General features: G+C 52.8%; 43 protein-coding genes, 3 tRNA genes, 3 rRNA genes, 1 pseudogene and 1 riboswitch (1 of these 51 only partly in view). Of the genes and pseudogenes, 31 read left to right on the top strand and 19 right to left on the bottom strand.

Annotated features, from left to right (window positions below; all coding sequences use genetic code 11):
• The first annotated feature begins 108 nt into the window (after window positions 1-108).
• Window positions 109-348, top strand: coding sequence for a septal ring assembly protein ZapB (gene zapB / locus KKH3_RS19080; protein ID WP_010281529.1), 240 nt, complete (start codon window positions 109-111; stop codon window positions 346-348).
• A 118-nt stretch (window positions 349-466) separates the two neighbouring features.
• Here zapB and rraA read toward each other — a convergent pair whose 3' ends face one another.
• The 7 genes and pseudogenes from rraA to priA all read right to left on the bottom strand — a co-directional run bounded on the left by rraA (window position 467) and on the right by priA (window position 8,588).
• On the bottom strand, window positions 467-952 hold the full coding sequence (gene rraA / locus KKH3_RS19075) for a ribonuclease E activity regulator RraA (RefSeq protein ID WP_039350159.1): 486 nt from the start codon (window positions 950-952) through the stop codon (window positions 467-469).
• Window positions 953-1,086: 134 nt separating this feature from the next.
• Complete coding sequence (locus KKH3_RS19070; protein ID WP_039363349.1) at window positions 1,087-2,004, bottom strand: 1,4-dihydroxy-2-naphthoate polyprenyltransferase; 918 nt, start codon at window positions 2,002-2,004, stop codon at window positions 1,087-1,089.
• A gap of 145 nt (window positions 2,005-2,149) precedes the next feature.
• Window positions 2,150-3,481, bottom strand: coding sequence for an ATP-dependent protease ATPase subunit HslU (hslU, locus tag KKH3_RS19065; RefSeq protein WP_039363346.1), 1,332 nt, complete (start codon window positions 3,479-3,481; stop codon window positions 2,150-2,152).
• Window positions 3,482-3,490: 9 nt separating this feature from the next.
• Window positions 3,491-4,022, bottom strand: a pseudogene (gene hslV, locus KKH3_RS19060) (ATP-dependent protease subunit HslV).
• Between the two features lie 83 nt (window positions 4,023-4,105).
• A complete protein-coding gene (gene ftsN, locus KKH3_RS19055) occupies window positions 4,106-4,966 on the bottom strand; it encodes a cell division protein FtsN (protein ID WP_072034572.1) in 861 nt (286 codons plus the stop codon).
• Window positions 4,967-5,054: 88 nt separating this feature from the next.
• The gene (cytR, locus tag KKH3_RS19050; RefSeq protein ID WP_039363341.1) at window positions 5,055-6,098 is read right to left on the bottom strand and encodes a DNA-binding transcriptional regulator CytR; all 1,044 of its coding nucleotides are present in this window, start codon (window positions 6,096-6,098) and stop codon (window positions 5,055-5,057) included.
• A gap of 291 nt (window positions 6,099-6,389) precedes the next feature.
• Window positions 6,390-8,588, bottom strand: coding sequence for a primosomal protein N' (gene priA / locus KKH3_RS19045; protein WP_039363333.1), 2,199 nt, complete (start codon window positions 8,586-8,588; stop codon window positions 6,390-6,392).
• A gap of 292 nt (window positions 8,589-8,880) precedes the next feature.
• Between priA and rpmE the strand changes: the two genes are divergently transcribed.
• Window positions 8,881-9,096 (top strand): 50S ribosomal protein L31, encoded by a 216-nt coding sequence (gene rpmE, locus KKH3_RS19040; RefSeq protein ID WP_010281510.1) that lies wholly within the window; start codon window positions 8,881-8,883, stop codon window positions 9,094-9,096.
• A 72-nt stretch (window positions 9,097-9,168) separates the two neighbouring features.
• On the opposite strand, the gene KKH3_RS19035 is transcribed toward rpmE, so the two are convergent.
• The 4 genes from KKH3_RS19035 to metJ form a co-directional block, all read right to left on the bottom strand.
• A complete protein-coding gene (locus tag KKH3_RS19035) occupies window positions 9,169-10,182 on the bottom strand; it encodes a FecCD family ABC transporter permease (RefSeq protein ID WP_039363331.1) in 1,014 nt (337 codons plus the stop codon).
• Entirely contained in the window at window positions 10,179-11,141 is a 963-nt protein-coding gene (locus KKH3_RS19030) for an ABC transporter substrate-binding protein (protein WP_039363327.1), read from the bottom strand. Before KKH3_RS19030 ends, KKH3_RS19035 begins: the two co-directional genes overlap by 4 nt.
• A gap of 9 nt (window positions 11,142-11,150) precedes the next feature.
• Window positions 11,151-11,948, bottom strand: coding sequence for an ABC transporter ATP-binding protein (locus KKH3_RS19025; protein ID WP_039363325.1), 798 nt, complete (start codon window positions 11,946-11,948; stop codon window positions 11,151-11,153).
• Window positions 11,949-12,171: 223 nt separating this feature from the next.
• Window positions 12,172-12,489 carry a met regulon transcriptional regulator MetJ gene (metJ, locus tag KKH3_RS19020; RefSeq protein WP_005973355.1) on the bottom strand — a complete coding sequence of 106 codons (318 nt, stop codon included), beginning with the start codon at window positions 12,487-12,489 and terminating at the stop codon, window positions 12,172-12,174.
• 187 nt (window positions 12,490-12,676) lie between these two features.
• Here metJ and metB point away from each other — a divergent pair, with 187 nt between their 5' ends.
• From metB to oxyR, 4 genes are all read left to right on the top strand, one after another.
• On the top strand, window positions 12,677-13,837 hold the full coding sequence (metB, locus tag KKH3_RS19015) for a cystathionine gamma-synthase (protein ID WP_039363322.1): 1,161 nt from the start codon (window positions 12,677-12,679) through the stop codon (window positions 13,835-13,837).
• Window positions 13,838-13,839: 2 nt separating this feature from the next.
• Window positions 13,840-16,275 (top strand): bifunctional aspartate kinase/homoserine dehydrogenase II, encoded by a 2,436-nt coding sequence (locus tag KKH3_RS19010; protein ID WP_039363319.1) that lies wholly within the window; start codon window positions 13,840-13,842, stop codon window positions 16,273-16,275.
• 260 nt (window positions 16,276-16,535) lie between these two features.
• Window positions 16,536-17,432 carry a methylenetetrahydrofolate reductase gene (metF, locus tag KKH3_RS19005; RefSeq protein WP_039363315.1) on the top strand — a complete coding sequence of 299 codons (897 nt, stop codon included), beginning with the start codon at window positions 16,536-16,538 and terminating at the stop codon, window positions 17,430-17,432.
• A gap of 493 nt (window positions 17,433-17,925) precedes the next feature.
• Entirely contained in the window at window positions 17,926-18,834 is a 909-nt protein-coding gene (gene oxyR / locus KKH3_RS19000) for a DNA-binding transcriptional regulator OxyR (protein ID WP_010281486.1), read from the top strand.
• Here the strand turns inward: oxyR and sthA are convergent.
• Window positions 18,826-20,232 carry a Si-specific NAD(P)(+) transhydrogenase gene (gene sthA / locus KKH3_RS18995; RefSeq protein ID WP_039363312.1) on the bottom strand — a complete coding sequence of 469 codons (1,407 nt, stop codon included), beginning with the start codon at window positions 20,230-20,232 and terminating at the stop codon, window positions 18,826-18,828. The genes oxyR and sthA overlap by 9 nt on opposite strands.
• A gap of 211 nt (window positions 20,233-20,443) precedes the next feature.
• Between sthA and fabR the strand changes: the two genes are divergently transcribed.
• Together fabR and KKH3_RS18985 are read left to right on the top strand one after the other, a co-directional pair.
• Entirely contained in the window at window positions 20,444-21,073 is a 630-nt protein-coding gene (fabR, locus tag KKH3_RS18990; RefSeq protein ID WP_010308157.1) for an HTH-type transcriptional repressor FabR, read from the top strand.
• A gap of 36 nt (window positions 21,074-21,109) precedes the next feature.
• Complete coding sequence (locus tag KKH3_RS18985) at window positions 21,110-21,496, top strand: YijD family membrane protein (protein WP_039363309.1); 387 nt, start codon at window positions 21,110-21,112, stop codon at window positions 21,494-21,496.
• Between the two features lie 39 nt (window positions 21,497-21,535).
• On the opposite strand, the gene trmA is transcribed toward KKH3_RS18985, so the two are convergent.
• On the bottom strand, window positions 21,536-22,639 hold the full coding sequence (gene trmA / locus KKH3_RS18980; RefSeq protein ID WP_039363306.1) for a tRNA (uridine(54)-C5)-methyltransferase TrmA: 1,104 nt from the start codon (window positions 22,637-22,639) through the stop codon (window positions 21,536-21,538).
• Window positions 22,640-22,772: 133 nt separating this feature from the next.
• Window positions 22,773-22,996, top strand: a riboswitch (cobalamin riboswitch).
• Window positions 22,997-23,063: 67 nt separating this feature from the next.
• Here trmA and btuB point away from each other — a divergent pair.
• The 12 genes from btuB (at window position 23,064) to yjfF (ending at window position 36,573) form a co-directional block, all read left to right on the top strand.
• Window positions 23,064-24,941 carry a TonB-dependent vitamin B12 receptor BtuB gene (btuB, locus tag KKH3_RS18975; protein WP_039363303.1) on the top strand — a complete coding sequence of 626 codons (1,878 nt, stop codon included), beginning with the start codon at window positions 23,064-23,066 and terminating at the stop codon, window positions 24,939-24,941.
• Window positions 24,886-25,743 carry a glutamate racemase gene (gene murI / locus KKH3_RS18970; RefSeq protein ID WP_039363301.1) on the top strand — a complete coding sequence of 286 codons (858 nt, stop codon included), beginning with the start codon at window positions 24,886-24,888 and terminating at the stop codon, window positions 25,741-25,743. The genes btuB and murI overlap by 56 nt, the downstream gene beginning before the upstream one ends.
• A gap of 371 nt (window positions 25,744-26,114) precedes the next feature.
• Window positions 26,115-27,652: ribosomal RNA gene (locus KKH3_RS18965) — 16S ribosomal RNA — on the top strand.
• Between the two features lie 139 nt (window positions 27,653-27,791).
• Window positions 27,792-27,870: transfer RNA gene (locus tag KKH3_RS18960), tRNA-Glu, on the top strand.
• Window positions 27,871-28,097: 227 nt separating this feature from the next.
• Window positions 28,098-31,008: ribosomal RNA gene (locus KKH3_RS18955) — 23S ribosomal RNA — on the top strand.
• A 124-nt stretch (window positions 31,009-31,132) separates the two neighbouring features.
• Window positions 31,133-31,248: ribosomal RNA gene (gene rrf, locus KKH3_RS18950) — 5S ribosomal RNA — on the top strand.
• Together the 16S, 23S and 5S rRNA genes with 3 tRNA genes alongside form the textbook arrangement of a ribosomal RNA operon.
• A gap of 52 nt (window positions 31,249-31,300) precedes the next feature.
• Window positions 31,301-31,377: transfer RNA gene (locus KKH3_RS18945), tRNA-Asp, on the top strand.
• Between the two features lie 54 nt (window positions 31,378-31,431).
• Window positions 31,432-31,507 (top strand) — tRNA-Trp (locus KKH3_RS18940).
• A 439-nt stretch (window positions 31,508-31,946) separates the two neighbouring features.
• Window positions 31,947-32,903 carry a galactofuranose ABC transporter, galactofuranose-binding protein YtfQ gene (ytfQ, locus tag KKH3_RS18935; RefSeq protein WP_039363298.1) on the top strand — a complete coding sequence of 319 codons (957 nt, stop codon included), beginning with the start codon at window positions 31,947-31,949 and terminating at the stop codon, window positions 32,901-32,903.
• Between the two features lie 190 nt (window positions 32,904-33,093).
• The gene (gene ytfR / locus KKH3_RS18930) at window positions 33,094-34,614 is read left to right on the top strand and encodes a galactofuranose ABC transporter, ATP-binding protein YtfR (RefSeq protein ID WP_039364354.1); all 1,521 of its coding nucleotides are present in this window, start codon (window positions 33,094-33,096) and stop codon (window positions 34,612-34,614) included.
• A complete protein-coding gene (ytfT, locus tag KKH3_RS18925; RefSeq protein ID WP_039363295.1) occupies window positions 34,601-35,611 on the top strand; it encodes a galactofuranose ABC transporter, ATP-binding protein YtfT in 1,011 nt (336 codons plus the stop codon). The genes ytfR and ytfT overlap by 14 nt, the downstream gene beginning before the upstream one ends.
• On the top strand, window positions 35,611-36,573 hold the full coding sequence (gene yjfF / locus KKH3_RS18920; protein WP_039363292.1) for a galactofuranose ABC transporter, permease protein YjfF: 963 nt from the start codon (window positions 35,611-35,613) through the stop codon (window positions 36,571-36,573). Before ytfT ends, yjfF begins: the two co-directional genes overlap by 1 nt.
• 22 nt (window positions 36,574-36,595) lie before the next feature.
• Here the strand turns inward: yjfF and hdfR are convergent, their stop codons facing one another.
• Window positions 36,596-37,423: an HTH-type transcriptional regulator HdfR gene (hdfR, locus tag KKH3_RS18915; protein ID WP_039364351.1), complete on the bottom strand. Its 828-nt coding sequence runs from the start codon at window positions 37,421-37,423 to the stop codon at window positions 36,596-36,598.
• A gap of 120 nt (window positions 37,424-37,543) precedes the next feature.
• On the opposite strand from hdfR, the gene KKH3_RS18910 reads away from it, so the two are divergent.
• Complete coding sequence (locus tag KKH3_RS18910; protein ID WP_010283921.1) at window positions 37,544-37,882, top strand: MaoP family protein; 339 nt, start codon at window positions 37,544-37,546, stop codon at window positions 37,880-37,882.
• A 63-nt stretch (window positions 37,883-37,945) separates the two neighbouring features.
• Here KKH3_RS18910 and KKH3_RS18905 read toward each other — a convergent pair whose 3' ends face one another.
• A complete protein-coding gene (locus tag KKH3_RS18905; protein ID WP_039363289.1) occupies window positions 37,946-39,472 on the bottom strand; it encodes a YifB family Mg chelatase-like AAA ATPase in 1,527 nt (508 codons plus the stop codon).
• A 407-nt stretch (window positions 39,473-39,879) separates the two neighbouring features.
• Between KKH3_RS18905 and ilvL the strand changes: the two genes are divergently transcribed.
• From ilvL to KKH3_RS18875, 7 genes are all read left to right on the top strand, one after another.
• Window positions 39,880-39,978 carry an ilv operon leader peptide gene (ilvL, locus tag KKH3_RS21985; protein ID WP_071531109.1) on the top strand — a complete coding sequence of 33 codons (99 nt, stop codon included), beginning with the start codon at window positions 39,880-39,882 and terminating at the stop codon, window positions 39,976-39,978.
• 140 nt (window positions 39,979-40,118) lie between these two features.
• Window positions 40,119-41,765 (top strand): acetolactate synthase 2 catalytic subunit, encoded by a 1,647-nt coding sequence (gene ilvG, locus KKH3_RS18900; RefSeq protein ID WP_039363286.1) that lies wholly within the window; start codon window positions 40,119-40,121, stop codon window positions 41,763-41,765.
• Window positions 41,766-41,822: 57 nt separating this feature from the next.
• Window positions 41,823-42,083, top strand: coding sequence for an acetolactate synthase 2 small subunit (gene ilvM / locus KKH3_RS18895; RefSeq protein ID WP_005969103.1), 261 nt, complete (start codon window positions 41,823-41,825; stop codon window positions 42,081-42,083).
• A 25-nt stretch (window positions 42,084-42,108) separates the two neighbouring features.
• Window positions 42,109-43,035 (top strand): branched-chain amino acid transaminase, encoded by a 927-nt coding sequence (locus tag KKH3_RS18890; protein WP_039363283.1) that lies wholly within the window; start codon window positions 42,109-42,111, stop codon window positions 43,033-43,035.
• A 69-nt stretch (window positions 43,036-43,104) separates the two neighbouring features.
• Complete coding sequence (gene ilvD / locus KKH3_RS18885) at window positions 43,105-44,955, top strand: dihydroxy-acid dehydratase (protein ID WP_039363280.1); 1,851 nt, start codon at window positions 43,105-43,107, stop codon at window positions 44,953-44,955.
• Between the two features lie 5 nt (window positions 44,956-44,960).
• Entirely contained in the window at window positions 44,961-46,505 is a 1,545-nt protein-coding gene (ilvA, locus tag KKH3_RS18880) for a threonine ammonia-lyase, biosynthetic (protein ID WP_039364348.1), read from the top strand.
• Between the two features lie 93 nt (window positions 46,506-46,598).
• Window positions 46,599-47,342: a DUF2461 domain-containing protein gene (locus KKH3_RS18875; protein WP_039363277.1), complete on the top strand. Its 744-nt coding sequence runs from the start codon at window positions 46,599-46,601 to the stop codon at window positions 47,340-47,342.
• An 18-nt stretch (window positions 47,343-47,360) separates the two neighbouring features.
• Here the strand turns inward: KKH3_RS18875 and KKH3_RS18870 are convergent, their stop codons facing one another.
• Together KKH3_RS18870 and ilvY are read right to left on the bottom strand one after the other, a co-directional pair.
• Window positions 47,361-48,161, bottom strand: coding sequence for a lysozyme inhibitor LprI family protein (locus KKH3_RS18870; RefSeq protein ID WP_039363274.1), 801 nt, complete (start codon window positions 48,159-48,161; stop codon window positions 47,361-47,363).
• Complete coding sequence (gene ilvY, locus KKH3_RS18865; protein ID WP_039363271.1) at window positions 48,158-49,048, bottom strand: HTH-type transcriptional activator IlvY; 891 nt, start codon at window positions 49,046-49,048, stop codon at window positions 48,158-48,160. Before ilvY ends, KKH3_RS18870 begins: the two co-directional genes overlap by 4 nt.
• Before the next feature lie 167 nt (window positions 49,049-49,215).
• On the opposite strand from ilvY, the gene ilvC reads away from it, so the two are divergent.
• A complete protein-coding gene (gene ilvC, locus KKH3_RS18860; protein ID WP_010283900.1) occupies window positions 49,216-50,694 on the top strand; it encodes a ketol-acid reductoisomerase in 1,479 nt (492 codons plus the stop codon).
• Between the two features lie 102 nt (window positions 50,695-50,796).
• On the opposite strand, the gene putP is transcribed toward ilvC, so the two are convergent.
• Window positions 50,797-52,281: a sodium/proline symporter PutP gene (putP, locus tag KKH3_RS18855; RefSeq protein WP_039363267.1), complete on the bottom strand. Its 1,485-nt coding sequence runs from the start codon at window positions 52,279-52,281 to the stop codon at window positions 50,797-50,799.
• Between the two features lie 196 nt (window positions 52,282-52,477).
• Here putP and putA point away from each other — a divergent pair, with 196 nt between their 5' ends.
• Complete coding sequence (gene putA, locus KKH3_RS18850; protein WP_039363264.1) at window positions 52,478-56,446, top strand: trifunctional transcriptional regulator/proline dehydrogenase/L-glutamate gamma-semialdehyde dehydrogenase; 3,969 nt, start codon at window positions 52,478-52,480, stop codon at window positions 56,444-56,446.
• A 63-nt stretch (window positions 56,447-56,509) separates the two neighbouring features.
• On the opposite strand, the gene ppiC is transcribed toward putA, so the two are convergent.
• A complete protein-coding gene (ppiC, locus tag KKH3_RS18845) occupies window positions 56,510-56,791 on the bottom strand; it encodes a peptidylprolyl isomerase PpiC (RefSeq protein WP_015842110.1) in 282 nt (93 codons plus the stop codon).
• A gap of 160 nt (window positions 56,792-56,951) precedes the next feature.
• Between ppiC and rep the strand changes: the two genes are divergently transcribed.
• Window positions 56,952-57,671: the 5' portion of a DNA helicase Rep gene (rep, locus tag KKH3_RS18840; RefSeq protein WP_039363261.1), read on the top strand. It continues 1,302 nt past the right edge of the window; the window shows 720 of its 2,022 coding nt (coding positions 1-720); the start codon lies at window positions 56,952-56,954; its stop codon lies beyond the right edge, outside the window.

Raw genomic sequence — 57,671 nt, 5'->3', positions numbered from 1 at the left:
AGGATTATGTTTACGGGCGGATGGCGACACCGTTGGGTGTTGGTTACAGAGTCCGAAAGCCAGCGTTAACCGATCTTTGCCTTGTTGCGATTAAAAGGGGTTTGAAGAATGTCATTTGAAGTGTTTGAAAAGCTGGAAGCGAAAGTTCAGCAGGCGATTGATACCATCACGCTGTTGCAAATGGAAATTGAAGAGCTGAAAGAGCAGAACAACGCACTGTCGCAGGATGTTCAGGCGGCAGCGGGTTCACGTGAAGCGCTGGTGCGCGAGAACGAGCAATTGAAAGAAGAGCAAGTCGTGTGGCAAGAACGCCTGCGCGCGCTGTTAGGCAAAATGGAAGAAGTCTAATCGGACTTGCTGGCTCAGACGAAGGAACGGCTTATCGATTGAGCCAAATAAAAAAGGGCGTCTATCGCCCTTTTTTGTGCTGATGTCACCGCAATAAAAACGCGGGAATTCAACGATACTATTCAATATCCAGCGGGTCTTCCGCCAAAATAATACCGGTATTATCGGCATACAGATGGTCACCGGAGAAGAAGGTGACGCCACCGAAGTTGACGCGAATATCGCTCTCGCCGATGCCTTCGCTACTCGCGCCGACCGGAATGGCCGCCATCGCCTGAATACCGATATCCAGCTCAGCCAAATCATCAACCTGACGCACTGCGCCATAAACGACAATGCCTTCCCACTCGTTTTGCGTCGCCAACCGGGCGATTTCCGCGTTGATCAATGCGCGGCGCACTGAGCCCCCGCCATCGATCAGAAGCACGCGCCCGAGGCCGTTCTCTTCAAGGAGATCGAACAGCAGGCCGTTATCTTCAAAACATTTCACCGTGGTGATTTTGCCACCAAATGAAGTACGCCCGCCAAAATTAGAGAACAGAGGCTCAACAACATTCACCTCTTCGTGGTAGATATCGCACAGTTCGGAAGTATCGTATTTCATAGGATTAACGTCTGTTTGCCGCCGGAATCATGAGTATATCCCTTTCTGGCGGCTGTTGGCAAAATCATCAAATGTTAACTTGATGCGTATCAGTAAATACGCACTGCTTTTTGCCTGCGATAACTCTACCCGCACTAACTCAATATCACGCCAACGGCGAACAGAATGTTGGTCAGCAGTGCGCCTTTTACTGTTTTTTCCAGCATCGGACGCATACTGAATGCGCTGCTTTCACGCAACACATACCGTGCCTGCTTAATCAGCAACGGGAGCGCGAGGATAAAGAGCCAGCCTGCCAGGCTGTGCAAATAAAACGTCGCAAACAGACCGAGACAAACGGGTGCCAGTAACAGCAGCATCGTGTGGTAGAAACGCGCTTTTTCTGCCCCCAGACGCACCGCCAGCGTGTTTTTACCGCTGATACGATCGTTGTCGATATCGCGCAGATTGTTGATGTTCAATACCGCCGTTGCCAGCAGGCCACAGGCCGTTGCAGGTAACATGACGATGCTGTCGAAGTGGCCGGTTTGCAGGTAATACGACCCTGCGACGCTGAGCCAGCCGAAAAAGATGAGTACCGAGATATCGCCGAGCCCGATATAGCCATAGGGTTTGTTGCCGACGGTGTAGGTGATGGCGGCAAAAATCGCCAGTAGCCCCAGAATCAGGAAACCAAAGATATCCGCGGGCTTTTCACACGCCAGAATTACCAGACTCACACCGGAAATGATAGTGAGCGCCACGGTCACAATTAGCGCATTGCGCAGTTGCGCCAGCGTAATCACCCCGGTCTGAATGCCGCGCAACGGCCCGATACGTTCCTCGGTGTCGCTGCCTTTTATCGCATCCCCATAGTCGTTCGCCAGATTGGAAAGGATTTGCAGCAGTCCGGCGGTCAACAACGCCAGTAATGCTACGCCCGGTTTAAAGCTGCTATGCCAGCTCGCAATCGCCGAGCCAGTGACGATGGACGCAAAAGCTAATGGCAACGTCTTTGGACGAAGGCTATCCAGCCAGGCTTTGGTTTTGCTGCTATGGGTCGATAAAGTCATGGTGTGCTTCAATTTTTATTGATGATTCAATTGCGTGAATCATCCGTTTATAAACAAGAAAAGTCAGTGATGGCGGCGTCAGAAACAAAAGTGGGAGGCCAACGCCTCCCACTTTATCCTTAATCGTGCGATCCGCGAAAACGGATTATAAGATAAATCGACTCAGATCTTCATCTGCTACTAATTCATCCAGATGATTACGTACGTAATCTGCGTCAATGGTAACACTTTGACCGTTCATTTCGCTGGCGTCGTAAGAAACGTCTTCGATCAGACGCTCCATCACGGTATGCAAACGGCGCGCGCCGATATTTTCGGTGCTTTCGTTGACCTGCCAGGCCGCTTCGGCAATACGGCGGATACCATCGGCGGTGAACGAAATGTCCACGCCTTCCGTCGCCATCAGCGCTTTGTACTGCTCGGTCAGCGAGGCGCTCGGTTCCGTCAGGATACGCTCGAAATCTTCCGTCGTCAGCGCCTGCAACTCTACGCGAATCGGAAGACGTCCCTGCAATTCAGGAATCAGATCGGACGGGCTGGCTACCTGGAACGCACCGGACGCGATAAACAAGATGTGGTCAGTTTTGACCATGCCATGCTTGGTGGACACGGTGCAGCCTTCGACCAGCGGCAGCAGGTCGCGCTGAACGCCTTCACGGGAAACATCCGGGCCGGAGCTTTCGCCACGCTTACAGATTTTGTCGATCTCATCGATGAACACGATACCGTGCTGCTCAACGGCTTCAATCGCCTGCTGTTTCAGCTCTTCCGGGTTCACCAGCTTGGCGGCTTCTTCTTCTATCAGCAGCTTGAAGGCGTCTTTGATTTTGACCTTACGGGCTTTCTGCTTTTGTCCTGCCAGATTCTGGAACATGGACTGGAGCTGGTTGGTCATTTCTTCCATGCCTGGTGGTGCCATGATCTCTACGCCAACAGGGGCGGCAGCCAGATCGATCTCGATCTCTTTGTCATCCAACTGGCCTTCACGCAGTTTCTTGCGGAATGCCTGACGTGCGGCGGAAGGCTCCTGCGTGCTTTCTGACTGCCCCCAGTTGTTCTTCGCGGGGGGAATCAGCACGTCCAGAATACGGTCTTCCGCCATCTCTTCCGCACGAAAACGGTTTTTTTCGATGGACTGGAGACGCACCATTTTGATCGCGGAATCCGTCAGATCGCGGATGATGGAGTCAACTTCTTTACCGACATAGCCCACTTCGGTGAATTTGGTTGCTTCCACTTTGATGAATGGCGCATTGGCAAGCTTCGCCAGACGACGGGCGATTTCGGTTTTACCTACGCCAGTCGGGCCGATCATGAGAATGTTTTTAGGCGTCACTTCATGACGAAGTGCTTCGTCCAACTGCATACGGCGCCAGCGGTTACGCAGCGCGATGGAAACGGCACGTTTCGCTTTATGCTGGCCGATGATATAGCTGTCGAGTTCGCTGACTATCTCGCGCGGGGTCATTTCAGACATAGTTGATCCTTACGCCTTGGAGGCTAATTCTTCTATCGTGTGGAACTGGTTGGTATAGATACAGATGTCGCCAGCAATCCCCAAAGATTTTTCGACGATATCACGCGCACCCCAGCTCGGTGTTTTCCAGCAAAGCACGCGCGGCAGCCTGTGCATAAGGACCACCGGAACCAATCGCGATCAGATCGTTTTCAGGCTGTACGACATCGCCATTACCGGTAATGATCAGCGAGGCATTTTCGTCCGCGACGGCTAGCAAGGCTTCCAGTTTGCGTAGCATACGGTCGGTACGCCAGTCTTTCGCCAGTTCGACGGCAGCTTTCACCAGATGACCCTGGTGCAATTCCAGCTTGCGCTCAAAAAGCTCAAAAAGGGTAAAGGCATCCGCCGTGCCGCCTGCGAAACCGGCGATGACGCGGTCATGGTAGAGACGACGTACTTTACGTACGTTGCCTTTCATCACGGTGTTGCCCAGAGTGGCTTGTCCATCACCGCCAATGACCACCTGGCCGTTGCGGCGTACGCTTACAATTGTTGTCACGAGTCAGTCCCCGTTTGAAGGAAAAGATCCCCGCATGATTCGGGGCACATTGCTGTTATAGATGGGGGAAGGCGTGGGGTTTTTCAACCCCCGCTAGCAAGAGGAATACAGTTTGATGCACCCGCGCCCTTAAGACGTTGGATCATGCTATCTGCGGCAGCACGGTTGTTATAAGGCCCAAGCATAATACGGTTCCAGCCGCCGTTAGAGGTGATGCGGCTTTCGATACCGGCAAACGCCAACTGTGCTCTTACCGATTCGGCAGGATCCATGGTTTTGAAGGAGCCGCACTGAATCGCCCAACGCTGGGTTTTCTCGGCTTTTGGCGCTTCAGGCTGTTTGACTGGCTGTTGCTTCGGCGCTTCCTGTTTTGGTGCTTCTTGTCTCGGTACAACCGGCGTCGTTTGCGCGATCGCGGGGGTACGCGTGGTCGGCTGCGTCGTCACGACAGGCGGCGGCTGCATCGATTGGGTCGGCGGCTTAATTGCCACCTGAGAGCGCGGAACCTGCGTCTGGTCGTTATACGGCACTTCGGAAAGCTGTGTTGGCTGACGACGCATATCAGACTGCATCTGTTCGAGCAGTTGGCGCTGTTCATCCGTCAACTGCACTGGCGACTGAATCTCACCACCTGCGGAAGGTTCCGTTGGCGTCGTGACACCCAACTGGCGGTTTTCCAGCTCTTTGATGTAGCGCCAGCGTTCTTCCGGCTTGGGTGGCAGCCCGTTACCTTTGCCCGCATTCTGATGCGGGAGGACGGGGGAATCGTCGGGTTTATTATGGGCGATAAAGTACAGACCGCCCGCGAAGGTGACCAAAACGGCAACAGCGAGTGCGATCATCGTTTTGGATGCACCTGAAGCCTTGCCTTTTTTTCGGCTATTTGTCGTTTTCCGGCGCGTTCCTGATGAACGTCCCCGGCTCACGTAGTCTCTTTGTGCCACTGTCGTTTCGCTGTGAATTGATAGATAAATAATATAATTAGGGGGTCATGTTACTGAACCCTCAAATATTTGACCAGCACCTGAAGTCTTAAAGCCTGTTACGGGCGTAATTCGGTGCGGCGACGCTGTCGCGTATGACCAGCTCACTGGACAATAGACGGGAACCGCTTTGTACCGTGTTACCTTGCAACTGCTCTAAGAGTAGCAGCATTGCCTCACGTCCGATCTGATAACGTGGCTGAGCGACAGACGTCAGCGGAGGCCAACTGTATTGCGCCTGTTCGATATCATCGAAACCAATAATGGAGAGATCGCGTGGGATGTCCAGCCCCATCTTTCTGGCCTGCGCCAGCACGCCCAGTGCCATGAGGTCGCTGTGACAGAAGATCGCGCTGGGCGGCTGCGGATGTTGCATTAGCGCAATCAGGCCGTTAATCCCGGTTTCATAGGTGAAATCACCCCGAAAGATGTACTGGTTATCGATCAGAATCCCGTTGCGGCGCAAAGCCTGAATGTACCCCTGCAAACGATATTGGCTCAGATGCATGTGCTCCGGGCCGGCAATGCAGGCAATACGCTGATGACCCGCCTGATAAAGATAATGTACGGCTTCAAAGGCGGCGGTCAGGTTATCGATATGCACGGTTGGCAGCGCCAGATCCGGTGAGAACTCATTGGCCATCACCATCGGCGGCAGATTACGCTGCTCTTCCTGGCCTGCGTCAAACGGTAGGTTGGAACCGAGTAACAGCATTCCATCGATCTGCTTGGTAATAATCAGGTCGACGAAGGTTTTTTCTTTTTGATGTTGGTGAGCGCAATCGCCAATCAACACCAGATAGCCGTGTTCAGCTGCCGTTTCCTCGATCCCGCGAAATATTTCGGAAAAATAGGGATCGCAGATATCTGGGACGATCGTCAGGATCGTACGCGATTCGTTACGCTTGAGATTCCTGTTGAGCGCGTGGGGCGAATAGCCAACGGCGATGACAGCCTGCTCGACCTTCCTGCGGGTGGTCGCAGAGACTTTCTCTGGGTTCATTAACGTTCGGGATACGGTGGCGGTGGAAACACCCGCCTCATCCGCCACGTCTTTCATCGTCGCCGTGGTGACGCCTTTCTTCTGCTTCAACGCTTTTCTCCTTACGTCAGCGTTAACTGGCGCTGACTGTCAGCAGAACGCTCCTGTCTGCTGACGCTTCTATGATGACGGATAACGCTTTTCGGCGCGGTATGCCGACTGAGTGGCACGGTTCATCACTACACGACCAGGCCTCAGCATACTGCCTGGGCAAACAGTGATAACAGATTGCACGCAGGTTTTGTTGCTTAATTTGCACAGGAAGTGTGATGAATGTCGTGTTCTCGACGGCGCTCGCAAAAAATGCATGGCAAGAAACTCAAACTTAGCTAACAGGAAACGCTAACCGTCCGTGGGGTCGACATCCAGTATCCATTTCACTTTACGCGCCTGCGGCAGCGTGCCGATCAGCGTGAGCGACGTTCTGACCAGTTTCTGCAATAGTGCTCTGGAAGGGTGCTGTAGCAAAAGCTGCCAGCGGAAGCGCCCCGCACGTTTTGGCTGTAAAGCGGGGACCGGGCCCAGCAGCCAGAGTGATTCATCTCTCAATGGGCTCGCCTCCAGCAAATTACGCAATTGCTGGAGGAATAATGCGGCCTGCTGATTATCGTGATCGTCAGCGCGGAAGAGGATATGGCTGGTAAACGGCGGCAGAAAAACGCTTTTTCGTTCGGTCAGTGCCTGACTGGCAAAGGCATCGTAGCCCTGTTGCAGCAGCGTTTGTAATAGCGGATGTTCCGGGTGATGCGTTTGCAGCGCGACTTCGCCTGCTTTGCCTGCACGTCCTGCGCGACCTGCCACCTGAGTATAGAGCTGGGCAAAACGTTCGGCTGCGCGGAAGTCGGCAGAGAACAGCGAACCATCTACGTCCAGTAAGGCGACCAGCGTTACGTCGGGGAAATGATGCCCTTTCGCCAACATCTGTGTGCCGATGAGAAGACGAGCACCTCCCTGCCTGACCTGCGAGAGCTGTTGTTCAAGCGCGCCTTTACGGCTGGTGGTATCACGGTCGATGCGGGTGATCGGGACATCTGGAAAGATTGGCGCAAGGCTTTGTTCCAACTGCTCGGTTCCCAGACCGACGGGCACCATATGGGTCGAGCCGCAACCGGGGCACTGTTGTGGAACCGGACGCTGGCTGTCGCAGTGGTGGCAGCGCAACATCTTCTGATGCTGGTGGTAGGTATAGTAGTGATCGCAGCGCTGACACTCAGCAATCCAGCCGCACTCGTGGCACATCACCACGGGGGCGAATCCGCGCCGATTGAGGAACAAAATAACCTGATTATCGTTCGTCAGATGATGGCGGATGCGGGTAATCAACGGCTGGGATAACCCGGCAGTCAGCGGCAGTCCTTTCAGATCGATGACGTGCTGTTTGGCTAGCGCGGCATTGCCCGCTCTTTTAGTGAGATTCAAGCGCCGATATTTGCCAATCTGGACGTTATACAGCGTTTCCAGCGCGGGCGTTGCCGTCCCCATGACGATGGGAATGTCTTCTTCTCTGGCGCGAAAGACCGCCAAATCACGGGCGTGGTAGCGCCAGCCTTCCTGCTGTTTGTAGGAACTATCGTGCTCTTCATCGATCACGATCAGCCCCAAGCGGGCAAACGGGGTAAATAACGCTGACCGCGTTCCGATGATGATGGCGGCTTCACCACTGCGAGCGCGTAGCCAGACGGCGAGGCGCTCGCTGTCGTTGAGTGCCGAGTGCAACACATCCACCGGAGCGTTAAACCGTTCGCGAAAGCGGGCGATCGTTTGCGGCGTCAGGCCAATTTCCGGCACTAATACCAGCGCCTGTTTGCCCTGTGACAGTACGTTTTCCAGCACGCTGAGATAGACTTCGGTTTTGCCCGAACCGGTGATGCCTGCGAGTAACCAGGCGGCAAAGTGGTTATCTTCGCTGCGAATTGCACCGACGGCGGTGGCCTGTTCGGTATTCAGGCGCAGGCGGTCGGTTGCCAGACTAAAACTCTGACGCCAGTCGTGAGGCATTTGCTCTGCGGCCTGTAATTCGCACAGCCCTTTGCTACGTAGCGCCTGCAACGCTGTCTCTGTTAGCCCGATTTCGCTGACCTGATGGCGATAAAGCGGCGACTGAAGTAAGGCCGCCAGCGCCTGCTGCTGTTTCGCGGCGCGCTTGAGCGTGCTGAGCGGCGTCGCCCGGCCCTGTTCGGTGGCAAACCACTGCCAGAGCGGCGCGCGGTGTGCGGGTTTTCCCTGACGCAGTAGGATCGGCAGCGCGTGGAACAGCACTTCGCCAATCGGGTAGTGATAGTACTCGACTGCCCACAGCAGAATGCGCCACAGGCTGGGCGGGAACAGCGGCTGTTCGTCCAGCACGTCATGCACGGGTTTTAATTGCTCAAGCGGAAGTTCGCTGGTGTCGCTCAGCGCGGTAATAATGCCGATCGCTTTACGGTGACCAAAGGAAACGCTGACGCGTGCGCCGACCTGCGGAGTCATTCCTCCTGCGGGTAGCAAATAATCGAATGTACGTGCCAGTGGCACGGGCAAAGCGACCTGAGCGACAGACATAACCTCTCCGTGATAGTCGACGTGGATTGGCGCGGCGCCCCACGACATAACCGGCTGGTTTGTATCGTGCGCGACGCAGGCAGAAAATAAGGCAAGGCGCTAGTGTACATGCTGCGAGGGATAATGTGTGGATGCGATTGCATCGGGGTATCAGATTCTGTATGATCCGCCGCCACTATGCTGTTCGCGCAAACGCTTGTGCCGTTCGCATAATGAACTCACTTACTCAACTTTCGTGTGGTGTCTGGCGGAACAAGGCTGGATAGCGACACGGCCTTAACAGAGGTTTCCCATGAAAAAAGGTATTCACCCGAATTATTCTGCAGTTACTGTAACGTGCTCTTGCGGTAACGTGATCAAAACCCATTCTACTGTGGGTCGTGACCTGAACCTGGACGTTTGTGGCGAATGCCACCCGTTCTACACTGGCAAACAACGTGATGTTGCAACCGGTGGTCGCGTTGACCGCTTCAACAAGCGTTTCTCCGTACCAGGCGCTAAAAAATAAGTTTTACTGGCCTCATTGGCACAGTAACCTTCGACAAAGGCACCGACAGGTGCCTTTGTCGTTTTTGGTGGGTTAGTGTCCCTGCTGACGTTTTACCAGCATCCCCAGAACGAAGACGCCGCCTAATCCCGCGGTAATAATCCCAATGGGCAATTCCTGAGGAGCCAGTAGCTGCCGGCTAAGCCAATCGCCGCCGCACAGCAGCATCGCACCCAGCACGGCCGTCAGTGGCAGGAGCCTCTTGTGCAGTACGCCGCTCAGCGGCCGAGCCAGATGGGGAATCATCAGGCCGATAAAACCGATCACGCCAGTCAATGCGACTAACAGCGACGTGGCGAACGCGCAGCAGATAAAAATTTCCACCCGTACGCGGGACAGATTAACGCCCATTGAGGCTGCGGTTTGTCCGCCAGCCAGCAGAGCGTCGAGCGCACGCCAGCGCAGGGCAGTGAGGCCGAATAGTAGCAGAACGCTGAACACTGCAAACGGTAGCGTGTCCCAACGGGCAAGGCCCAGCCCGCCCAGCGACCAGAAAAGAATCGAGCTGGCGGCTCGCTGATCGCCGGAAAACACCAAATAGTTCGTCAGGGCGCCAAACAGAAACGAGATCGCCAATCCGCAGATGATCAATCGCTCTGCGCCCCGCGCCTGTTGTAGCAGGAACAACACCGTTACGGCGACGGCCGATAAAATGCCGCCACAGAAGGCTGCCATCGGCAGTGCCCAGTCACCGAGTTGCTCGCCAAAGCGGGTGATCACGGCGACGGCACCCGCTGATGCACCAGCAGACAGGCCGAACAGAAAAGGGTCGGCCAGATCGTTGCGGGTTGCCGTTTGCAAAAAGGCACCGACCATCGCTAGCCCCGCGCCGCATAATGCTGCGAGAAGGCTGCGGGGAATACGCAGCTCCAGAATGATACGTGACGTCATCGGCGAGGCCTCCGCCGACGATAGCCCGAATACGCTGGCGACCTGTTTAAGGGGAATCGTTGTGCTGCCTGCCGCAATATTTAACAGCATCAGCCCAGCCAGTATCAGCAGCGCGATAATGAGGGTTGCGGCATAACGTGAAGACGTTGGGCTCACTTAAAGGCATCCGGGTAGAGTGCGTGTGCCAGTTTATCGACGGCGGTTATATTGGCTGGTCCCGGCGTGAGCTCCGCATATTGCAGCTTTAGATAGCGATGCTGTTGTACGGCTGGGGTAAATTTCATTAGCGGATGTGATTCCAGAAAACGCCTTAATGCATCCGCACCGTTGCCCGTCTGGTAATCCAGCAAAATGATAAAGTCGGGTTCGCGTGCCGCTACGCTTTCCCACGAGGTGGAAGCCCAGCTCGTTGCCATATCGTCCATTACGTTCTTTCCGCCTGCCGCTTCAATGATGGCGGTTGGCATAGCGAATTTCCCGCTGGTAAACGGTTTATCGTCGGCGGAGTCATACAGAAAAACCGTCTGCTTTGGCTGATTGCCAATGCGGGTTTGCAGTTCGGCAATCTGTTGTTTCCAGCCGTCAATCTGTTCCTGGGCCTGTTCCTGCTTACCGAAAATTTTCCCCAGTTTCAGCATGTCGCCGTAGAGCAAATCCATGCTGGCACGTGGACGCTGTTGCTGTTGGTCGGTGAACACGCAGCTCTCGCTGAGTACCAGCGTCTGAATGCCGTATTTTTTCAGCGATTGCGGGGTGACTTCGCCGCCCACTTTCATGCCGTAGTTCCACCCAGCAAAGAAGAAATCCGGGTGTACAGCCAGCAGGTTTTCTAACGTCGGGTATTTTGCTGCCAGTTCAGGGATTGTGCCCTGCTGCTTGATAAAGTCGGGGGGCGCCTTATACCAACCGGTGATCCCCGTTAGCCCGACGATATTTTTTTGCAGCCCAAGCGCAAACGCCATTTCCGTCATGTTCAGGTCATGGATAACGGCTCGCTGCGGCGGCTGGGTGAAGGTGAGCGGTTGTCCACAGCTGTCGACCGTGACCGGAAAACCAGACGCGTGCGCCCAGCATGACGTCAATGCCAGCAGTCCAGACAGAAGCGTTATTTTCATCATGATTCCTTAGTGCAGTTCAGGGGCTTCAAAGATGCGAATGGGCGAGCCATTTAGCGGATGTGGCACCGTAAAGCTTTCCATCCCAAATACTGATTTCACACAGTCGGCGCTCAGCGCGTGTGCGGGCGTTCCCCAGCGGAGTAGCGTTCCCTGCTGCAAAACGGCGACGCGGTCGGCAAAGGGGGTGATCAGTGGCAGATCGTGCAGCACCGCCAGCGTTGAAATACCGCGTTTCCGCACAAGAGACAGCAACTGCGCACGCGCTAACGGATCGAGATGGTTAGTCGGTTCATCCAGCAGCAGGAGCTGTGGCGTCTGTGCAAAAGCACGCGCCAGCGCGGCGCGTTGACGTTCTCCACCGGAGAGCGTGCCCAGCAGGCGGTGGCGCAGCGGTAATAAGCCGGTATCGTCCAGCGCTTCTTCGATGAGCTGACGATCGTGCGTAGGCGTACTGAATCCGTGGTGTGGAATTCGTCCTAAGGCGACGTATTCCGCGACCCGTAAACGCAGATCCGGTGCATCGTTCTGCGCCAGAATCGCGATGCGCTTTGCTCGCTCATGGCGGCTGAGTGTGTTCAACGGCTGGCCGTTCAACTGGATGTACCCCGTTGTCGCGCCGAGTTCGCTGGTTAACACGCGTAGCAGTGTGGACTTGCCGCTGCCGTTGGGCCCAACCAGCGCCAAACGTTCTCCAGCCTGCATGGACAGCGAAATATCGCGGAGCCTCGGCGTGCGATTGGCGTCGGCAACGGAAACATGGTGAAGCTGTAGCAGCACGGGGTTAGTGGAGAGAGGCTCTGTCATGATGCGGGCATATCACCGTTATACGTCAAAAATGATATGTTATAACATAACAAATTAAATGCAATCCTGATTCGTAACGTGAGCGGAAAAGAGACGCAGGGAAGAGGCGAGAGCGGCAGAGGTTGAAGTTAATCAGGCGTGATGTATTGAGCGGGATTCTCTGCATAGCAAAACCCCGCCAGAGTATGCGGGGTTAGCAAGAAAATCGATAGTGCAAACGCGATCAGTATTCCCACGTATCCGGGTCGATGCCCATTTCACGCATGATGATTTTCGCGGCTTCAGGAATTTCATCGCTGCGTTCTTTACGCAGGTCTTCGTCATTCGGTAACGGTTGTCCCGTGAACGCGTGCAGAAACGCCTCGCACAGCAGCTCGCTGTTAGTGGCATGGCGCAGGTTGTTCACCTGACGACGCGTGCGCTCGTCAGTCAGTATCTTCAATACTTTCAGTGGGATAGATACTGTTATCTTCTTGACTTGCTCGCTTTTTTTACCGTGTTCAGCGTAAGGGCTGACATACTCGCCGTTCCACTCAGCCATGGGATACCTTAAAAATTAATCTAATGAAGACAGCATCTGTCATGAAATGCCACAATTCTAGCGGTTATTATGCTTATGCTCAATCTATACGCAAAGAAGTTTAGATGTCTAGATGTGTTGACGTCTATTAAAACTGCGTTTACTCTTAAGTTCCTATCTTTTCAGCCTCCAGCCAGGAAATGAGCCGATGACGCGTAAACAGGCAACGATCGCAGTCCGCAGTGGGTTAAATGATGATGAGCAGTATGGCTGCGTCGTCCCTCCCATTCACCTTTCCAGCACGTATAACTTTACCGGATTCAACCAGCCACGCGTACACGACTATTCGCGTCGCGGTAACCCCACGCGTGATGTCGTGCAGCGTGCGCTTGCCGAACTGGAAGGTGGCGCAGGTGCGGTAATGACGAGCAGCGGAATGTCGGCGATTATGCTGGTTTGCACGGTGTTCCTGCGTCCCGGCGATCTGCTGGTGGCGCCGCATGATTGCTACGGCGGCAGCTATCGTCTGTTTGACAGTCTGAGCAAGCGCGGTGCGTTTCGCGTCAAATTTGTCGATCAAAGTGATACCGATGCGCTCAACGCGGCGCTGGCAGAAAAGCCTAAGCTGGTGCTGGTGGAAAGCCCGAGCAATCCGCTGCTGCGCGTTGTGGATATTGCCGCGATTTGTCAGGCGGCGAGGGACGCTGGCGCGGTCAGTGTGGTGGATAACACCTTCCTGAGCCCGGCGTTGCAGAAGCCGCTGGAACTGGGTGCCGATCTGGTGGTGCATTCATGCACCAAGTACCTGAATGGTCACTCTGATGTGGTGGCGGGGGCAGTGATCGCCAAAGATGCTGATACCGTTACTGAACTGGCCTGGTGGGCGAACAATATCGGTGTGACGGGGGCGGCGTTTGACAGCTATCTGTTGCTACGTGGTCTGCGTACCTTATCGCCACGTATGGCCGCCGCGCAGCGTAATGCGCAACAAGTGGTTGAGTTCTTACAGACGCAGCCGTTGGTGAAGGCGCTGTACCATCCTTCACTGCCGAACAATCCCGGCCATGATATTGCCCGCCGTCAACAATCCGGTTTTGGCGCTATGCTAAGTTTTGAGCTGGATGGAGATGAAGACACCCTGCGGCGTTTTCTGGCGTCGCTGGAGCTGTTCACGCTAGCAGAATCGCTAGGTGGGGTTGAAAGCCTCATCTCTCATGCGGCAACGATGACGCATGCCGGTATGGCGCCAGAAGCGCGTGCCGCAGCGGGTATATCTGAAACATTACTGCGTATTTCCACCGGCATTGAAGACGGCGATGATCTGGTTGCCGATCTGGATCGTGCGTTTCAAGCCGCTGCCAAGAGGTAAGAATGAGTGCATTAGGAGTAGCGCCATCGGTAACAGGCCGACAGCTGCATAAGTTTGGCGGTAGCAGTCTGGCCGATGTGAAGTGTTACCTGCGCGTAGCCGGTATTATGGCGGAGTATAGCCACCCCGGTGATTTGATGGTGGTGTCTGCCGCAGGCAGTACCACAAACCAGCTGATTAGCTGGTTGAAACTGAGCCAGAGCGATCGTCTGTCGGCGCATCAGGTTCAGCAGGCATTACGCCGCTACCACAGTGAACTGATTGCCGGGCTTCTGCCTGCGCAAGAGGCAGAAGCGCTGACAACCCAGTTTATTCGCGATCTGGAGCGTTTGGCTGCGCTGCTGGATAGCAAGATTACGGATGCTGTTTACGCCGAAGTTGTCGGGCACGGTGAAATCTGGTCGGCGCGTCTGATGTCCGCCGTGCTGAATCACCGGGATATGAAGGCAGCGTGGCTGGATGCGCGAGATTTTCTCTGTGCTGAGCGTGCCGCGCAGCCGCAGGTTGATGAAGGCCGTTCCTGGCCTCTGTTGCAGCAATATCTGACGCAACATGCAGGGCAGCGTTTAGTGGTAACCGGTTTTATCAGCCGCAATGACGCCGGTGAAACGGTGCTGCTGGGGCGTAATGGAAGTGACTATTCCGCCACACAAATTGGTGCGTTGGCGGGCGTGGAACGCGTGACCATCTGGAGTGATGTCGCGGGGGTGTATAGCGCTGACCCACGCAAAGTGAAAGATGCCTGCCTGTTGCCACTGCTGCGTCTGGATGAAGCCAGTGAACTGGCACGTCTGGCTGCACCCGTGTTGCATACGCGTACCTTACAGCCTGTTTCCGGCAGCGATATTGATTTGCAGCTGCGTTGCAGCTATCAGCCTGAACAAGGGTCGACGCGTATTGAACGCGTGTTGGCGTCGGGTACGGGTGCCAAAATTGTCACCAGCCACGACGACGTCTGCCTGATTGAAGTTCAGGTTCCTTCCGAACACGATTTCGCGCTGCTGCAAAAAGAAATCGAACAGCTTCTGAACCGTGCGCAGTTGAAACCGCTGGCGATCGGCGTTCATCAGGATCGTAACCTGCTGCAACTGTGCTACACCTCGGAAGTGGTGGAGAGCGCATTACAGTTGCTGACACAGGCCAATCTGCCAGTAGAACTCAGCCAACGTGATGGGTTGGCGATGGTCGCGATGGTCGGTGCGGGCGTGGGTAAAAATCCGCTGCACAGCCACCGTTTCTATCAGCAGTTGAAAGATCAGCCGATTGAATTTGTCCGTCAGGCCGATGATGGCATCAGTCTGGTTGCCGTGCTGCGCGTTGGACCGACGGAGCATTTGATTCGTGGGCTGCACCATTCGCTGTTCCGGGCAGAGAAACGCATCGGTTTGGTGCTGTTCGGCAAAGGAAATATAGGTTCACGCTGGCTGGAGCTGTTTGCGCGTGAGCAGAGTAACCTGTCTGCACGTACCGGTTTTGAGTTTGTACTCGCTGGCGTGGTGGACAGTACGCGCAGCCTGCTGAATTATGACGGGCTGGATACCAGCCGTGCATTGGCTTTCTTCGAAAGTGAAGCGCAGGAGCGGGATGGTGAAGATCTGTTCCTGTGGATGCGTGCGCACCCCTTCGATGATTTGGTGGTGCTGGATGTTACTGCCAGTGAGTCGGTCGCCGATCTGTATCTGGATTTCGCCAGCTATGGTTTCCACGTCATCAGCGCCAATAAACTGGCGGGTGCATCAGGCGGCAATAACTATCGCCAGATCCGCGACGCGTTCGCGAAAACGGATCGTCATTGGTTGTATAACGCGACCGTCGGCGCAGGATTGCCCGTCAACTTTGCGGTACGCGATTTGCGGGAAAGTGGTGACAGTATTCTGGCGATTAGCGGGATTTTCTCCGGCACGCTCTCTTGGTTGTTCTTGCAGTTTGATGGCACTGTGCCGTTCACCGAGCTGGTCGATCAGGCGTGCCAGCAGGGGCTGACCGAACCCGATCCGCGTGTTGACCTTTCCGGTCAGGATGTGATGCGCAAGCTGGTGATTCTGGCTCGTGAGGCTGGCTATGATATCGAACCGAGTCAGGTGCGGGTTGAGTCGCTGGTGCCGCCGGGCTGTGAACAGGGGTCTGTCGATTACTTCTTCGAGAACGGCGATTCGCTGAACGAACAGATGTTGCAACGCCTGGAAGCGGCACAGGAAATGGGTTTGGTTCTGCGTCACGTTGCGCGCTTTGATAGTAATGGCAAGGCTCGTGTTGGCGTTGAGGCGGTTCGCCCCGACCATCCGCTGGCTTCGCTCTTGCCGGGTGATAATGTGTTTGCGATTGAAAGCCGCTGGTATCGGGATAACCCGCTCGTTATTCGAGGGCCGGGCGCGGGGCGCGATGTCACGGCGGGTGCGCTTCAATCTGACCTAAACCGTTTGGCACAGTTGTTGTAGAACCTGCTGTCATCGCGACATCATTGTTGGCCGTCTCCGCGCATGGGGAGATGGCCAATGCGCAAGCGACATAGTGATCCTCACCTTTTCACACACCTCTCATCATGAACTTTTTTCATTTATCGTGAGCAATCATCACCTCCCGTAACGCTGAAAATCGTTGACTCTTTAAGCAGATTACGTCATTTTCTATATAGACGTCTAAACGTATAGACGTGTAAAGAATGATAATAACAATCACGGTCAACGGGGTAGCAGGTATGAGCTTTTTTCACGCAAACCAGCGGGAAGCGCTGAATCAAAGTCTGGCGGAATTGCAGGGACGGATTAATGTGTCATTTGAATTTTTCCCGCCACGTACCAGCGATATGGAAGAAACCCTGTGGAGCTCTATCGATCGACTGAGCAGCCTGAAGCCCAAGTTTGTTTCCGTGACCTACGGGGCGAATTCTGGCGAGCGTGACCGTACTCACAGCATTATCAAAACGATTAAAGAGCGTACCGGTCTGGAAGCCGCACCTCACCTGACCTGTATCGACGCTTCGCGTGAACAACTGCGTGAAATCGCTCAGGACTACTGGGAGAGTGGCATCCGCCACATTGTTGCATTGCGCGGCGATTTGCCTCCTGAAGGTGGCAAACCGGACATGTACGCGGCGGATCTGGTTTCCCTGCTGAAAGACGTCGGTGATTTCGATATTTCCGTTGCCGCCTATCCTGAGGTACACCCTGAAGCGAAAAGTGCACAGGCTGACTTGATTAACCTGAAACACAAGATTGATGCTGGCGCGAACCGTGCGATCACACAGTTCTTTTTCGACGTGGAAAGCTATCTGCGATTCCGTGACCGCTGCGTGGCGACAGGCATCGATGTGGAAATTGTGCCGGGCATTCTGCCCGTATCGAATTTCAAACAGCTGCAACGTTTTGCCACGATGACCAATGTCCGTGTGCCAAACTGGATGACAAGCATGTTTGAAGGTCTGGATAACGATCCCGAAACTCGCAAAATGGTGGGGGCGTCTATCGCTATGGACATGGTGAAAATTCTGAGCCGTGAAGGGGTAAAAGATTTCCACTTCTATACGTTGAATCGCGCTGAGCTGAGCTACGCCATTTGCCATACGCTGGGCGTCCGCCCTGATGTGGCACGCTGAGGCGACAAGCAAGATTTCAGGAAGAAAGAGGCCGCAACGCGGTGACGAAGAGTAACGGCACCGGAATGCCTGTCAACGTCACTTACGGCGGCTCTGAAAAGGAGGAGTCTCAGGGATGAGATTCCTATTCACGCATTTTGGCTTACCTTAAGGGACTGAATAACACTCCTGTTACGTCGTTGACCGCCGTTCTTACAAACCTTTCTATTCCCATCCATTTTTGTCGCTTTGCGCCTATTCACACTGTGAATTATCGGCCGATGTATCGAATCTCCTCGTATCCATCATGCTTGTCCCGTAGGCCGAAAGACACAAAATGCTGTCATCGTCAAATCACTTGAATATATTAGCCTGCTCGGTATAGCGTGACAGGTGGCTGGAATAAGCAAGCACGTTTCGGTGGGATATATTATTCATTTTGGATGTTGATAGGGATTATCGTTCATTGATATCCTATCTATCGCTGTTAGCTATCATGATAAGGAGAATAATAATGAATATTCGGGACTTAGAGTATCTTGTCGCGCTGGCAGAACATCGTCACTTTCGGCGTGCGGCAGATTCCTGCCATGTGAGTCAGCCAACACTCAGTGGACAGATTCGTAAATTGGAAGATGAGCTCGGCGTGATGCTGCTGGAACGAACCAGTCGCAAGGTCTTGTTTACACAGGCCGGGCTGCTGTTGGTCGAGCAGGCGCGAACGGTATTACGCGAGGTCAAGGTATTAAAAGAGATGGCGAGCCAGCAGGGCGAAACCATGTCGGGGCCGCTGCATATCGGGCTGATCCCCACTGTGGGGCCTTATCTGCTGCCACAAATTATTCCGATGTTGCATCGCACGTTTCCCAAACTCGAAATGTACCTACACGAAGCGCAAACCCATCAACTGCTGGCTCAGTTGGACAGCGGTAAACTGGACTGTGCCATTCTGGCGATGGTGAAAGAGTCTGAAGCCTTTATCGAAGTTCCCCTCTTCGACGAGCCGATGAAGCTGGCGATTTATCAGGATCACCCTTGGGCGAACCGCGAACGCGTGGCCATGTCCGATCTGGCGGGTGAAAAACTGCTGATGTTGGAAGACGGTCACTGCCTGCGCGATCAGGCGATGGGGTTCTGTTTTCAGGCGGGAGCGGATGAAGATACGCATTTCCGGGCGACCAGTCTTGAGACATTGCGCAACATGGTTGCAGCCGGAAGCGGGATTACGCTGCTGCCGTCGTTGTCTGTTCCGCGCGAGCGCGAGCGCGATGGCGTCTGTTATTTGCCGTGCTATAAACCGGAGCCTAAGCGTACTATCGCGCTGGTGTACCGCCCCGGTTCACCGCTGCGCGGACGCTATGAGCAACTTGCTGATACCATCCGCGAGCATATGCAGGGCTATATGGAAAACCTGTCAAAATAAGCGGTTAAGCCCGTTCAGCGCCGCTACGCGGTACGCTTCTGCCATGGTTGGATAGTTGAAGGTGGTATTAACGAAATATTCGATAGTATTACCTTCACCTTTCTGTTCCATGATGGCCTGACCGATGTGGATAATCTCAGCGGCGCGCTCACCAAAGCAGTGAATACCCAGAATCTGTTTTGTCTCACGGTGAAACAGAATCTTCAAACTCCCCACGTTCATTCCCACAATCTGCGCCCGTGCCAGATGTTTAAACTGCGCGCGCCCGACTTCATAAGGCACTTTCATTGCGGTGAGTTCTTGCTCGGTTTTCCCCACGGAGCTGATTTCCGGGATGGTATAAATACCGGTTGGGATATCTTCGATCAGATGTGCGCTGGCATCGCCTTTGATGATCGCTTGCGCAGCGAGGCGACCCTGATCGTATGCCGCCGATGCCAGGCTAGGATAACCAATAACATCACCGATGGCATAAATATGCGCTAGCGCCGTCTGGTACATGCTGTTGACCTTGAGCTGCCCACGGCTATCGGTGCTCAGGCCGATATTTTCCAGCCCCAGCGTTTCCGTGTTCCCTGTGCGCCCGTTGGCATAGAGCAGGCAGTCCGCCTTCATCTTTTTTCCTGATTTCAGGTTGACGATAACGCCGTCAGACAGCCCTTCAATACTCTCGAATTCTTCGTTGTGGCGAATCACCACGCCGTTGTTCCAGAAATGGTAGGACAGTGCATCCGACATTTCCTGATCGAGAAAGGCCAGCAGCCTGTCGCGGGTGTTGACTAAATCGACCTTAACGCTCAAACCGCGAAAGATAGAGGCATATTCGCAGCCGATAACGCCCGCACCATAGATGATGACGTGCTGGGGTTCGTGGTCGAGTTGCAGTATGGAGTCGCTATCGTAAATGCGTGGATGGTCGAAATCGACGTCTGCCGGATGATACGGACGTGAACCGGTCGCGATAATGATATTCGCGGCGGTCAGCGTTTCATGGGTATTGTCTGGGTAGTGAACGGCAATCGTGTGTGCATCAATGAAGCTGGCCTCTCCGGAGAACAACTCGCACTGATTACGCTCATAAAATCCTTGTCGCATACGAGTTTGCTGACCAATGACGCTGTCGGCATGGCGCAGGATATCGGAAAATGAGGAGCGAATAATGCGGGAGTTGTCACTGTAGAGGGGGTTTTGATTGAACTCGATAATACGGCTGACGGCGTGGCGGAGGGCTTTGGAAGGAATCGTACCCCAGTGGGTACAGCCGCCGCCGACATTGTAGTGACGTTCAATCACCGCAATTTTGGCTCCGTGCTTGGCCAATCCCATTGCGGCACCTTCACCGCCCGGACCGGAACCAATAACGATGGCATCGTAATCGAATTGATGTTGTAGAGTCATGGTAGGTTAAACCTGTTTTTATACAAATTAATAACGTGGCCTTAACATCGCGCATTGTAACATCGACTGCGGCAGAACCCAATCATCCCTGCCTTTACTATGGAAACAGATTCTCACATTCTTAATATGGCAAACTTTGTCTCATTCTGCGGACAATAAAGTTTGCTATAGTGCCCCTCTGGAAAGGGGAGTAGATCATTTGGGCAGCATAATGGGTGTCAGAGCACAACAAAAAGAACGGACTCGTCGTTCCCTTATTGAGGCTGCATTTAGCCAGTTAAGCGCTGAGCGCAGTTTTGCCAGCCTGAGCCTGCGTGAAGTCGCTCGCGAAGCGGGTATCGCGCCGACGTCTTTCTATCGTCACTTTCGTGACGTGGATGAGCTGGGGCTGACAATGGTTGACGAAAGCGGGCTGATGTTGCGCCAGTTAATGCGACAGGCTCGGCAACGTATTGCCAAAACGGGTAGCGTAATCAGGACGTCGGTTTCCACCTTCATGGAATTTATCGGCAATAATCCTAATGCGTTCCGGCTGTTACTACGTGAGCGCTCAGGTACGTCCGCGGCGTTTCGTGCGGCGGTCGCGCGGGAAATTCAGCATTTTATCGCTGAATTGGCGGATTATCTTGAGGTGGAAAACCATATTCCCCGTAGTTTCGCGGAAGCGCAGTCGGAAGCGATGGTGACCATTGTTTTCAGCGCGGGGGCAGAAGCGTTGGATGTTTCCCTGGAACAGCGTAAACAGCTAGAAGAACGGCTAGTACTCCAACTGCGGATGATCGCCAAAGGCGCTTATTATTGGTACAGGAAAGAACACGATAGTAGCTTTACCGTGCCATAAATCCTCTATAACCAAAAACATGAAAAGGGAGAAACCATGACAGACAAACCTCATCAAGAAAAAGGTACGCTGGTGCTGGCGTTGATTGCGGGCTTATCCGTAAACGGCGCATTCGCCGCTCTGTTCAGCAGCATTGTTCCGTTCTCGATTTTTCCCCTGATTGCGCTGGTATTGTCCATTTACTGCCTGCATCAACGCTATTTGAACCACAGTATGCCAGAAGGTATTCCGATGCTGGCAGCGGCCAGTTTTCTGCTGGGATTACTGATTTACAGCGCCATCGTGCGCGTTGAATATCCTGCCATTGGATCGAACTTTATTCCTTCAATCCTGTGCGTGGTATTGGTTTTCTGGATTGGCCTGAAGCTGCGTCGCAGAAAAGAAACGGATTCCGTATCCGCAGAAGAGAGTGAGACGCTGTAGCGGAGATGCTGGCGGGGTCACCCGCCAGTTGATATGCGGTTACTGACGCTTTTCCAACAGCACGCCACACTCCATATGGTGGGTGTAAGGGAATTGGTCGAACAGCGCCAGACGGCGAATGTCGTGGGTTTCTGAGAGTGTTTGCAGGTTGTTGCTCAGCGTTTCCGGGTTGCAGGAAATATAAAGAATACGCGGATACGCCTGCACCAGTTTCACCGTTTCGTCATCCAGCCCGCTGCGCGGCGGGTCAACAAAAATGGTCTCGCACTGGTAGCTTGTCAGATCGATACCCTGTAAGCGGTTAAACTGACGCACGCCCTGCATGGCCTGCGTAAATTCTTCTGCCGCCATGCGGATAATCTGCACATTCTCTATCTGGTTTGCGGCGATATTATATTGTGCCGCTGCGACGGATGGCTTGGCGATTTCTGTTGCCAGCACGCGTTCGAAATTTTTTGCCAGCGCGAGTGAAAAATTGCCGTTCCCACAATACAGCTCTAGCAAATCCCCTGTTGATCCCGCTGTCGCATCCAACGCCCACTCCAGCATCTGAATATTTATAGCCGCATTCGGCTGCGTGAAGCTGTTTTCTACCTGTCGGTAAATCATATCCCGACCGGCAACCGGCAGACATTCATCGACATAATCGCGATCGAGGCAGATTTTGGTTTTCGTCGCCCGCCCGATCAACTGTAGACGGAACCCCTGCGCCGTCAGGCTATCGCGCAGCGCGCGTGCCTGTTCCTGCCATTCCTCATCCAGTGCGCGGTGATACAGCAGCGAAACGATCACTTCGCCGCTCATGGTCGACAGATAATCTATCTGGAACAGTTTACGGCGCAGAATGGGATCAGGCTGAATGGCGGCAAGCAGTTCCGGCATCAGGCGGTTGATTAACTCGCTGGCAGCCGGAAACCGATCGACCCGAATGCGCTGTTTGGTTTGCTGGTCAAACATGATGTGATAAAGCTCATCACCCTCGTGCCAGATACGGAATTCGGCACGCATCCGATAGTGGCTGACGGGAGAACGGAAGACGACAGGCTCCGGTGCATTGAAAGGTGCCATCATTCCACGTAGACGCTCGGTTTTCTCTGCAAGTTGGTCGTCGTATTGTTCGATAGGCAGGATTTCTGGCGTCATGGTTTTCTCGTCTGAACAGCGTCTAAAAGGGTGTTATTGGCCGGGAATTGTAGGGAATCCGGCCAGGAAGTCCAGTTTTGTTACGTTATTATCCTGTAGTGAGATAGAAGTCTAGACTTCCGTAATGTGCGATTGTAGGATGAGCGTCCGGCCTTGTATCACAAGTCAAAAGGGAATCCAGTGTAAATCTGGAGCTGACGCGCAGCGGTAAGGAAAGCCCCGGCGATAGCATTTTATGCAGACACTGTCTTTTATAGATGGGAAGTCATCGCTTTCGTTGTATCCCTTACCGCTGTTGACGGTTTGTGGTAACAACGGCATCCAAGCCCGAAGACCTGCCGGAATACGTCGCAATTGGTTCTGCATATCGCGTGCTATTAACAGAACCTGCGGCATCCTTATTATTTCTCGGATGCTTTAAACAATGATTAAAAAAATTTCGCTGCTGACGGCGCTTTCCGTCACGGCATTTTCTGGCTGGGCGCAGGAAAATAGTTCATCTCCAAATTCTTCATCGGAAAAAAATACCGATGACATAGTGGTAACCGCAAACCGTTTCGCACAGCCGGTTTCTTCGGTGTTGGCGGCAAACAGTATTGTAACTCGGGCTGATATTGACCGCTGGCAGGCAAAGTCACTTAATGATGTGATGCGTCGCTTGCCGGGTGTGGATATTGCTGAGAATGGAGGCAGAGGACAGCTTGGATCCGTGTTTATCCGTGGTGGAAGTGCTAGCCATGTATTGGTACTGATTGATGGCGTTCGTTTGGCATCTTCTGGCGTAACAGGTAGTGTTGATTTTAGCCAGATACCTATGTCGTTGGTGCAGCGTATTGAATATATCCGCGGTCCTCGTTCAGCCGTTTATGGTTCTGATGCTATCGGCGGGGTTATTAATATTATTACCGAACGTGCCCAGGATGGGGGAGTGCTAAATGCTGGTTACGGCTCACATGCTTATCAAAATTATGATGGGTCAGTACGCGGCCATGTGAGTGACAATACTGTAGTAAGTGTTGCAGGAAGCTATGAAGCGACTCATGGATATAATGTTTATCCTTCCTCGTCTTTACCGATTGACAGAGATAATGATGGTTATCGCAGTAAATCTTTTTGGGGAGCGTTGGAACAGCGCTTTTCTGAAAATACTTCCGGCTTTTTCCGTGCTTATGGATATGACAACAATACGGATTATGACGCCGTTTTTAGCGGTAGCAGTGATAAGCGCTATTTGAATACTCGAAATTATGATGCGGGGCTGAAATTCAACGAAGGTATATATTCCAGCCAATTAATAGCTAGCTACCAAACCTATGATGATCTGAATTTTAACGATGCTACCGGAAAATATAACGGAACCATTACGCAAATTGAGCAACGTAACCTGCAATGGGGTAATGTCTTCAGTGTTGGAAATGGTAGCTTAAGTCTGGGGGCGGATTGGCGCAATGAACGCGCTGAAGCGGGGGGAATGTCCGCGTACACTAGTGCTCAGAGCCGCGATAATACAGGGGTATACCTGACTACCCAGCAACAATTTGGCTCTGTTACGTTAGAGGGAGCTGTTCGTGGTGATGATAATCAACAGTATGGCCGGCATGGTACATGGCAAACCGGAGTTGCGTGGGAGTTTGTTGAAGGTTACCGGATTGTAGGTTCTTACGGTACGGCATTTAAAGCGCCAACATTTGACAAGATATATGACACGGCATACTCGCAGGGCAATCCCAATTTATCGCCTGAAGAAAGTAAGCAGTGGGAAATTGGCGTGGAAGGCTTAAGTGGTCCAGTAAACTGGCGAGTTTCCGGTTACCGTAATGAAGTTGATAATTTAATCAACTATCGTTCGATTACTCCGATGCTGGGTACATACGATAATATTGGCAAAGCGGTAATGACCGGGGCTGAGTTTACTGCTGCCTACGATACATGGTGGTTGTCGCATCAGGTGACTCTGGAATATTTGGATGCCAAGGATAAAACGGCAGATAAAGCTTTAGCTCGTCGTGCGCATAAAAAAGCGAAGTATGAACTTTCTACGACCTTGGAAAATAATGTAAATGTGTCGTTGACATGGCTTTACCAAGGCGCTCGTTCCGATACTAATTTCGATGTTTTCCCCGCTCAGCCTGTTAAGCTCGGCGGGTATAGTACTTGGGATTTCGCAGCCTCATATCCGATCACCTCTCATCTGACAGTTCGTGGTAGAATCGCCAACCTGTTTGATAAAGATTATGAGACGGCATATGGCTACCGCACGGCAGGGCGAGAATACTATCTCACCGGAAGCTATACCTTCTAACCTGCCATCCCGTCCTACTGTATTGGTTTTCGATTCCGGCGTAGGCGGGCTGTCTGTTTATGATGAGATCCGGCAACTTCTGCCGGATCTCCACTATATATACGCATTCGATAATGAAGCGTTTCCCTATGGTGAGAAATCACAGCAGTTTATTATCGAGCGCGTGGTTGAGATTGTTAGCGCAGTCCAACAACGTCATCAGCTCGCATTGGTTGTGATTGCTTGCAATACGGCAAGCACGATTTCCCTTCCTGCGTTACGCGAGCGCTTTACTTTCCCTGTCGTCGGTGTTGTCCCGGCGGTTAAACCAGCGGCTAAGCTGACACGCAACGGTGTTGTTGGTCTATTGGCGACGCGCGCAACGGTCCAACGCCCCTATACGCACGAACTGATTGCCCGTTTTGCGACGGATTGCCAGATTTTGTCATTGGGATCGTCAGAACTGGTCGAGTTAGCAGAAGCGAAATTGCAGGGTGAGACGATCTCTATTTCCGAATTGCAAAAAATTCTGCGCCCTTGGCTGCGTTTACCGGAACCGCCAGATACGGTCGTGCTCGGGTGTACGCATTTTCCATTATTAGCAGAAGAACTGAAAATGGCCTTGCCAGATGGTACACGTCTTGTAGATTCGGGGGCGGCTATAGCCAAAAGAACCGCATGGCTGATTGCTAATCTGGATAATCCTCCACTTTCGACGGATAACAATCTGGTTTATTGCCTGACGATTACGCCTAAAGTCGCTACGCTGTGGCCAATATTGCAGCGTTATGGCTTCGATTCGCTGGAAAAATTGCCACTTTAATCGCTTTGTGGGTGAATAGTAGACAAACGATAATTATTTTGCATTTAGCACTTGTCAGCCGCCGAGAAGTCCTATAATGCGCCTCCACTGACACGGCAACAGCGACACGCGTTGTGGTGACAGGAAAAAGATTTACAAAGCGTCAGTAATGACTTGACTTTAAAGCGGATTAGCATAGTATATGCAGCCCGCGCCACCGATGAAGTGGCACTGCTCTTTAACAATATAATCAGACAATCTGTGTGGGCACTCACAAGACCGTATCTTACGATATAAAAGTCTTGAAGAGTGAACAACAGTAAATTCATTACGAATAAACAGTTTTAATTCTTTGAGCATCGCTGACGAGTTCAGCAAATCAAACAAATCTTAAATTGAAGAGTTTGATCATGGCTCAGATTGAACGCTGGCGGCAGGCCTAACACATGCAAGTCGAGCGGTAGCACAGGAGAGCTTGCTCTCTGGGTGACGAGCGGCGGACGGGTGAGTAATGTCTGGGAAACTGCCTGATGGCGGGGGATAACTACTGGAAACGGTAGCTAATACCGCATAATGTCTTCGGACCAAAGAGGGGGACCTTCGGGCCTCTTGCCATCAGATGTGCCCAGATGGGATTAGCTAGTAGGTGAGGTAATGGCTCACCTAGGCGACGATCCCTAGCTGGTCTGAGAGGATGACCAGCCACACTGGAACTGAGACACGGTCCAGACTCCTACGGGAGGCAGCAGTGGGGAATATTGCACAATGGGCGCAAGCCTGATGCAGCCATGCCGCGTGTGTGAAGAAGGCCTTCGGGTTGTAAAGCACTTTCAGCGGGGAGGAAGGCGGTGAGGTTAATAACCTCATCGATTGACGTTACCCGCAGAAGAAGCACCGGCTAACTCCGTGCCAGCAGCCGCGGTAATACGGAGGGTGCAAGCGTTAATCGGAATGACTGGGCGTAAAGCGCACGCAGGCGGTCTGTTAAGTTGGATGTGAAATCCCCGGGCTTAACCTGGGAACTGCATTCAAAACTGACAGGCTAGAGTCTTGTAGAGGGGGGTAGAATTCCAGGTGTAGCGGTGAAATGCGTAGAGATCTGGAGGAATACCGGTGGCGAAGGCGGCCCCCTGGACAAAGACTGACGCTCAGGTGCGAAAGCGTGGGGAGCAAACAGGATTAGATACCCTGGTAGTCCACGCTGTAAACGATGTCGATTTGGAGGTTGTGCCCTTGAGGGTGGCTTCCGGAGCTAACGCGTTAAATCGACCGCCTGGGGAGTACGGCCGCAAGGTTAAAACTCAAATGAATTGACGGGGGCCCGCACAAGCGGTGGAGCATGTGGTTTAATTCGATGCAACGCGAAGAACCTTACCTACTCTTGACATCCACAGAATTGGTAGAGATACCTTAGTGCCTTCGGGAACTGTGAGACAGGTGCTGCATGGCTGTCGTCAGCTCGTGTTGTGAAATGTTGGGTTAAGTCCCGCAACGAGCGCAACCCTTATCCTTTGTTGCCAGCGATTGGTCGGGAACTCAAAGGAGACTGCCGGTGATAAACCGGAGAAGGTGGGGATGACGTCAAGTCATCATGGCCCTTACGAGTAGGGCTACACACGTGCTACAATGGCGTATACAAAGAGAAGCGACCTCGCGAGAGCAAGCGGACCTCATAAAGTACGTCGTAGTCCGGATTGGAGTCTGCAACTCGACTCCATGAAGTCGGAATCGCTAGTAATCGTAGATCAGAATGCTACGGTGAATACGTTCCCGGGCCTTGTACACACCGCCCGTCACACCATGGGAGTGGGTTGCAAAAGAAGTAGGTAGCTTAACCTTCGGGAGGGCGCTTACCACTTTGTGATTCATGACTGGGGTGAAGTCGTAACAAGGTAACCGTAGGGGAACCTGCGGTTGGATCACCTCCTTACCAAGAAGATGTGTGTTAGTGAAGTGCTCACACAGATTGTCTGATGAAAATACTGAGCAAGCGCACCTGTTGATGCGATGAGTGTAAACTCATGCTGACGCGATAGTGCCGGATTTCTGATTCGGTACGGATTTTTCGTGTCCCCATCGTCTAGAGGCCTAGGACACTGCCCTTTCACGGCTGTAACAGGGGGTTTCGAAATCCCCTTGGGGACGCCAATCCGATAATGAGTGAAAGACATTATCATGAATATCTTAAAGATGATTCTTCGGAGTCATGTTTACGATATTGCTCTTTAACAATCTGGAACAAGCTGAAAATTGAAACATGACAGCTGAACATACTGACACACAGTAATGTGGTGTGAGTGATGCGTCAGTCTGTCAATGAGTCTCTCAAATAATCGCAGCGCGATAGTGTCTTTCAAGACACCTTCGGGTTGTGAGGTTAAGCGACTAAGCGTACACGGTGGATGCCTAGGCAGTCAGAGGCGATGAAGGGCGTGCTAATCTGCGATAAGCGTCGGTAAGCTGATATGAAGCGTTATACCCGACGATACCCGAATGGGGAAACCCAGTGTGTTTCGACACACTATCATGACATGAATCCATAGTGTCATGAGGCGAACCGGGGGAACTGAAACATCTCAGTACCCCCGAGGAAAAGAAATCAACCGAGATTCCCCCAGTAGCGGCGAGCGAACGGGGAGGAGCCCAGAACCTGAATCAGTTTGTGTGTTAGTGGAAGCGTCTGGAAAGTCGCACAGTAAAGGGTGATAGTCCCGTACACAAAAATGCACAGGCTGTGAGTTCGATGAGTAGGGCGGGACACGTGACATCCTGTCTGAATATGGGGGACCATCCTCCAAGGCTAAATACTCCTGACTGACCGATAGTGAACCAGTACCGTGAGGGAAAGGCGAAAAGAACCCCCGGCGAGGGGAGTGAAATAGAACCTGAACCGTGTACGTACAAGCAGTGGGAGCCTACTTGTTAGGTGACTGCGTACCTTTTGTATAAATGGGTCAGCGACTTATATTCTGTAGCAAGGTTACCGTTTAGGGGAGGCCACAGGGAAACCGAGTCTTAACTGGGCGTTAAGTTGCAGGGTATAGACCCGAAACCCGGTGATCTAGCCATGGGCAGGTTGAAGGTTGGGTAACACTAACTGGAGGACCCGAACCGACTAATGTTGAAAAATTAGCGGATGACTTGTGGCTGGGGGTGAAAGGCCAATCAAACCGGGAGATAGCTGGTTCTCCCCGAAAGCTATTTAGGTAGCGCCTCGTGAACTCATCTTCGGGGTAGAGCACTGTTTCGGCTAGGGGGTCATCCCGACTTACCAACCCGATGCAAACTACGAATACCGAAGAATGTTATCACGGGAGACACACGGCGGGTGCTAACGTTCGTCGTGAAGAGGGAAACAACCCAGACCGCCAGCTAAGGTCCCAAAGTCATGGTTAAGTGGGAAACGATGTGGGAAGGCATAGACAGCCAGGATGTTGGCTTAGAAGCAGCCATCATTTAAAGAAAGCGTAATAGCTCACTGGTCGAGTCGGCCTGCGCGGAAGATGTAACGGGGCTAAACCATGCACCGAAGCTGCGGGCAGCGACACTTAGGTGTTGTTGGGTAGGGGAGCGTTCTGTAAGCCGTCGAAGGTGGTCTGTGAGGGCTGCTGGAGGTATCAGAAGTGCGAATGCTGACATAAGTAACGATAATGCGGGTGAAAAACCCGCCACGCCGGAAGACCAAGGGTTCCTGTCCAACGTTAATCGGGGCAGGGTGAGTCGACCCCTAAGGCGAGGCTGAAAAGCGTAGTCGATGGGAAACAGGTTAATATTCCTGTACTCGGTGTTACTGCGAAGGGGGGACGGAGAAAGCTAGGTTATCCGGGCGACGGTTGTCCCGGTTTAAGCGTGAAGGTGGATGACTTTGGTAAATCCGGGTCATTGTTAACACTGAGGCGTGATGACGAGTCACTACGGTGATGAAGTAACCAATGCTACGCTTCCAGGAAAAGCCTCTAAGCTCCAGGTAACATCAAATCGTACCCCAAACCGACACAGGTGGTCAGGTAGAGAATACTCAGGCGCTTGAGAGAACTCGGGTGAAGGAACTAGGCAAAATGGTGCCGTAACTTCGGGAGAAGGCACGCTGGTGTGTAGGTGAAGTCCCTTGCGGATGGAGCTGAAACCAGTCGAAGATACCAGCTGGCTGCAACTGTTTAATAAAAACACAGCACTGTGCAAACACGAAAGTGGACGTATACGGTGTGACGCCTGCCCGGTGCCGGAAGGTTAATTGATGGGGTCAGCCGCAAGGCGAAGCTCTTGATCGAAGCCCCGGTAAACGGCGGCCGTAACTATAACGGTCCTAAGGTAGCGAAATTCCTTGTCGGGTAAGTTCCGACCTGCACGAATGGCGTAATGATGGCCAGGCTGTCTCCACCCGAGACTCAGTGAAATTGAACTCGCTGTGAAGATGCAGTGTACCCGCGGCAAGACGGAAAGACCCCGTGAACCTTTACTATAGCTTGACACTGAACCTTGAGCCTTGATGTGTAGGATAGGTGGGAGGCTTTGAAGTGTGGACGCCAGTCTGCATGGAGCCAACCTTGAAATACCACCCTTTAATGTTTGATGTTCTAACGTGGACCCGTAATCCGGGTTGCGGACAGTGTCTGGTGGGTAGTTTGACTGGGGCGGTCTCCTCCCAAAGCGTAACGGAGGAGCACGAAGGTTAGCTAATCCTGGTCGGACATCAGGAGGTTAGTGCAAAGGCATAAGCTAGCTTGACTGCGAGAGTGACAGCTCGAGCAGGTGCGAAAGCAGGTCTTAGTGATCCGGTGGTTCTGAATGGAAGGGCCATCGCTCAACGGATAAAAGGTACTCCGGGGATAACAGGCTGATACCGCCCAAGAGTTCATATCGACGGCGGTGTTTGGCACCTCGATGTCGGCTCATCACATCCTGGGGCTGAAGTAGGTCCCAAGGGTATGGCTGTTCGCCATTTAAAGTGGTACGCGAGCTGGGTTTAGAACGTCGTGAGACAGTTCGGTCCCTATCTGCCGTGGGCGTTGGAAGATTGAGAGGGGTTGCTCCTAGTACGAGAGGACCGGAGTGAACGCACCACTGGTGTACGGGTTGTGATGCCAATTGCATTGCCCGGTAGCTAAGTGCGGAAGAGATAACCGCTGAAAGCATCTAAGCGGGAAACTTGCCTCGAGATGAGTCTTCCCTGGACACTTGATGTCCCTGAAGGGCCGTTGAAGACGACGACGTAGATAGGCTGGGTGTGTAAGCGTAGCGATACGTTGAGCTGACCAGTACTAATGACCCGAGAGGCTTAACCTTACAACACCGAAGGTGTTTTGTGGGTGACTCATAAAAAACGATACTCAGCTTGTTCTAGGATTGGTTCTGGTGGTTATGTGACACAAAAAAGTGAGACATGACGGTTGGAATGAAACAGAATTTGCCTGGCGGCGATAGCGCGGTGGTCCCACCTGACCCCATGCCGAACTCAGAAGTGAAACGCCGTAGCGCCGATGGTAGTGTGGGGCTTCCCCATGTGAGAGTAGGGAACTGCCAGGCATCAAATTAAGCAGTAAGCCGGAGCAATCCGGTGGTTGTAGAGAAATTCGGTGGAGCGGTAGTTCAGTTGGTTAGAATACCTGCCTGTCACGCAGGGGGTCGCGGGTTCGAGCCCCGTCCGTTCCGCCACTTATTAAAAATTATGCCTGCTAATTTTAGCAGGCATAATGTTAAGCGTAATTTAGGGGCGTAGTTCAATTGGTAGAGCACCGGTCTCCAAAACCGGGTGTTGGGAGTTCGAGTCTCTCCGCCCCTGCCAGATAAAACCCTTCACGTTATCGTGAAGGGTTTTTTTTGATCTGTACTTTATGCCCGATCCTGCCTTGTATCCCTTTTCTTGATTTCCTCGTTATCTCCCTTCTCTGAATATCTAATTACTCTAATCTATTGTTATTTAAAGAATAAAAATCATTAATGTTCTGCTGACAGATCGTGCTTATTTAGCTGTAAATATGTACAAAATCACCGTAATACCAGGTTGTGAACTTGCTCATCTACCTTGTTCGATATTTGAACTAAAACTATCTACAACCTGAGTGAGCGGTAAATCGTTTTCAGAACGATCCTTCAGGTCGCATTCACTTGTTAGTGATACCTGCCAACATCACATCGGTAGCGCTATAGCAGAAATTCGTAGCGCTCTGTTGTACCTGAAATCTGACTAAGTAGCTGTAAGACTACACAGAAGGAGTTTAAGTATGTACAGACATTTATTGGTAGCTGTTGCTGTAAGCGCTGTGTTATGTGGTGCCGTACAGGCAAAACCCTTAACTGTTGGTTTTTCCCAGATTGGTTCAGAATCAGGATGGCGTTCTGCGGAAACTAAAGTATCAAAGCAGGAAGCCGAGAAGCGTGGAATAACATTAAAAATAGCTGATGCTCAGCAGAAGCAGGAAAATCAGATTAAGGCTGTGCGCTCGTTCATCGCTCAGGGTGTCGATGCCATATTTATTGCGCCAGTCGTCGCAACAGGTTGGGCTCCAGTCTTACAGGAAGCTAAAGAAGCAAAAATCCCAGTGTTCCTACTTGATAGAACGATTGAGGTTAGCGATCCATCGTTGTACACCGCTGCTATCGCTTCTGATAGCGTCTATGAAGGGAAAGTGGCAGGGGAGTGGCTTGTGAAAGAGGCCGCTGGCAAGCCTTGTAATGTTGTTGAATTACAGGGAACGGTTGGGGCTAGCGTCGCGATAAACCGGAAGAAAGGATTTGCTGAAGGTATAGCTTCAGATCCACAGGTAAAAATTATTCGTTCACAGTCGGGAGACTTTACTCGCAGTAAGGGTAAAGAGGTCATGGAAAGCTTTATTAAAGCTGAGCAGAACGGAAAGAATATCTGTGCGGTTTATGCACATAATGATGACATGGCTATAGGCGCTATTCAGGCAATTAAAGAAGCTGGTCTGAAACCTGGTTCACAAATAAAAGTTGTGTCGATTGATGGTGTTCCCGATATTTTCAAAGCCATGATGAATGGCGAAGCTAATGCCACTGTTGAATTAACACCTAATATGGCTGGGCCTGCTTTTGATGCTTTATTAGCGATGAAGAAGGATGGGAAACAGCCTGAGAAATTCATTCAAACCGAATCACGTTTATTACTGCCTGACACGGCAAAACAGGAATATGAAACCAAGAAAGACCTTGGTTATTGATATTTATATTGTGGATGTATCATTGATATAAATTTTGCTAAATGCCTAGCAGAAATATGAATATGGGAAAGTGGGCTTGCTATGTTTTCTGTACCGTTAAATTACGAGACAGTGAATATTGCCAGCCTACTTACCATAATATTACGCAGGTGTGACGTAGCCTTGTTAAGTTGTCGCATAGGTGATGCTGATGGAAACGACACGGTTGTTAGATATTCGGGGTATGAGCGTTGAGTTTCCGGGGGTAAAAGCATTAGATCAAGTGGACTTCACGCTTAATCGTGGCGAAATAGTGGCGCTATTAGGAGAGAACGGTGCAGGGAAATCAACGTTAATTAAGGCGTTGACTGGCGTTTACCATCGTTCAACTGGTGAAATTATCCTCGATGGTATCGCGATTAATCCTGTCAATACGGCCCATGCTCAGTCATTGGGTATTGGTACGGTCTATCAGGAGGTCAATCTATTACCGAATCTTTCCGTTGCGGCAAATCTATTTATTGGCCGTGAACCCACACGCTGGGGCATCGTGGATCAACATAAAATCCAGCTTCAGGCCAAAGCGATTTTATTGAATTATGGACTGATGATCGATGTTAGCCATCCGCTTGGTAATTACTCCATCGCAGTTCAGCAAATTGTAGCTATTGCCAGAGCTATCGATCTTTCCGCTAAAGTTTTAATTCTTGATGAACCTACCGCAAGTCTTGATGCAAAAGAAGTCGATATGCTGCTGGATATATTGCGGAAATTGCGCGATCGCGGAATCGGAATGATATTTGTGACGCACTTTCTGGATCAGGTTTACCGCATTAGTGACAGAATTACCGTTTTACGTAATGGACGGCTAGTTGGAACATTGCCTGCCGAAGAATTACCACGTATTGAATTAGTCCAAATGATGCTGGGGCACAGTTTTGATGAAACCTTACTGAAACGTGGTGAGCACAGTGATTTTTCGGGTAAACCCATTGTGCAATTTAAACACTATGGCCGACGTGGTTCGATTAATGACTTTGAACTTTCCGTGCGTCCGGGAGAGATTGTTGGCCTTGCTGGTTTACTGGGTTCCGGCAGAACAGAAACAGCTCAGCTGATATTTGGCATCACCGTGCCTGATGCCGGTGAAGCTTGGGTTGATGACAGACAAGTAAACATCCGTACGCCGCGTGCGGCAGGAAAGCTGGGTTTTGGCTATTGTCCAGAGGACCGCAAGACTGACGGCATTGTCGGCGCAGCAACGGTACGAGAGAACATCATTTTGGCGCTTCAGGCGCAGCGTGGCTGGCTGAAGCCCATTTCCTTACGTGAGCAAACCCGTATCGCTGAAAAATTTATCAGCCTATTAGGGATTCGTACGCCTAGTCCAGAGCAGGAAATTCAGTATCTATCGGGAGGGAATCAGCAAAAAGTATTGCTATCGCGCTGGCTGGCAACAGAACCACGTTTTTTGATTCTGGATGAGCCAACGCGAGGAATTGATGTTGGTGCGCATGCTGAAATCATTCGTCTGATCGAAAAACTGTGTGAGCAGGGGATGGCCTTACTCGTGATTTCTTCTGAATTGGAAGAGCTGACTGGTTACGCGGATCGCATCATTGTACTGCGTGACAGGCAGCACGTTGCGCATCTCGAACATAATGAGATCTCGGTTGCCGCAGTGATGCAGGCAATTGCAGTACAAACGGGAGCAGATGATGACAGACAATAACGTCAAACCTGCCAAAAAAGTCCGCCTAACGTTCACGAAAGGGATGCCACAGCTTCTGGCGCTGGTTGCCATCTTGTTGATTGATAGCATGGTCGCGCCTAATTTCTTCTCCCTCCACATTCAGGATGGGCGCTTGTTCGGTAGTCTTATCGACATCCTTAACCGCGGTGCGCCCGTTGCGCTGCTGGCATTAGGGATGACGCTGGTGATTGCAACTGGCGGTATCGACTTATCGGTGGGCGCAGTTATGGCGATTGCTGGAGCGACGGCCGCAACACTGACCGCTGCTGGTCATCCACTGCCTTCTGTACTGCTGACTGCGCTATTGGTTGGTGCCCTATGTGGGCTGTGGAATGGTTTTCTGGTTGCGGTGTTACAGATTCAGCCGATTGTTGCGACGTTAATGCTGATGGTTGCCGGGCGAGGCATTGCTCAGTTGATTACCGAAGGTCAAATTATCACGTTTGATAACGCTGGGTTGGCTAAGTTGGGCAGCGGAACCCTGTTCTATCTACCCATGCCAGTGATTATTGCCTGCGTAGTGCTGCTGGTGCTGTGGGTTCTGACGCGTAAAACGGCGCTTGGGCTGTTTATTGAATCTGTCGGTATTAATCTGCGATCGGCTCGCAACGCTGGCGTGAGTACGAAGCTGGTATTAGTCGCGGCTTATGTCATATGCGGCGTGTGTGCTGCCGTAGCGGGCGTTATCGTCACGGCAGATATCCGTGGTGCGGATGCGAATAATGCAGGGCTCTGGCTGGAATTAGACGCGATTCTGGCTGTCGTTATCGGTGGCGGTTCGCTACTCGGTGGCCGCTTTAATTTACTGCTCTCTGTCGTCGGTGCCTTGATTATTCAGAGTATGAATACTGGCATCCTGCTGTCGGGCTATCGGCCGGAATTCAACCTGGTTCTGAAGGCACTCGTCGTTCTGCTGGTTTTGGTTATGCAATCTCCGCGTATTTCGCTGCATCACCTGTTCAGGAGGAAAACATAATGTTGAAACGCCACTTCCCCCTGTTGATGACGGTTCTGGTATTCATTGCTGGCTATTTATTTTGTCTTAGCCAGTTTCCCGGTTTTGCTTCAACGCGCGTTTTCTTTGACTTACTGACGGATAACGCCTTTTTGGGGATCGTGGCGGTTGGGATGACGTTTGTCATCCTGTCTGGTGGGATCGATCTCTCTGTGGGGTCAGTGATTGCGTTTACGGGTGTGTTACTGGCCAAATTGATCGGTACGTATGGCATTGATCCTTTCTTTGCGTTCGCAATAGCGCTGGTGATGGGGGCGATGTTTGGCGGGTTGATGGGATGGATTATCGATACGCTGAAATTGCCTGCCTTTATTATCACTCTGGCAGGTATGTTCTTTGTCCGAGGAATGAGCTTTATCGTCTCACAGGAGTCGATTCCAATCGATCATCCGGTCTATAACCAATTGGCGGGTTTAGCATGGCGCATACCGGACGGGGGGCGATTTACCTTTCTGGCGCTGGTTATGTTGATTGTGGTACTGCTGGGGATCGTGATGGCGCATCGTACCCGTTTCGGTAACCGTGTTTATGCGATTGGTGGTAACAGCTATTCTGCAGAATTGATGGGGGTGCCCGTCAGGCGGACGACGATTCATATCTACATGCTTTCCAGTACGCTAGCGGTGCTGTCAGGTATTGTTTTTTCGCTCTATACCTCGGCGGGTTATGCCCTGGCGGCAAGCGGTGTGGAATTGGACGCCATCGCTGCCGTTGTCATCGGTGGTACGCTACTGACCGGCGGTGTGGGAACGGTATTAGGAACGCTGTTTGGCGTACTGATTCAGGGCCTGATTCAGACGTATATCACGTTCGACGGCACTTTGAGCTCATGGTGGACAAAAATCGTCATTGGCTTCCTGCTGTTTGCTTTCATTGGGTTACAGAAGGCGTTAAGCACATTCTGGTTAACCAGGCGTGCTTAAGTCAGATGTGAGCAAAAATAGGTCATGAATGAATCAGAATAGGCGTTTTCAGCAATTGACGAATCATCGTTTGCTGATCGCTGTTTTGTAACCAAACGGCATAAAACGGGCGCACGACAGGCTGACTGTCACCGACTATTCGCAGATTGGAATAGGTTTGTAACCAATGGCTGGGTAAAAATGCACAGCCACCCGTTGTTTCAAGCAGTTGGCGGGTCAAATGGGCTGATGTTGTGGTCAAAACGGGAAGCTGATCGCTGGCTAATAGGCGATGTTCCTGCTGATGAAAGTCTGCGCCCCACTCTAATTTTATATAAGGCAGTTCCTGTCCGGGTGGGTGTGCTTCTGCTGCAAACAGCGAAAGGGAGAAATTGCCCAGCAGCTGGCTCGCCAACTCTTCCATTTTGGGTTGCTCGGTCGTAATCAATAGATCCAACTGACGTTCATGGAGCTGTTTTACCAGCGAATGACGTAAGGCAATTCGCGCTTCTAGCTGGAGCAGTGGGCGCTGTTGATACAGCGATTGTAGCCAGGGGGTCAGATAGGCTTCCCAGAGCGACGCGGTTGCTCCTACAGAAAGCAGGCTGTGTTGCTGCGAGCGTGCGACCTCTTTTTTAGCGATCTGCCAGGTACCGATAAGGCTTTCAGCATAGGGCAGAAGCCGTTCGCCAGCGGGCGTCAGGCGTATATTGTTTCGATGGCGCGTGAACAGGTTGGCACCTAGCTGTGTCTCTAACTGGCGAATCCGAAAACTCACTGCTGACTGCGTGAGATACAGGGATTCGGCGGCACGGCCAAAGTGTCTTGTCCTGCTGACTTCCAGAAAGGTTTTTAGTAATTCGGTATCCACGCCCATCTCCAAAAAAATTTTGTCGTAATGATTTAAATGTTTTGTTTTACACAATGTCAAGCCTATCTAATACTCCGCGCCATAAACAACACGACCATAGAAGAATTAGGAGCGTGTAAGATGGCAGAAAGCTTCTCTACCACTAATCGTTTTTTTGATAACAAGTTCTACCCGCGTGGTTTTTCCCGACATGGCGACTTTACGATTAAAGAAGCACAATTGTTGGAACGCCACGGTTACGCGTTTAACGAGCTGGATTTGGGTAAACGTGAACCAGTGACTGAGGAAGAGACATCGTTTGTTGCAATGTGTCGCGGCGAACGTAAAGCGGAAACGGAACTGGAAAAAATCTGGTCCAAATATTTGGATCGTATTCGTCGTCCTAAACGCTTCCATACGTTGTCTGGTGGTAAGCCGCAGATGGACGCGGTGGAAGAATACACTGAAAGCGATGATTAATTAAGGGTGGGGCGTTAGCCCCATTTCCTTTTGTGGTGAACCAATACCAATGTAGCGCGCTCGCTATTCAAGGCTTTTGTGGAGCTGGATGAGCAATCTATCCATACAGCGATAGCTCAGCGCTTCGGCAAGGTGTTTTCTCTCTATGTTGTCCCGATCGCCGAGATCAGCGATCGTGCGTGCGACTTTCAATATCCTATGCCATGCGCGTACGGATAAGCCAAGTTTGTTCATCACCTCTTCCAGATAGGCGGCATCAGCCATCTCCAATCCGCAGTGTTTTTCTATTTCGCGTGAAGTGAGCAGTGCGTTGATTTTATTTGCTCGTTTCAGCTGTATTTGCCGTGCTGTCAGCACGCGCTCGCGAATTTTTGCGCTGCTTTCGCCTTGATAATGCTGCTGAGATAAGACCCCTGGTGGCAGCAAAGGGACTTCGATAGAAAGGTCAAAGCGATCCAAAAAGGGACCCGAAAGTTTGCTGAGATAGCGCAGTATTTGTTGTGCTGGCAATCGATTATGAATGCCCTGATAGTGTCCTGATGGACTGGGATTCATTGCGGCAACGAGCTGCACGCGTGCTGGGTAACATACTTTGGCTCGCGTGCGAGAGATGATAATTTCACCGGACTCCAGAGGCTCTCGTAGCGAGTCCAGAACGCGCCGTTCAAACTCCGGTAGTTCATCCAGAAACAGTACGCCGTTGTGGGCGAGCGAGATTTCTCCGGGTTTGGGTAGCGACCCTCCGCCCACGAGTGCAGCCATGGAAGAACTATGATGCGGTGCTCTGAACGGTCTGGCTCGCCAGCGTGTCATGGTGGCATCAATGTTGATGAGGCTGTTAATGGCGGCGCTTTCCAGCGCTTCCTCATCGCTTAGTGGGGGCATCAGATTGCCTAATCGACTCGCCAGCATGGTTTTCCCTGTTCCTGGTGGCCCTAACAAGAGCAGGTTGTGACCGCCCGCCGCCGCGATTTCCAACGCGCGTTTAGCTTGCTCCTGACCGATGATATCCTTCAAGTCGAGCGTATCTTCTTCTGACTGCGTGGTCGGTGTGATGTCAGAGCAACTGAGCAACTCTTCTTCCCCGCTGAGGAACGCGCACACATCTAACAAATGCCCGGCCATTAGCGCTTCACCCTGCGGTATCAGCGCCATCTCCCGTTTATTATCATCTGGCAGGATAAGCTGGCGGCCTGACTTTATGGCTTCCAATGCGGCGGGAATTGCGCCATTGACGCCACGTAAGGTGCCAGACAGGCCGAGTTCGCCAAGAAACTCGTAACGGCTGAGCTTTTCACCATCAATTTGTTCTGAGGCCGCCAGAATCGCCAGAGCAATCGGCAGATCGTAGCGTCCCCCTTCTTTTGGCAGGTCTGCGGGGGCGAGATTGACCGTGATGCGTTTTGCTGGAAAGGTAAATCCGCAATTGATGAGTGCGCTGCGCACGCGATCGCGCGCTTCCTTGACGGTGGTTTCTGGTAAGCCCACCAGTGTTAGGGCCGGCAGCCCGCTGCTGATGTGAACTTCGATATAAACGTCCGGTGCTTGTACACCAATCATCGCCCGAGTATAGGTAACTGCCAATGACATGCTATTTCCCCTTTGCTGATGATTTGCATCATGTCTGGCAAGGAAGAAAAAGTAGAGACCGTCTTCGCCAGTCTGCGCAGCGGTGTCATGAAATAATTCTCTGTTGCAGTAATGAATAAAATTTGTGCGGGATGCGCCGCAATTATGTAGGGTGAACCGATCGCTTAACGCTACCTGACGATCGAGGACTTCCATTTTTATCTGCCACGTTTCTTGTACAATGCTCATTTTTACGCCAATGGGTGAAAATAATTTGGTGTGCTTCTACCTTATGATTACGTTGTATTTTTTCCCGTATCATAGGTAATCCTTACGGGTGGTAATGAAAAAAAATGGTTGTCAGGCCATGTCTTACTGTGATAACTCTGTAGGTATTCGTTCGACAGAAGATTAATGAACAACCTATTATGAAAGCCCTATCCCTAGTGATTAGCCTAGTCGTGATTAGCGTGGTGGTGATTATTATCCCACCGTGCGGGGCTGCACTTGGACGAAGAATGGCTTAGAAATCAAGGCCTAATTCAAGAAAACCCCCGCACCGAAAGGTCGGGGGTTTTTTGTTGGGCGCAATCTATAACGGAAAGGAACAGAAAATGAACATCAGCATAAAATTCTGTTATTCCCATAAGATGTCGGGGAAATAACTATGAATGGAGCACAGTGGGTGGTTCAAGCGTTGCGAGCGCAGGGAGTGGAAACCGTTTTTGGTTATCCGGGGGGCGCGATAATGCCAGTCTATGATGCACTTTATGACGGCGGCGTTAAACACCTGCTGTGTCGCCACGAGCAAGGCGCGGCGATGGCGGCGATTGGCTATGCCCGCTCCACGGGCAACGTGGGCGTCTGCATTGCGACATCGGGTCCAGGAGCAACGAACCTGATCACCGGTTTGGCCGATGCGCTGCTGGATTCTGTCCCTGTGGTCGCGATAACTGGGCAGGTGGGATCGGCGCTGATTGGCACCGATGCTTTTCAGGAGATCGACGTGCTGGGGCTGTCGCTGGCCTGTACGAAACACAGTTTTCTGGTTGAGTCTCTCGAATCACTGCCGGAAGTGATGGCAGAAGCGTTCGCGATTGCCAACAGCGGTCGCCCTGGCCCTGTTCTGGTCGATATTCCTAAAGATATTCAGCTGGCGGTAGGTGATTTCACGCCGAATTTTGCGCCCGTTGCTAACGATGTCGATTTCCCCGAGCAAGATATTGCACAGGCGAGTGCCCTGTTGGCGAAAGCGCAAAAACCAGTGCTGTACGTTGGCGGTGGGGTCGGCATGGCGAATGCGGTTCCGGCACTACGGGAATTCCTGAACGTAACGGATATCCCTTCTGTTTCTACCCTGAAAGGGCTGGGTGCCGTGGATGCCAATCATCCCTATTATCTCGGTATGATTGGTATGCACGGCACGAAGGCGGCGAACCTGATTGTGCAGGAATGCGATTTGTTAATCGCGGTCGGGGCGCGTTTTGATGACCGCGTGACTGGCAAACTGAACGCCTTCGCGCCTCATGCCAGCGTGATTCACATGGACATCGACCCAGCAGAACTGAGCAAATTGCGTCATGCAAATGTCGCGTTGCAAGGCGATCTGAAAGCAATATTACCCGCGCTGCAACAGCCGCTGAATGTCAGTGCGTGGCGCCAGCAGGCGAGCATGATGAAGGCGGAATACCCGTGGCGTTATGATCATCCCGGTCAGGCGATTTATGCGCCTGCGCTGCTGAAAACGATCTCCGAACGAATGGATGCGGATACTGTGGTCACGACTGATGTGGGTCAGCACCAGATGTGGGCCGCACAACATATGACGTTCAGTCGTCCTGAGAATTTCATCACCTCCAGCGGCCTCGGCACGATGGGCTTCGGCGTACCGGCTGCGGTCGGTGCACAGGTTGCGCGTCCGGACGACATGGTTATCTGCATTTCCGGCGACGGTTCTTTCATGATGAACGTTCAGGAACTGGGCACCATCAAACGAAAACGGCTGCCGTTGAAGATCGTGCTGCTGGATAACCAGCGGTTAGGTATGGTACGTCAGTGGCAGCAGTTATTCTTTGATGAACGCTATAGTGAAACCGATCTCTCTGATAATCCTGATTTCCTAACGCTGGCAAGCGCGTTTGATATCCCCGGCCAGCGCATCACCCGTAAAGATCAAATTGATGCCGCGCTGGACGCTCTGTTTAACAGCGAAGGACCCTATTTACTTCACGTATCGATCGATGAATACGAAAACGTCTGGCCGCTGGTTCCGCCGGGTGCGGGTAACGAAACGATGCTCGATAAAACCGAATAAGCCCGACAACATCAAACAATGGCCGACTTACACAGAATAAGTGCTGGAGATAACAGAATGACACACCATCAACTTTCGATTCAGGCGCGCTTTCGTCCCGAGGTTCTGGAGCGTGTATTGCGTGTTACCCGCCATCGCGGCTTTAAAGTCTGCGCGATGAATATGGTGCAAACCACCAATACCGATCACATTAATATTGAACTGACCGTTGCCAGCCATCGTTCGGTGGATTTATTGTCAACGCAATTGAGCAAGCTGTTGGATATTGCCTGCGTTGACATTCAACCGATGACGACATCACAGCAGATCAGCGCCTAACGCAAAAGAGTAAGGAAAAAGAAGAATGACAAAAAAAGCGGACTACATTTGGTTCAATGGCGAGATGGTTCCATGGGCTGAAGCAAAAGTACACGTCATGTCGCATGCCCTGCATTATGGCACCTCCGTCTTTGAAGGTGTTCGTTGCTACAATTCACATAAGGGTCCGGTAGTTTTTCGTCACCGTGAGCACATGCAGCGCCTGCGTGATTCGGCAAAAATTTACCGTATGCCCGTCGCGCAAAGCGTAGATGAACTGATGGAAGCCTGCCGTGAAACGCTGCGTAAAAATAACCTGACCAGCGCCTATATTCGTCCACTGGTGTTCATTGGTGATGTGGGTATGGGTGTTAACCCACCAGAAGGTTATCAAACCGATGTGATCATTGCGGCGTTCCCATGGGGCGCGTATCTGGGTGAAGAAGCGCTGGAAGCCGGCATTGATGCGATGGTGTCGTCCTGGAATCGCGTGGCGGCGAATACCATTCCAACCGCCGCAAAAGCGGGTGGTAACTATCTGTCCTCCCTGCTGGTGGGTAGCGAAGCGCGTCGCCACGGCTATCAGGAGGGGATCGCGTTGGATGTCCATGGCTATGTTTCCGAAGGTGCGGGTGAGAACTTGTTTGAAGTGAAGGACGGTATTATTTTCACGCCGCCGTTTACTTCTTCGGCGCTGCCAGGCATTACGCGTGACGCTATCATCAAACTGGCGAAAGATGCAGGATATGAAGTGCGTGAGCAGGTGCTATCCCGCGAGTCACTGTATCTGGCCGATGAAGTCTTTATGTCTGGTACTGCGGCAGAAATTACCCCAGTGCGCAGCGTCGACGGCATTCAGGTTGGTATTGGCAAACGCGGCCCGGTCACCAAAGCCTTGCAGCAGGCGTTCTTTGGCCTCTTTACCGGTGAAACCGAAGATAAATGGGGCTGGTTGGATCCGATAAATCAGTAATCAATCAAGACAGTCAGGCGGTGACGCGTTCCGTCATCGCCAAATTCGTAATTTTTGGAGTAACAGAGCATGCCTAAGTACCGTTCAGCCACAACCACTCACGGCCGTAATATGGCCGGTGCCCGAGCCTTGTGGCGCGCCACCGGGATGACCGACGACGATTTTGGTAAACCGATTATCGCGGTGGTCAACTCCTTCACCCAATTTGTGCCCGGCCATGTTCACTTGCGCGATCTGGGTAAACTGGTTGCCGAGCAGATAGAAGCCTCCGGCGGTGTCGCGAAAGAATTTAACACCATTGCGGTGGACGACGGTATCGCGATGGGGCACGGCGGTATGCTCTATTCCCTGCCTTCCCGTGAACTGATCGCCGACTCCGTTGAATACATGGTCAATGCCCACTGTGCGGATGCAATGGTGTGTATTTCCAACTGCGACAAAATCACCCCAGGAATGTTAATGGCGTCGCTGCGTCTGAATATTCCGGTGATTTTCGTGTCCGGCGGCCCGATGGAAGCTGGGAAAACCAAATTATCCGATCAGATCATCAAGCTGGATTTGGTGGATGCGATGATTCAGGGCGCGGATCCTAAAGTCTCCGATCAGCAGAGCGAACAGGTGGAACGTTCTGCCTGCCCGACCTGCGGCTCCTGTTCCGGTATGTTTACCGCTAACTCCATGAACTGCCTGACCGAAGCGCTGGGTCTGTCTCAGCCGGGCAACGGTTCGCTGTTGGCGACGCACGCCGACCGTAAACAGTTGTTCCTGAATGCAGGCAAACGCATTGTCGGTCTGGCGAAGCGTTACTACGAACAGGATGATGAGAACGTATTGCCGCGCAACATCGCGAATAAAGCCGCATTTGAAAACGCCATGATTCTGGATATCGCAATGGGCGGTTCCACCAATACCGTATTGCACCTGCTGGCAGCGGCGCAGGAAGGTGAAGTGGACTTCACGATGACTGATATCGACAGACTGTCACGTCAGGTTCCGCATCTGTGTAAGGTGGCACCAAGTACACAGAAATACCATATGGAAGACGTACACCGTGCTGGCGGCGTGATCGGTATTCTGGGCGAACTGGATAGGGCTGGCCTGCTGAACCGTGAAGTTAATAACGTGCTGGGCAAAACGTTGCCAGAAACGCTGGAAGCCTATGACGTCATGCTGACGCAGGATGAAAGCGTGAAAAGCATGTATTCCGCCGGTCCGGCGGGTATCCGTACGACCAAAGCATTCTCGCAGGATTGTCGTTGGGATTCACTGGATACCGATCGTCAGGAAGGTTGTATTCGTTCCCGTGAGTTTGCCTATAGTCAGGATGGCGGTCTGGCCGTGCTGTACGGCAATCTGGCAGAAAATGGCTGTATCGTGAAAACCGCAGGCGTGGATGAAGGCAGTCTGGTATTCCGCGGTCCGGCGAAAGTGTATGAAAGCCAGGATGATGCGGTAGAGGCTATTCTGGGCGGGAAAGTTGTAGCGGGTGATGTGGTTGTGATCCGTTACGAAGGGCCGAAAGGTGGGCCGGGAATGCAGGAAATGCTGTATCCGACCACCTACCTGAAATCGATGGGGCTGGGTAAAAGCTGTGCGCTGATTACCGATGGACGCTTCTCCGGCGGCACGTCTGGCCTGTCTATCGGCCATGCCTCTCCTGAAGCGGCCAGCGGCGGCACCATTGCTTTAGTACAGGACGGCGACACTATCGCGATTGATATTCCGAACCGCAGCATTGCGCTGGTTCTGGATGATGCTGAGTTGGCGAGCCGCCGCGCAGCGGAAGAGGCGAGAGGCGAACAGGCCTGGACGCCACATAATCGTGAACGTCAGGTGTCTTTTGCACTGCGTGCGTACGCTAGCCTGGCAACCAGCGCGGATAAAGGCGCTGTGCGGGATAAAAGCAAGCTGGGAGGCTAATGCTGATGGCTGTGTCACAACCTCTTCCTGCCGCGCCGGGGGGCGCGGAGTACCTGCGGGCGATCTTGCGATCGCCAGTGTATGAAATCACGCAGGTTACACCGCTGGAGAAGATGGAAAAGATCTCTTCGCGGCTGGGTAATGTCATTCTGGTAAAACGTGAAGACAGGCACGCGGTGCACAGCTTCAAGCTGCGTGGCGCGTACGCGATGATGGCCGGTTTGAGCGATGAGCAAAAATCACACGGTGTGGTAACGGCGTCAGCCGGTAACCATGCGCAAGGTGTTGCGCTCTCTTCCAGCAAGCTGGGGATTAAATCGCTGATTGTGATGCCCGTGGCGACGGCTGATATCAAGGTGGACGCGGTGCGTGGTTTTGGCGGCGAAGTGCTGCTACACGGCGCTAACTTTGATGAAGCCAAGGCTAAAGCTATTGAGCTGTCACAGCAGCAACATATGACCTTTCTGCCGCCGTTCGATCATCCCGCGGTGATTGCTGGACAGGGTACGCTGGCGCTGGAATTACTACAGCAAGATGCGCATCTGGATCGCGTGTTTGTACCGGTCGGCGGTGGTGGCTTGGCGGCAGGTGTTGCCGTACTGATCAAACAGCTGATGCCGCAGATTCAGGTGATCGGTGTGGAAGCGGAAGATTCTGCCTGTCTGCGCGCGGCGCTAGATGCCGGGCAACCGGTCGATCTGGCGCGTGTTGGGCTGTTTGCCGAAGGTGTGGCGGTGAAACGCATCGGCGATGAGACTTTTCGCCTGTGTCGGGAATATCTGGATGATGTGATTACCGTCGACAGCGATGCCATCTGTGCGGCAGTGAAAGATCTGTTTGAGGATGTCCGTGCGATTGCCGAGCCGTCGGGTGCACTGGCGCTGGCGGGGATGAAAAAATACATCCAACAGCATCAGATTCAGGGTGAGCGTCTGGCGCATATTCTGTCTGGTGCGAACGTCAACTTCCACGGGTTACGTTATGTTTCCGAGCGCTGCGAGCTGGGTGAACAGCGCGAAGCCTTGCTGGCCGTGACGATCCCCGAGAAACAGGGCAGCTTCCTGAAGTTTTGCCAGCTGTTAGGGGGACGTTCCGTCACCGAGTTCAATTATCGCTACGCGGATGCCAAAGATGCCTGCATTTTTGTCGGCGTGCGTCTGACGCGCGGCTATGCGGAACGGCAGGAGATTATCGCCGAGCTGTCTGCGGATGGTTATGAAGTGGTGGATTTGTCCGATGATGAAATGGCGAAATTGCACGTTCGCTATATGGTTGGCGGACGCCCTTCCAAACCGTTACAGGAACGGTTGTACAGCTTTGAGTTCCCAGAATCACCCGGTGCGTTACTGAAATTTCTGCATACGCTGGGGACGCACTGGAATATTTCGCTGTTCCATTACCGCAGCCACGGCACGGATTTTGGTCGCGTGTTGGCTGCGTTCGAACTGGATGCGGGCGATCGGGAATTCGAGCAACACTTGCAGGCGCTGGGCTATGAATGCCACGACGAAACCCATAACCCAGCGTTCCGCTTCTTTTTAGCGGGTTAATTGCTGAGTTTCCCCTAGCACCGCCGATGGTGTTTCTCCGTCGGCGGCGTTATCTTTAATGCCATCTGACAGCAACAGGGATGGCATTTCTTTATGGCAACGCAGTTCACCGGTTTTTCTCAAGCGGGTTTAACGTTTCTCCAGCAGGTACGGCAGTACAACGATAAAGCGTGGTTTGATGAGCACCGTGCGGTTTACGATGAGCAACTGGTTGCGCCGTTCCGCATGCTGGTGGATGAGCTCAGTCTGACCATGTTGCAGATTGACGACCATTTTGAAACGCGTCCTGCCATCGGCAAAACGCTCTCCCGTATTCACCGCGATACCCGCTTTTCTCACGATAAATCACGCTATCGCAGCCATATGTGGTTGACCTTCAAGCGCACACGTAAAGACTGGACGGACGCGCCGGTGTATTTCTTTGAAATCACACCGGATACCTGGCGTTACGGGCTGGGCTATTACAGCGCGACGCGTAATACGATGGACCTGTTCCGCCAGACGCTGCGCGGGAATCCATCACAGTTTCTTGACGTGGCGAGCTGTTTGGGCAATACCTTCACACTGGAAGGCGAAAGCTACAAACGCCCGTTGATTAAAGATCAGGATCCGGAACTGGCTGACTGGTATAACCGTAAGTCGTTTGCCGCGATATGTACCCGGCAGGATATGGACGCGCTGTTTTCCGGTGATCTGGTGACGGTTCTGTCACAGGGTTTTACCCAGCTTGAACCGCTCTATCATTACCTGATGAACGTCGAAACTATGAAGAAAGCCGCGCAGGAAACGGAATCCGACACGCGGGCATTTTCGGCGGATAAGTGGTTTGAACGCTAGAGCCCGAGTGAGCCAACGCTACGGCGTTTTCTGCTGCACCAGTGGGTTTTTATCCCGCTCGAGCAAATAGTTAAACAGGTAACCTTCTTCCCGATTACTGCCGAAGGTGGCGATTTGCAGATGATCATCGTCAATGCAGGTGAGCAGTAATTTTACCTGCTGGCCGAAGCTGCTTTCGCCTTTGCCAATCGCCTGTACATCGCTCATCTGACGAGCCGTAAAGGCAGCATCATCCAGCTTGTTACCGTAGCGGAAGGCAATGGATGCGCCGCCCTCAATCTTGCCGCGCGGGTTGGTCATGGTCAGGCTGACGGCGTGGTAGGGCGCTTTCTGATCGTACATTTCCCGAAAATAATCCCCCAGATCGCGGTACTCCTCGGCGGAAAGCCCTGACATTACATACTCATAGCTGAATGAGCCATGAAAGCAGGTGGTGTTTTTCACGGGCGTAATCGGCGAAGGGAGGGCGTGCTGCGCGATGTCATTCAGATAGCGCAGCCGATTTAACTGCTGCTGATAGCGCTGGCGTAGACAGTCTTCGTCTTTGCATTGATCGCGGGTGGTCAGCCAGCCACGCTGAAACTGGTTGAGCGTTTTTTCCCACGGTGCGCTGTTGTCGTACGCCGTTAGGAACGCGCGGGAGGTCTTCCATGCTTGCGCCAGTTCTTCATCAAGCTGCCCGAGCAGCGGGCTGGCGCAAATCAGCTTTTCCTGCGTTGAGGCGGCTTTTTCGCAGGGAAAACTGGCGGCTTGCACAGTGTGGCTGAGGGAGGCTAACGTCATCCCAGCAGCGATAAGGGCAGTGAAGGCTATCTTCATGGCGTATCCTGTAATATGTCCCAAAAGGCGGCAATCAACGGTTCGCTAAGCCGTTTTTTCTGTACACACACGCCGAGTTCAAGCGGCTCCATTACCTGTTCGACAAAGACAGAAACGCGGTTGCGTACCGGTTCTGGGCTGTTCTCTAGCACGACATTTGGAATCAGTGCGATGCCGCAGCCCAGCGCGACCATCGATACCATCGCTTCATGCCCGGAGATGGTGGCGTAAATTTGCGGATTGGTGATGTGGTTGCGTCGGAACCACAGATCGATGCGCTTACGCACCGGGCCGTGCTCTGGCAGGATGAACGGAATCTGCGACCAGTCTGGGTCTGCTTGCCGCACCAGCGACTGAACAGGGCAGGGAAGGGCTGGGATAATCAACGCCAGAGGCAGCTTATCGAGCGGCATGAAATCCACGCTGGCCGGGAGTGCCTCTGGGCGCCCTGCAATCCCCAAATCCCCATCATTCGACTGAATTTTCTCAACGGCATCGGCGGCATCGCCGGTTGTCAGCTTAATTTCTACCAGCGGGTGCAGCGCCCGAAAGCGATCCAGAATCGGCGGCAGGTGGCTGTAGGCGGCGGTGACGGAACAGAAGATCCGCAACTCGCCGCTTAATGATGGTCCGTGCTGGTCTATCGTGTGGCGTAGCTGCTGGTATTGCAGCAGCGTTTGCTGGGCGAACAGCTTCAGATGCTCTCCGGCATCGGTGAGCTGTACGGTACGGTTATCACGCAGAAACAGCGTCTGCCCTAAATCCTCTTCCAGCCGCTGAATTTGCCGCGACAGCGTGGACGGACTGATGTGCATCGCCTTGGCAGTACGACCAAAGTGCCGACTTTCTGCGAGGTGCAGGAATAATTTGAGATCACGTAAATCCATGCGATGCAGGCCCCGTTTTTTATCTTGCAAATAGTGCAATGTGACGTTGTTAATATATCAATTTAAGCAACGCAATTCCTGTCATATGATGGGGTCATAGTGAATTCCCATCTGGTGGGAATCCTTTCTCGAATAATAGACAAACCAAACCGTATACGGAGCACGACATGGCTAACTACTTCAACACATTAAACCTGCGTCAGCAGCTGGATCAATTAGGCAAATGCCGCTTTATGGGGCGTGATGAATTTGCCGATGAGGCGAGCTACCTGAAAGGGAAAAAAGTGGTGATCGTCGGCTGTGGTGCTCAGGGTCTGAACCAGGGTCTGAACATGCGCGATTCTGGTCTGGATATCGCTTACGCCCTGCGTGCTGAAGCGATTGCCGAAAAACGCGCATCATGGCGCAAAGCGACTGAAAACGGCTTCACCGTTGGCACCTACGAAGATCTGATCCCACAGGCTGATCTGGTGGTTAACCTGACGCCAGACAAGCAGCACTCTGCTGTGGTTCAGGCAGTACAACCGCTGATGAAACAAGGTGCAGCGCTGGGTTACTCTCACGGCTTCAACATCGTTGAAGTGGGCGAGCAAATCCGTAAAGACATCACCGTTGTGATGGTGGCTCCGAAGTGCCCAGGTACGGAAGTACGCGAAGAATACAAGCGTGGTTTCGGCGTACCAACGCTGATCGCGGTTCACCCAGAAAACGATCCGAAAGGCGAAGGCATGGCCATCGCTAAAGCCTGGGCTGCGGCCACCGGTGGCCACCGTGCTGGTGTTCTGCAATCCTCTTTCGTTGCAGAAGTGAAATCTGACCTGATGGGTGAGCAAACCATCCTGTGTGGTATGTTGCAGGCTGGCTCTCTGCTGAGCTTCGACAAACTGGTTGCGGAAGGCACCGATCCGGCTTATGCAGAAAAACTGATTCAGTTCGGCTGGGAAACCATCACCGAAGCGCTGAAGCAAGGCGGGATCACGCTGATGATGGATCGCCTGTCGAACCCAGCGAAACTGCGTGCTTACGCACTGTCTGAGCAACTGAAAGGCATCATGGCGCCGCTGTTCCAGAAACACATGGACGACATCATCTCCGGCGAATTCTCCAGCGGCATGATGGCTGACTGGGCGAACGATGACGTGAAACTGCTGACCTGGCGTGAAGAGACCGGTAAAACGGCATTCGAAAACGCACCGCAGTTCGACGGTAAAATCGCTGAGCAGGAATATTTTGATAACGGCGTGCTGATGGTTGCGATGGTGAAAGCGGGCGTTGAGCTGGCGTTTGAAACCATGGTGAGCTCTGGCATCATCGAAGAGTCGGCTTACTACGAATCACTGCATGAGCTGCCGCTGATCGCCAATACCATCGCGCGTAAGCGTCTGTATGAAATGAACGTGGTGATCTCTGATACCGCAGAATACGGTAACTACCTGTTTGCGAATGCTGCTGTTCCATTGCTGAAAGATGCGTTCATGGCATCTCTGCAACCGGGCGATCTGGGCAAAGCGGTCGCGGGTACCGAAGTAGACAACGCACAGCTGCGTGATGTTAACGAAGCTATCCGTAACCACCCAATCGAAACCGTAGGCCACACGCTGCGCGGTTACATGAAAGATATGAAGCGTATCGCCGTTGCGGGTTAATTCCTGTCGGTGATCGAAATAGAAGAGGGCACAGCATTAGCTGTGCCCTCTTTTTTTGAGCTTTTTTATCGCCGGACTTTTGTCGCAATCAAACGTGTTTGATCAAACAGACTTATATTCTGCTTCTGCTTGATTGAAGCGGTCGGTAATTGCTTTTGATGGCGCTTTACCCAGCAGGCTGACGATGAAAATAGTCAGGCAGTTGAAGATGAAACCGGGGATGATTTCATACAGACCCAGCCAGGCGTACTGTTTCCAGATCAACACCGTTGCCGCACCCACGATCATACCGAGCAGTGCGCCGTTACGCGTCATACGTGGCCACAGCAGAGAAATCAAAATCACTGGCCCGAATGCGGCACCGAAGCCTGCCCAGGCATAGCTCACCAGACCCAGCACGCGGTTTTCCGGGTTAAGCGACAGCGCGATAGCGATGATCGCCACTAACAGCACCATGGCACGCCCCACCCAGACCAGCTCTTTCTGGCTGGCATTTTTGCGCAGGAATGGCTTGTATAAATCCTCGGTGATGGCGCTGGAACAGACCAGCAACTGGCAGCTCAGTGTACTCATCACGGCCGCTAGAATCGCAGACAGCAGCACGCCGGCAATCCACGGATTGAACAGCAGCATGGACAGCTCGATAAAGACGCGCTCGCTGTTTTGCGCCACGTTGCCAGCCTGATCCGGGTTATTGTTAAAGTAGGCGATACCGAAGAAGCCTACCGTTACGGCACCGGCCAGACAAAGAATCATCCAGGTCATACTGATACGGCGTGCGCTGTGGATCGTGTGGTGTGAATCCGCGGCCATAAAGCGCGCCAGAATGTGCGGCTGGCCGAAATAGCCCAGACCCCAGCCCATCAGCGAGATGATAGCGACGAAATTCAGCCCTTTAAACATATCCAGATTGGCCGGGTTTTTCGCTTCAATCACCATTAGCGAGGTGTCTATTCCTCCCAGCGATAAAATGACCATCACCGGCGTCAGAATCAGGGCGAAAATCATCAGGCTGGCCTGAACGGTGTCCGTCCAACTGACGGCCAGAAAGCCGCCGATAAAAGTATAGGCGATGGTGGCCGCTGCGCCTGCCCATAAGGCGGTGCCGTAGCTCATGCCAAAGGTGCTTTCAAACAAACGCGCCCCTGCTACCACGCCAGATGCACAATAGATGGTGAAGAAAATCAGGATGACTAACGCGGAGATCACGCGCAGCAATTTACTGTTATCTTCAAAACGGTGGGTGAAATAGTCAGGTAGGGTGAGCGCGTTGTGGTTGATTTCGGTGTGTACGCGCAGGCGTCCGGCGACCCATTTCCAGTTCAGGTATGCGCCTAACGTCAGGCCGATAGCGATCCAGCTTTCAGAAATACCGGAAATGAAAATGGCACCCGGTAACCCCATCAGCAGCCAGCCGCTCATATCAGAAGCGCCAGCCGACAGGGCAGTGACCACGCTTCCCATCCGACGTCCGCCCAGAATGTAATCGCCAAAGTTATTGGTGGCGCGGTAGGCAAACAGGCCGATGAGGACCATCCCGAAAATATACACCAGAAACGTCACCAGCATGGGTGTGCTAATTGTCATTCAACTCTCCACATTATTTTTCGTGCCGCTGTCGCGGCGACGCTGTGTTTTATCGTCATCACTCAGGCCGGAACGAGGTCTGGAGGTGATAAGGGGTTGCAACCGCTCCATTTGTTAACAAGGTTGCACAAAGTTGCAACATGGTTGATATTGGCGTTATCCCGATGTGCATCTTCTTATTACAGGAGTGGACTCTATGGGCTCTACCACGATGGGTGTCAAACTCGATGAGGAAACGCGCGAACGCATCAAGGCGGCAGCACAGCGTATTGATCGCACACCGCACTGGCTGATCAAACAGGCTATTTTCCATTACCTCGAACGCCTCGAAAGTGGCCTCGACACTCCTGAAATACCGCAATGGGCGAACGTCAGCCACATTGAAGCGGAAGAGATTATGCCGCAATCTCAGGAAGAAGAAACCCACCTACCCTTTCTTGATTTTGCTGAGCATGTTCTTCCTCAGTCCGTTATCCGCGCCGCCATTACTTCTGTTTACCGCCGTCCCGAAAGTGAACTGGTGCCTATCTTGCTTGAACAGGCAAGACTTACCGATGAAATGTCGCAGTTAACGCAGAAACTGGCTTATCAACTGGCAGAAAAATTACGCGGTCAGAAAGCCGGAAATGGGCGCGCGGGCATTGTGCAAGGATTGCTACAGGAATTCTCACTTTCTTCTCAGGAAGGGGTGGCGTTGATGTGTTTAGCTGAAGCGCTGCTGCGTATTCCTGATAAATCCACGCGTGATGTGCTGATTCGCGACAAGATCAGTCGGGGAAACTGGCAGGCGCATCTAGGTCATAGTTCGTCGCTCTTCGTGAATGCCGCTACCTGGGGGTTGCTGTTTACCGGAAAGTTGGTGGCGACACACAATGAAGCCCACCTGTCGACTTCGCTTAACCGTATCATCGGGAAAAGCGGTGAGCCGCTTGTTCGCAAAGGCGTCGATATGGCGATGCGACTGATGGGGGAGCAATTTGTTACAAGGGAAACCATCGGTGAGGCGCTGGCAAATGCCCGCGAACGGGAGAGTAAAGGCTTCCGTTACTCTTACGATATGTTAGGTGAAGCCGCGCTGACGGAGCACGATGCTGCCGCCTATCTGACGGCCTATCAGCAGGCGATTCACGCTATCGGCAAAGCCTCGAACGGGCGCGGAATTTATGAAGGGCCGGGTATCTCCATCAAACTGTCGGCGCTGCACCCCCGCTATAGTCGGTCACAGTATGATCGGGTGATGGAAGAACTTTATCCACGTTTGTTGATGCTGACGCTGCTGGCACGTCAGTACGATATCGGGATCAATATCGATGCAGAGGAAGCCGACCGACTGGAGATCTCGCTCGATCTGCTGGAAAAACTCTGCATGGAGCCACAGCTGGCGGGGTGGAACGGTATCGGATTTGTCATTCAGGCTTATCAGAAACGCTGCCCGTATGTCATCGATGCGCTGATTGAGCTGGCACAGCGCAGCCGTCGACGTCTGATGATTCGTCTGGTGAAAGGGGCGTACTGGGACAGTGAAATCAAGCGCGCGCAGGTTGACGGGCTGGAAGGCTATCCGGTTTACACGCGTAAGGTCTATACCGATGTCTCTTATCTGGCGTGCGCCCGCAAGCTGCTGGCCGTACCGAATCTGATTTACCCGCAGTTCGCCACGCACAACGCGCAGACGGTAAGCGCGATCTACCACATGGCGGGCAACAATTATTATCCCGGCCAGTATGAGTTTCAGTGCCTGCACGGCATGGGTGAACCGCTTTACGATCAGGTGGTGGGCGCGGTTGCTGACGGAAAACTAAACCGTCCGTGTCGTATTTATGCGCCGGTCGGCACCCATGAAACGCTGTTGGCTTATCTGGTACGACGCCTGCTGGAAAACGGCGCGAATACCTCATTTGTTAATCGCATTGCGGATACCTCAATGGCGCTGGAAACGCTGATTGCCGATCCGATTCGTGGCGTAGAGGCGCTGGCAAAAGTGGAATGGAGCATGGGCGCACCGCATCCCAAAATTCCTCTGCCGCGTCAGCTATATGGGCTGGAACGGCAGAATTCGAGCGGGCTGGATCTCTCGAGTGAGCATCGACTGGCTTCGCTCTCCAGCGCGTTGCTGAATCACGCGTCCCAGCCGTGGTACGCCGCACCAATGATTGAGGGGGAAAGCGAGGCGAGTGAAGAAAGGCCGGTCGTGAATCCCGCCGATGTACACGATGTGGTTGGCTATGTTCGCGATGCCTCCGTGGCAGATGTTGAACTGGCGATAGAAACGGCGGTGCATGCTGGTTCTATCTGGTTTGCGACGCCGCCCGCAGAGCGTGCCGCGATATTGAATCAGGCCGCCTCGCTGATGGAAGGGCAGTTGCAAAGCCTGCTGGGGCTGCTGGTGCGGGAAGCGGGTAAATCTTTCAGTAACGCGATTGCGGAAGTGCGCGAAGCGGTGGACTTTTTACACTATTACGCGGCGCAGATTCGGGATTCATTCACCAATGATACCCATCGTCCGCTGGGGCCGGTGGTTTGTATCAGCCCGTGGAATTTCCCGCTGGCGATCTTCACTGGACAAATTTCTGCCGCGTTGGCGGCAGGAAACAGCGTGCTGGCGAAGCCCGCTGAACAGACACCGCTGGTTGCGGCGCAGGCGGTGCGTATTTTACGGGAAGCGGGTGTCCCTCAGGGCGTACTGCAACTGCTGCCCGGACAGGGAGAAACGATTGGTGCGGCGCTGGTGAACGATGAACGGGTACGCGGCGTGGTGTTTACCGGATCGACGACCGTTGCCAAAACCCTGCAACGCGGTATCGCGGGCAGGCTCGATCCACAGGGGCGTTTGACGCCGCTGATTGCCGAAACGGGTGGCCTGAATGCGATGATTGTCGATTCATCTGCGCTGACGGAACAGGTGGTAAATGATGTTATTGCCTCTGCATTCGACAGTGCCGGACAGCGTTGCTCGGCGCTGCGCCTGCTGTGCCTGCAAGAGGATATCGCGGATCGCACTCTGGCTATGCTGCGTGGCGCGATGGCGGAGTGTCGAATGGGGAATCCTGAGCGGCTATCGACCGATATCGGCCCGCTGATTGACGCCGAGGCGAAAGAGAACGTGGAGCTGCATATCCAGACGATGCGGGCGAAAGGCCATACGGTATTTCAGGCAGCGTATCCGCAGGATGAGGAGACGTGGCGACATGGGACGTTTGTGAAACCGACCCTGATCGAACTGGGCAAGATAGACGAGCTGAAAAAAGAAGTTTTTGGTCCAGTTTTACACGTCGTTCGCTATCAAAGCCAGCAGTTGGATGCAGTCATTGAGCAAATCAACGCAGCGGGATACGGCCTGACGTTGGGGGTGCATACCCGCATTGATGAAACTATCCTCCGTGTGACGGGCCAGGCGAAGGTGGGTAACCAGTATGTGAACCGCAATATGGTCGGTGCCGTCGTCGGCGTTCAACCGTTTGGCGGGGAAGGCTTATCGGGAACCGGACCAAAGGCTGGCGGGCCGCTTTATCTGTACCGCTTGCTGACACATCGGCCGGACGATGCGCTTGCGGCAGAATTCGCACAGCAGAACCGCGAACAGGCGTTGGATATGTCTGCTCGATCGTCGCTGCTGACGGGGCTACAGGCGCTAGAGGACTGGGCGATTGCCGGGGAGCGTCACGGGCTGGCGGCGTTATGCCAGCGCTACAGAGAATATAGCGTGAGCGGGACAACGCTATTGCTGCCCGGCCCGACAGGGGAACGTAATTCCTACACGCTGCTGCCGCGTGAGCGGATTCTGTGTCTGGCGGAGAATGAGGACGATCGCTTGATTCAGACGGCTGCGGTGCTGGCGACAGGCGGAAAGCTGCTATGGCCGGAAGGTGAGCACGAGAAAGTGCTCTATGACCGTCTACCTGCTGAGGTGCAGTCTCATATTCAATTCACGCCCGATTGGCTGCGGCACAAGGTGTCTTTTCATGGCGTCATTTATCATGGGGATGCCGATCGGTTACGGCAGTTGAGTGAGGTGCTTGCAACGCGCGATGGCCCGATTATCCAGCCGTTAGGCTATGCGCAGGGCGAGACCCACGTTCAGTTGGAACGGCTGCTGACTGAACGCTCTCTGAGCATTAATACCGCCGCCGCAGGCGGCAATGCTAGCCTGATGACGATAGGTTAAGAAAAAACGCGCCAAACCGGAAGGTCGGCGCGCTTTTTATGTTTGTGGGCGTCGTAGGACGACTTAGTTGCGGTACAGCACCTTGATCACATGGTAGCCAAACTGGGTTTTCACTGGACCAAACGGTTTCAGCAACTCGCAGGAAAACACCGCCTTATCGAAAGCCGGCACCATGTCGCCTTTACGAAACTCACCTAAATCGCCGCCGTTACGTTTTGACGGGCAGGTCGAGTGCTTCTGTGCCAGTTTCTGGAAGTCGGCACCTTTTTCCAGTTGAGCAAGAATATCGTTAGCCTGCTGTTCAGTGTCTACCAGAATGTGTAGGGCTGCTGCGGTATTTGCCATGTTATTACCTTTTTTGCAAAAGAGATTCCACCGCGCAATGTAACATTTGCAACGCAAGATGTGGACTGCGATGTGCTTTCCTTAATAACAAATCCCTGGTCAAGATCGATACGGCTTTCTGCTACAATCGCCTTCCGTTTTATGAGTGAGCAAGATCGTTATGCGCTTAAACCCCAGCCAACAACACGCCGTCGAATTCGTCACCGGACCTTGTCTGGTTCTGGCGGGCGCAGGTTCAGGCAAGACCCGCGTTATCACCAACAAAATCGCGCACCTTATTCGCCAGTGTGGCTATCAGGCTAGGCACATTGCCGCCGTGACGTTTACCAACAAAGCCGCACGTGAGATGAAGGAGCGTGTGGCGCAAACGCTGGGGCGTAAAGAAACGCGTGGGTTGATGATCGCGACTTTCCATACGCTGGGGCTGGAGATCATCAAACGTGAATACGTTGCGCTGGGCATGAAATCCAACTTCTCCCTGTTTGACGATCAAGACCAGATGGCGCTGCTAAAAGAGTTGACGGAGCAGTGGCTGGAAAACGATAAAGTTCTGCTGCAACAGCTGATCTCTACGATCTCAAACTGGAAAAACGATCTGATCGATCCTGCCGGTGCGGCAGCAACCGCTCGCTCCGAACGCGACAAGCTGTTTGTGCACTGCTACTCGCTCTATCACGACCACCTGCGCGCTTGTAACGTACTGGACTTCGACGATCTGATTTTGTTGCCTACGCTGTTGTTGAAACAAAATGTTGAGGTGCGTGAACGTTGGCAGAACCGCTTGCGCTACCTGCTGGTGGATGAATATCAGGACACCAATACCAGCCAGTATGAGCTGGTTAAACTGTTGGTCGGCAGCCGCGCGCGTTTCACCGTCGTA

The organism is Pectobacterium actinidiae, from assembly GCF_000803315.1.
Classification (GTDB): domain Bacteria; phylum Pseudomonadota; class Gammaproteobacteria; order Enterobacterales; family Enterobacteriaceae; genus Pectobacterium; species Pectobacterium actinidiae.
The sequence above is the reverse complement of the archived record's forward strand: the minus strand, read 5'-3'. Positions and strand labels throughout refer to the sequence as shown.

Coding starts and splice junctions, on each gene's coding strand:
- KKH3_RS18905 (WP_039363289.1), bottom strand. CDS start 39,472: ATGTCATTGGCAGTTACCTATACTCGGGCGATGATTGGTGTACAAGCA.
- KKH3_RS18870 (WP_039363274.1), bottom strand. CDS start 48,161: ATGAAGATAGCCTTCACTGCCCTTATCGCTGCTGGGATGACGTTAGCC.
- KKH3_RS19070 (WP_039363349.1), bottom strand. CDS start 2,004: ATGACTTTATCGACCCATAGCAGCAAAACCAAAGCCTGGCTGGATAGC.
- ilvC (WP_010283900.1), top strand. CDS start 49,216: ATGGCTAACTACTTCAACACATTAAACCTGCGTCAGCAGCTGGATCAA.
- rpmE (WP_010281510.1), top strand. CDS start 8,881: ATGAAAAAAGGTATTCACCCGAATTATTCTGCAGTTACTGTAACGTGC.
- ilvM (WP_005969103.1), top strand. CDS start 41,823: ATGACACACCATCAACTTTCGATTCAGGCGCGCTTTCGTCCCGAGGTT.
- priA (WP_039363333.1), bottom strand. CDS start 8,588: ATGTCTGTCGCTCAGGTCGCTTTGCCCGTGCCACTGGCACGTACATTC.
- ppiC (WP_015842110.1), bottom strand. CDS start 56,791: ATGGCAAATACCGCAGCAGCCCTACACATTCTGGTAGACACTGAACAG.
- KKH3_RS18875 (WP_039363277.1), top strand. CDS start 46,599: ATGGCAACGCAGTTCACCGGTTTTTCTCAAGCGGGTTTAACGTTTCTC.
- trmA (WP_039363306.1), bottom strand. CDS start 22,639: ATGACGCCAGAAATCCTGCCTATCGAACAATACGACGACCAACTTGCA.
- metF (WP_039363315.1), top strand. CDS start 16,536: ATGAGCTTTTTTCACGCAAACCAGCGGGAAGCGCTGAATCAAAGTCTG.
- yjfF (WP_039363292.1), top strand. CDS start 35,611: ATGTTGAAACGCCACTTCCCCCTGTTGATGACGGTTCTGGTATTCATT.
- KKH3_RS19010 (WP_039363319.1), top strand. CDS start 13,840: ATGAGTGCATTAGGAGTAGCGCCATCGGTAACAGGCCGACAGCTGCAT.
- putP (WP_039363267.1), bottom strand. CDS start 52,281: ATGACAATTAGCACACCCATGCTGGTGACGTTTCTGGTGTATATTTTC.
- zapB (WP_010281529.1), top strand. CDS start 109: ATGTCATTTGAAGTGTTTGAAAAGCTGGAAGCGAAAGTTCAGCAGGCG.
- oxyR (WP_010281486.1), top strand. CDS start 17,926: ATGAATATTCGGGACTTAGAGTATCTTGTCGCGCTGGCAGAACATCGT.
- ytfT (WP_039363295.1), top strand. CDS start 34,601: ATGACAGACAATAACGTCAAACCTGCCAAAAAAGTCCGCCTAACGTTC.
- KKH3_RS18985 (WP_039363309.1), top strand. CDS start 21,110: ATGACAGACAAACCTCATCAAGAAAAAGGTACGCTGGTGCTGGCGTTG.
- sthA (WP_039363312.1), bottom strand. CDS start 20,232: ATGACTCTACAACATCAATTCGATTACGATGCCATCGTTATTGGTTCC.
- fabR (WP_010308157.1), top strand. CDS start 20,444: ATGGGTGTCAGAGCACAACAAAAAGAACGGACTCGTCGTTCCCTTATT.
- ytfR (WP_039364354.1), top strand. CDS start 33,094: ATGGAAACGACACGGTTGTTAGATATTCGGGGTATGAGCGTTGAGTTT.
- ytfQ (WP_039363298.1), top strand. CDS start 31,947: ATGTACAGACATTTATTGGTAGCTGTTGCTGTAAGCGCTGTGTTATGT.
- ilvL (WP_071531109.1), top strand. CDS start 39,880: ATGAAAGCCCTATCCCTAGTGATTAGCCTAGTCGTGATTAGCGTGGTG.
- murI (WP_039363301.1), top strand. CDS start 24,886: ATGGCTACCGCACGGCAGGGCGAGAATACTATCTCACCGGAAGCTATA.
- KKH3_RS19025 (WP_039363325.1), bottom strand. CDS start 11,948: ATGACAGAGCCTCTCTCCACTAACCCCGTGCTGCTACAGCTTCACCAT.
- ilvA (WP_039364348.1), top strand. CDS start 44,961: ATGGCTGTGTCACAACCTCTTCCTGCCGCGCCGGGGGGCGCGGAGTAC.
- KKH3_RS18890 (WP_039363283.1), top strand. CDS start 42,109: ATGACAAAAAAAGCGGACTACATTTGGTTCAATGGCGAGATGGTTCCA.
- rraA (WP_039350159.1), bottom strand. CDS start 952: ATGAAATACGATACTTCCGAACTGTGCGATATCTACCACGAAGAGGTG.
- KKH3_RS19030 (WP_039363327.1), bottom strand. CDS start 11,141: ATGAAAATAACGCTTCTGTCTGGACTGCTGGCATTGACGTCATGCTGG.
- putA (WP_039363264.1), top strand. CDS start 52,478: ATGGGCTCTACCACGATGGGTGTCAAACTCGATGAGGAAACGCGCGAA.
- KKH3_RS18910 (WP_010283921.1), top strand. CDS start 37,544: ATGGCAGAAAGCTTCTCTACCACTAATCGTTTTTTTGATAACAAGTTC.
- btuB (WP_039363303.1), top strand. CDS start 23,064: ATGATTAAAAAAATTTCGCTGCTGACGGCGCTTTCCGTCACGGCATTT.
- ilvY (WP_039363271.1), bottom strand. CDS start 49,048: ATGGATTTACGTGATCTCAAATTATTCCTGCACCTCGCAGAAAGTCGG.
- metB (WP_039363322.1), top strand. CDS start 12,677: ATGACGCGTAAACAGGCAACGATCGCAGTCCGCAGTGGGTTAAATGAT.
- ilvD (WP_039363280.1), top strand. CDS start 43,105: ATGCCTAAGTACCGTTCAGCCACAACCACTCACGGCCGTAATATGGCC.
- ilvG (WP_039363286.1), top strand. CDS start 40,119: ATGAATGGAGCACAGTGGGTGGTTCAAGCGTTGCGAGCGCAGGGAGTG.
- metJ (WP_005973355.1), bottom strand. CDS start 12,489: ATGGCTGAGTGGAACGGCGAGTATGTCAGCCCTTACGCTGAACACGGT.
- hslU (WP_039363346.1), bottom strand. CDS start 3,481: ATGTCTGAAATGACCCCGCGCGAGATAGTCAGCGAACTCGACAGCTAT.